This window comes from Paenibacillus dendritiformis (assembly GCF_945605565.1).
Lineage (GTDB): Bacteria > Bacillota > Bacilli > Paenibacillales > Paenibacillaceae > Paenibacillus_B > Paenibacillus_B dendritiformis_A.
Genome location: NZ_OX216966.1, coordinates 2696188 through 2753858 on the forward strand (window position 1 = coordinate 2696188; position 57671 = coordinate 2753858).

The following is a 57671-nucleotide window of genomic DNA, read 5'->3' on the forward strand; positions in this document are numbered from 1 at the left end:
AACTCCCTTGTGCACGGGGCGCTTACCGATTTGAAATCGGATGGATGGATTGGCGCCGTCAGCGGCATATTCAAGACGACAAGTGCGGGCATCTCGGCGGCGATCGTCTTCTCCTTCCTGGCATCGCTCCTCGTGCGCCCCAAAGGCTAAAACGCGATCCGAGCAGACAAGCTCCGCAACCTGAACAGGTTCGGAGCTTGTTTTATGGCATTGCAAAATGATTGAGGTGACGAGTTAACAGAGAATGTGGATACGGGAAAACGGCGTCGCGCAAAACGGTGGAAGTTGGATGAAGGAGTGAAATGGTGCGTGGATGCAGCAATTTCTGCTCATTAAGCCACTATTTGATTAAATTCCTGCAAAAGTACATTATTTTCACCGATTTTTGGCGATTATTGAGTGAACAGTCAGAAATTGATGTTGTTTTGCAGGATTCCCTGTAACGGAGTATGCATCATAAAGAAAGGCTGCAGTTTTGCAGTTTTCAATTGCGATCGCGAGAACCGCCCAATGCACACTCAAGTGCGTGTATAAAATGGCGAGTCGAGCTTTGAGAATCAGGGGGGCTATCTCACTCTAGTGAAATACTACTTGTGGGATACCCCTTGTTTTATGGCATTAATTAGCTTGAAGTCGAAATGAGTTGTTGATGTACCTTCTCCATAGAATGGTGTAAAATGAGGAAATGTAAGGCAACTTCGCTTAGGATCCCCATATTAATGACATAATAAAATTCGGTTATATTTACTTATATTACCATTATGGAGGAGGTTTTTCCTTGCATTCGCAATCATCGCTCCAATCGATTATGAAGCAGATCCAGTCTACGTTGGATCAATGTATATTAGGGAAGTCATTCGAGATTGAATTAATGCTTACCGCCATGGTGGCCGGCGGCCATGTGCTTATCGAGGACGTGCCGGGAACGGGCAAGACGCAGCTGGTCAAATCACTGGCGCGCACGATGGACGGGGTGTTCCGCCGTGTCCAATGCAATCCCGACCTGCTGCCGACCGATATTACCGGCGTGTTTATTTTCCACCCCAAAGACCAGCAGTTCGTGTTCCGTCCCGGACCGGTCATGTGCAACGTGCTTCTCGTGGACGAGATCAACCGAGCGACGACGAAGACGCAATCGGCACTGCTGGAGGCGATGGAGGAGCACCATATTACGGTGGACGGCGAGACCTTTGAGCTGCCCGTCCCGTTCATGCTCTTCGCTACTCAGAACCCCATCGAGTTCGAAGGAACGTTCCAGTTGCCGGAAGCCCAGCTCGATCGATTTATGTTCAAGATTAACCTGGGGTACCCCGATGAAGCGATGGAGCGGGCGATGCTGACTCGTCATGTGCTGGGACAGCCCTCCGAGCGGGTCGAGCCGATTACGGATATTACGGTGATTGAGCAGATGCGGGAATCCGCTCGCGGCATTCATATCGACGATGCCGTCGCTTCCTATATTATTGATGTGGTCCGTGCGACGAGGATTCACTCGCACATCGTGCTGGGCGCAAGCCCGCGCGCTTCCGTGGCGCTAATGCAGGCGGTCAAGGCCCGCGCCTGGATTCAAGGCCGGCGCTATGTTACTCCGGATGATGTCAAGGCGCTGCTTCCGTTCGTCCTGGCTCACCGCCTCGTGCTCGATATGGAAGCGAAGATGGAGGGGCTGACCGCGGAGCAAGTGCTGATGGACGCGGTCCGAGGCGTGCCGGTGCCGGTACGGATGGAGCTGTAGCATGAATTCGCCGCAGCTGCTGCCCCGCCGTCCCCGTTCGCGGAGACGGACATTTCTTATTGCTTTCGTCATTTATGTCAGTTGTGTTTTCTATTTTCTGTTCCAGGGCGGCAAGACATCCTTCATGCTGCTATCAATGGCCACGGTGCTTGCCGTCTATTGGGCATGCGGGTGGTTCGGGGGGCTGAATAAGGTTCAGGGCCAGCGTATGATCCGGACAGGGACAAGCCGGTTCCTGCCGGCCCAATCCCGCATCCAGGTGTCGGTGGAGCTGCGCGTTCCGGGATGGATTCCGCTGCCGTATGTCATCGTGCAGGACGGGCTGTACCGCTTCGATGAACTGTACAGCCAGGCAGAGTCAGCCGTGACTCTGAATGCCGGGCGGCAGGCCGTATGGACGTACCGGACGCCGCCGCTTCCGCGCGGGTCATACCGCTTGGATGCGACCACATGCTTGTCCAAAGATTTATTCGGCATTTTCGAGCAGCGCGGACATTTCCATACGCCGTCTTCCTTCTCCATCTTGCCGGCCACGGTTCCGATCCCGGCCTGGAGCCAGGCCGGCCATCAAGCGGTCCAGCCCGGACAGACGCAAGCGATGGATAAGAGGAGGCGGGAGTCGACGCAATTGAACGGCGTGCGGGACTACGTCCCTGGCGATCGTCTCTCGCGCATTCATTGGAACGCCACGGCCAAGACCGGCAGCTTCAAATCGAAGCAGTTCGATCAGGAAGTTCAAGCTCCAATCCTGATCGTGCTCGATGTAAGGAGAACCTCCTATGAGAGTCCGGCCGGCTTCGAATTGGCGCTCTCGGCAGCGGCATCGATTGCGCAATACGCGAAGGCGAACAGGCATCCCGCCTATTTGGCCGGAATCGGCGGCTCGCTTCATTGGTGGGACGCCGCGGCGCTTGCGCGCGAACCGGTCGCTTACAAGCAATGGTTGTCTACCATTGAGCCGGAGGCGCCCAATCCGCAAGTGAATGACCGGATTGGCATGATGCTGGCGCAGCGCGCTTCACTGCTGCGCGGGGCGGCCGTCGCCTGGATCAGCGGGGCGATGACGTCCGGCGATATGGCGGCGATCGGCGGCCTCCGCTCCCTTGGCGGCAGCGGCACGTTTATTCATGCTGCCGCCGAGACCGGCCCCGATGAAGCCGGCCTGCTTCGCGCTTTGGCGAAGCAGGGCTTTGAATATAAATGGCTGGATGATCTGAACCATCTTCCGAAGCTGCTTGGAGGTGGGATGACATGGAAGTGAACCGGCAGCCGAAGTCCGCTTACTCGGCAAGCTCCGTTCAACCGGCAGCGCCCGGAATGATGAAGCGCTGGCTGCTTGGCGGTTGGAGTGAGCGCTTGTTCTGGACTTGCCTCGCCGTTATGGTATGGCAGTGGATTGTTATGCTGGAGCCGTATTGGTATGACGAGACGATTGCGATGTCCAAGGACGCGCTCCTAATCATATGGGGAGTTACCGTATTATTTCCCCGGCAATTTTTTGGCCGGCTGCTTATTGGGCTGCCGCTCGTAATGCGCGTCATCTATATGGAACTGGTTCGCAATCATCTATGGATTGAGGACGGAGCCCGATGGGAGAGGCTGCAAGCCTTTCACCCTTATATTTGGTTCGTTATCGGCATCTGGCTCTGCTATGAAGCGATCAACCAGATTGTTCGCGGGTCGGGCCGCATCATTATGTGGCTGCTCGTTCAAGTTGCCGTTTTCGGCATCCTGGATTCTTTTACCGAGGATATTTTGTGGGATCAGGTCGCCTGGATTGTTGGCGCGGCGCTCGTATGGCTCATCGGGCTTCATTTTTCTCAGATGAAGTACAGTTATCCCGAGATGAAGCGAACTTCGCTGCGGTATCTTCTCCAGATGGCCGTGAGCGCTATCGTCGTCATTGCGCTTATTATCACGGTCGGGGTTAGCGTGCCCGGACTGGAGCCGATTCTGACGGACCCGTATACAGCCTGGACGAACCGGAACGGAACCGGCGGCAACTTCGTCGACCGCATCGTCTCGAACGTAACCGGAACCGGGACCGGAACGCCGACCCCGACGACTTCCGGCTACAGCAACCATGACAGCCAGCTTGGGGACGGCTTCCAGATGAATTATGAGCCGGTGATGACGGTAACCTCCGAAGCCCGCGGCTATTGGCGGGGGGAAGCCAAGGATATATACACCGGCCAGGGCTGGGTCGATGCGAAGCGGGAAGAGAGCCTGGAACCGATGAGTATCGGCGAGCGGTTCGAAGCCGACGACGCTCCTTCGAAGCGGATTCAGACGAAGGAGATTATCCAGAAGGTGCAGATTCAGAGCGATCAGATATACCCGGTCCTGTTCGGCATGTATTCCGTATCGGCCGTGGAGGAACTGGAAGGCGGCGATACGGAGAGACTCATTTGGAACGGGAGAGAGAGCGAGGTCCGGTACGAGGGGAGAGGTACGCCCCGCTATCCGACAAGCTATACGATCGTCTCCCATGTTCCGATCATCTCGGAACCGGAGCTGCGAGCCGCGCCCCCGGCCGAAGCGCCGGACAGCGTGTACCTGCAGCTGCCGGACCGCTTTCCGGAACGAGTCGCGGACCTGGCCCGGAGCCTGACCGAAGGGGAGACGAACAACTACGATAAGGCTAAAAAAATCGAACAGTATTTACGGACCCAGTTCACTTATACAAACGTCCCGGATCTTTCGAAGCGGACCAGCAGCGATTTCGTCGAGGGGTTTCTGTTCGAGATCAAGGAAGGGTACTGCGACTATTTCTCCACCTCGATGGCGGTCATGCTCCGCAGCGTGGGCGTGCCGACGCGCTGGGTGAAGGGCTATGCCCCTGGAGCCCGCGAAGGATCGGATCGTCCGATGATGACGGGCTCCTTCGATCCCGATGAAGGGGGCCGCTTCCGCGTTACGAATGCGGACGCGCATTCGTGGGTAGAGGTATATATGGGGGAATACGGCTGGATATCCTTCGAGCCGACCCCGGGATTTAGCATGCCGAGCCCGGAGCAGGAGGAGCAAGAGCCCGACACGCCGCCCGAGCAGGAGGAAGAAAAGCAGCCCGAAGTGAAGGAAGAGAAGAAGGCCGGCAAGCCGGAAGAAGATACTTCGCTTCCCGCATGGGTGATTACGGCAGCCCGCTCGATCGTGGGCGCTGCGCTGCTCGGACTCCTGGCATGGCTAGTTCGGCAATGGGGCCAGGCCGGATTCTCGCTGCGCTGGCTGCGCACCTTCCGCCGGAGAATATCGCCGAGCGATCGGGTCGTGCTTGAGACGGAGCTGTGGTTGAGCTACTGCCGGCTTCGCGGGCTGCGCAAGGAACCGCATGAGACGGTGCGCGAAGCCGCCTTGCGCTGGAGCGAGGGCCTGCCGCAGCTGGAAGGTCCCCTGCAGGTTATCGTGCCGATGTTCGAGCAGGCGAAATACAGCGGCGAGCCGCTGGAGCCATCCGATGTGGCCCGGTTCCGGGAGGCGGTAAGACAGTTCCGGCGCGTCCGCAAGCGTTAATCTCCGCTTCCGTGTCACGCTTGAAGCGGGAGACAGGGAGCCGGAATGTGACGAAATGAAGCCGTTCCGTACGGGAACGGCTTTTTTTTGCACGAAAATCAAAGAATATGGTATAGTTTTTCGTATGAAAACGAGGTGACTGTTTTGTTGGAAAGGCTTATACCCCGTCTTCGGGTAAGCTCCGTACACGATATTGATTTGGACAAGTTGGCGGAACAGGGCATTCGAGGCATCATTACCGATCTGGACAACACGCTCGTCGGCGCCAAGGTGCCGGAGGCGACCCCGGAATTGGCGGCCTGGCTGAAGGAAGTCGATCGCCGCGGATTCAAGGTCGTCATCGTATCGAATAATGATCATACGCGCGTATCCCGGTTCGCCGTCCCGCTCGATCTTCCGTTTATTCATGCGGCCCGCAAGCCGGCGCAGCGAGCTTTTCGCCAAGCGCTGTCGCTGATGGGGCTGAAGCCGGATCAGACAGCTGTCATCGGCGATCAGATGCTGACGGATGTTCTGGGAGGCAACCGGCTCGGCTTATTTACGATATTGGTGCAGCCTATCGCCATTCAGGACGAAGGCTGGGGAACCCGCATCAATCGGCGCATCGAGCGTTATGCGACGGCACGGTTGAAGCGAAGAGGATTGTGGCAAGAGGAGGAGAAAAGGTGAAGGACAATCAAGAGAAGCAAGTATGCAGCGGCTGCGGCGTTACGGTGCAGACCGGGCATGCCGATCAGATCGGCTATGTCCCGGCGTCCGCGCTGAATCGCTCGCCGCTGATTTGCCAGCGCTGCTTCCGGATCAAGCATTATAACGAAGCGGCTTCCGTTGCGCTGGATCAGGATGATTTTTTGCGTTTGCTGGGGCGAATCGGCCAGGAGGACGCGTTGGTCATCCATATCGTCGACCTGTTCGATTTTGACGGCAGCGTCATTTCCGGGCTGCAGCGGTTCGTCGGCAATAACCCGGTGCTGCTCGTCGTGAACAAGATCGATCTGCTGCCCCGTTCGACGAACTGGAACCGCTTGACGAACTGGGTACAGCGGCAGGCGAAGGAGCATGGCCTCCGCATATTGGACGTCATTCTCGTCAGCGCCAAGCGCAATGCCGGCTTCGAACGGCTCGTGGAGCAGATGAGCCATTGGCGGCGCGGCCGCGACGTCTATGTCGTCGGGGCGACGAACGTAGGCAAGTCCACGCTGATTAACCGCCTGATTCACGATTACAGCGATATGGATCGCGAGCTGACGACATCCCGTTATCCGGGAACGACCTTGGATGTCGTACATATTCCGCTGGATGACGGCAAGCATATCATTGATACGCCGGGCATCGTCTATACGAGCCGTTTGACGGAATTGGCCAGCCGGCAAGATCTGGGGGCCTTGCTGCCGGACAAGCCGCTCAAGCCGGCCGTCTACCAATTGAACGAAGGGCAGACGATGTTTTTTGGAGCGTTTGCACGCTTTGATTTCGTGGAAGGCGAACGGCAATCCTTTACCTGCTATATTTCAAACGGGCTTCCGATCCACCGGACGAAGCTGGAGCGGGCAGACGCCTTGTACGAAGAGCACCGCGGTGAACTGCTGGCGCCGCCGACGCGGGATCGCCTTGACGATCTTCCGGGCTGGACGAAGCATCAGTACCGGATCGCGACAGGCTCCGAGACCGATATATTCATCTCGGGGCTCGGCTGGATCAAATGCAACGGCAAGGAAGGCGCGCTCGTGGAGATCCATGCGCCCAAAGGGGTCAAGGTGCTGACCCGCCGCGCGATGATCTAGCACAATCTACCGGGGGGAGCGGATACCATGGTACGGAACGATCAGGCCGGGGCGATTCAGCCTCCGGCGGCCATCGACAGCTCGACCGCTGTCTTCGCGGTCATCGGCGATCCGATCAAGCATTCCAAATCGCCGCTGATGCACAATGCCGCCCTGCGGGAGCTGGGGCTGAACGCCGTATATACGGCGTTTCATGTCGCGCCCGAGCAGCTGGAGCAGGCCATCCAGGGCATGCGCGCCCTCGGCATCGGCGGAATGAACGTGACCATTCCGCACAAGGAAGCGGTCATGGCGTATCTGGACGAAGTGGATGAGAGCGCGAGCGTTATCGGCGCCGTCAACACGATCGTCAACCGGAATGGCCGGCTGATCGGCTACAATACGGACGGGCTCGGGTTCGTCCGTTCGCTGCAGGAGGAGATGATCTCTGATCTCCGCGAGTCCCGGATCTTGCTGATCGGGGCCGGCGGGGCGGCGCGCGGCATCGCTTATGCGCTGCTGAAGGCGGGTTGCCGCCGCTTGCATATCGCCAACCGCACGCTGGGACGGGCCGAGGCGCTTGCGCACGATCTGTCCGCCTTCGGGACGGTATCTGCCGTCCAGCTCGGCGAGCGGCCGGCTATCGATGCGCACGAGGTGGATATCGTCATTCATACGACCTCGGTCGGCATGCATCCGGACGTGGATGCGGTGCCGTTCGATCCGGACTGGCTGCTGCCGGATATGATCGTAAGCGACATCGTATACAACCCGCTGGAGACGGCTTTGCTGCGGGAAGCAAGCAAGCGCGGCTGCCGCCCGCACAGCGGGCTCGGCATGTTCGTGTATCAGGGCGCGATCGCGCTGGAGCTGTGGACGGGCGCCGCTGCGCCTGCCGCGTTGATGCGGGAGCAGGTATGGAATACATTGCGTCACGAATAAACCATTCTTGATATTAGACATATAAGGCAGGGACAAACATGCTAACAGGAAAACAAAAGCGCTATTTGCGCTCGCTCGCACATCATGTGCAGCCTATTTTTCAAGTAGGCAAAGGGGGAACGAACGATCAGCTTATCCGCCATATCGAGGAAGCGCTCGAAGTGCGCGAGCTGATCAAAGTATCGATCTTGAACAACTGCATGGACGATCGCTTCGAGGTTGCCGAGGAATTGGCAAGCCGCTCGGGCGCCGAGCTGGTCCAAGTCATCGGGAAGACGATCGTGCTTTACAAGGAATCGGCTGAACATAAACAGATTGAACTGCCATAAATTGGCGGAGGTGCAGACGTGAGACAAATCGGGATTATGGGCGGGACGTTCAATCCGATCCACCTGGGGCATCTGGTGGCCGCCGAATGCGCCCGCGAAGCCGCAAATCTTGATGAGGTGTGGTTCATGCCCGCTCACGTGCCGCCGCACAAGACGAATCATCCTCAGGCGGACGGCAAGCATCGCCTGGAGATGACCCGACTGGCCATCGCGGGCAACCCGTCGTTCCGGGCGAGTGATTGGGAGTTGGCCCGCGGCGGGGTGTCCTATACGTATGAGACCGTCATCTCGCTGCGGGCCGCCTACCCGGATGTAAGCTGGCATTGGATTATCGGCGGAGATATGGTTGATTACTTGCCGAAGTGGCACCGGATCGATGAATTGATGCGTCTGATCCGCTTCGTCGGACTGCACCGGCCGGGCATCCGCTGGAACGAGGAGAAGCTGCCGGCCGCATGGCGCGGCCGCATTCTGGCGGCAGACATGCCCCAGATGGATATCTCCTCGACGGATATACGGGAGAGAAGAGCGGCGGGACGCTCGATCCGGTATCTCGTTCCGGAAGCAGTCGAACATTATATGGCAAGGTGGGGATTGTATGAATCTGATGCGCCAGCAATTGATTGAGTCCGTCCAGGCGCAGATGCCGGCCGCGCGCTGGCAGCATACCCAGGGCGTAATGGATACGGCCGTTATTCTGGCCCGCCGCTTCGGTGCGGATCCGGAGAAGGCGGATCTGGCGGCGATTCTTCATGATGTCGCCAAGTACTGGCCGACCGACCGGATGGAACGCGTCATTCGCGAAGAGAATTTGCCGCCTGTGCTGCTGGAATACGACAAGCAGCTGTGGCATGCGCCCGTCGGCGCGGTCGTCGCCGCCCGGGACTACGGCGTGCAGGACGAGGAGATTCTGGATGCGATCCGGTACCATACATCGGGCCGGGCGCCGATGACTTTGCTCGACAAGGTCGTCTGTCTGGCGGATTATATCGAGCCCGGCCGTGATTTTCCGGGCGTGGAGCGAATCCGGGAACTGGCCGAGCAGGATGTCAATCTCGCGCTCATCGCCGGCTTCGATTCGACGATCGGCTTTCTGCTCTCCCAACGCCGGCGTATTTTTCCGCTTACGGTCATTGCGCGGAACCGGCTGATTGAAGATTTAGAGAAGAATTAGGGAAGCCTAACGGCATAAGGGAAACGGAGCTGCGTGCCATTCCGTTGCCGGGATGCCAGCCCGTATATGAAGAATTAATGGAGGTTACGATATGACCATTCAACCAAGAGAGCTGCTCGACATCGTCGTCGCGGCGGCGGAAGATAAAAAAGCGATGGATCTCGTCGTGCTCGATCTGCAGGGAATTTCTCTCGTCGCAGATTATTTCGTTATTTGCCACGGGAATTCCGATACCCAGGTACAGGCGATTACGAATGAGGTTCGCAAAAAGGTTCACGAGGCGGGCGTAGCGGTCCGGGGGATGGAAGGCTTGGATGCCTCGCGCTGGGTTCTGCTCGATCTGGGCGATGTCGTTATCCACATCTTCCATCGCGAGGAGCGCGAATACTATAATATCGAGAAGCTGTGGTCCGACGCGAAAGTTGTGGAGATGGCATGACGCTGACCGCGGGCACGATAACACGGCTGCAGGTGGCACGGGAGGTGTCGCCTTACGGCTTCTTTCTGACAGACGGGGAACAGGACGTCATTCTTCATTATTCCGAATTGACAGGTCCCGTGAAGCCGGGGGACGAGGTCGACGTCTTTCTATTCTATGATACGGAGGATCGGCTCGCATCGACGCTGAAGCAGCCGTATCTGACTCTCGATCAGATTGCGCCGCTCCAGGTGGCGGACGTTCATCCACGATATGGCTGCTTCCTGGAAATGGGCATCGGGCGCCAGCTGCTGCTCCCGAAGAGCGAACTTCCTGAATACGAGCCGCTTCATCCCCAAGTCGGGGACACGGTCTATGTGAGGATGGTCCACGACCGGGTAGGCCGGCTCGTGGCGCGCGCGGCGCTGGAACAGGACCTCGTTCCGCTGGCCTTCCCTGCGCCGGATGCTTGGCGCAACACATGGCATGAGGCCATCGTCTACCGGCCGTTGAAGATGGGGACCTTTCTTGTGCTCGAGGGCGGCCCGATCGGCTTCGGCGTCATCGGATTCCTGCACGAGTCGATTCGGCCGCGGCCGCTCCGGCTCGGGGAGAAGGTGCGCGTGCGCGTCGCCCATATTCGCGAGGACGGCCGCGTGAACGTGACGATGGCTGAGCGCAAGGAGATTGGCATGGATCTGGATGCGGAGCGGCTGTTCTCGTTTCTGTGGGATCGTCCGAACGGGGCGATGCCGTATTCCGACGAGACGCCGGCCGATATTGTGAAGCAGCGGTTCGGGATGAGCAAGTCGGCGTTCAAGCGCGCGGTCGGGCGCTTGATGAGGGCCGGCCTCGTCAAGCAGCAAGGAAGCTGGACGGAGCTGACGGAGAAGGGCTCGGCGATTGGCGCGGATCAGCTCCAGCAGATCCTGCAAGAAGAGAAGCCGGAGCCGCCGCGGCCGAAGAAGCGTTAGCGCGCGGTTAGGTGAAGAAGCGCTAACAACGCCGCCGCGCGAGGGAAGGACGGAGAGGCTTGATGGAATCTTACGGCCGCTTTGCCGCGGTCTATGACCGCTTGATGGAGGATATGCCTTATGATGCCTGGGTGGAATTCGCGGAGGAGGCGTGGCGGCGCTATATGCCGTCGAAGCCGGAGCGAATCGTCGACCTGGGCTGCGGAACGGGGAACATTGCGCTTCCGCTCGCCGCCAGAGGCTACGCGCTGGCCGGCATCGACCTGTCAGAGACGATGCTGGCCGTCGCCGAGCAGAAGGCTGCCTCCGCACCCGTGAAGTCCGGCAGCATCCGTTGGCTGTGCCAGGATATGCGGGAATGGAATGCGGGCGAGCCGGCAGACGCGGTCGTGTCGTTCTGCGACTGCCTGAATTACATTACGGAAGAGGCGGATGTACGGAAGGTGTTCGCGGCGACGTACCGGCAGCTGCGGCCCGGCGGCGTCTTCTTGTTCGATGTGCATCATCCGCGCCAGTTCGAGTCGTACGCCGACGGGCAGCCATTTGCATATGACGACGATGATCTGGCATACATCTGGTTCTGCGATTATGACGAGGCGAGGCGGGAGATCGAGCATCAGCTGACATTTTTCATTCGACAAGATGCAGGCTCCCTGTTCGAACGGGTCGACGAAGCCCATGTCCAGCGCGCCTATGAGACGGAAGCGATGGCGTCCTGGCTGCGCGAGGCCGGATTTGCCCGGGTGGACATGTACGCCGACTTCGGATGGAACCCGCCGGACGGCCAGTCCGCGCGCATTTTCTATGCCGCGGTGAAGGAATAGCCGGATATCAACCGGCGGATAGGCGACAATCGTTGACAATATCCTTAATTTTCATTATGATATAACTACTTGCGTAAGCTGGGCAAGGTTATGCATACAATTGAAGAAGTGCAATAAGACTGTGATGAGGATTAGTAGCTCGATGCGCGCATCGCACAGAGAGCCGGCGGTTGGTGGAAGCCGGTGATGGGCAGGAGCGAACTCGCCTCGGAGTCTCGCAGCCGAACGGCAGGGAGGCTGTGACGATTCACCGGCGTTAACGGTGCAGAGGGAGTGGAAGGCAAAGCATGCCTTTCGCTAACTAGGGTGGTACCACGGGAATTGAACCTCTCGTCCCTAGCGTTTTCGCTAAGGGCGGGAGGTTTTTTGCTGTATCGGAATAGATAAGCGGCAGGCACGCGTGACGTTCCGGTTGCAGCGCCATGAACCTGGCCCGGTACCCGGCCGTGTCCCGCGGATACGGAACGGAAGCGGGAGGTTACCGCACGAATCGGGCGGATTGGCGCCTGATTCGCCTGAGGGGGCAGGAAGGGCCCGTCTCTTGCGGTTCAAGCATGATGATATTCGCATAAGGTGCGGGGCGGGCTGCGCGCGCAGCCTTCGCCGGGCACGGCAAGGAGGATAACGGATGAGTCAAGAAGTCAATCAGCCGCATGGCTATCAACCGCAAATTTTGGAGAAGAAGTGGCAGCAGTACTGGGAGGAGCACAAGACGTTCGCTACGGAGGAGAGCTCTAGCAAGCCGAAGTTCTACGCGCTCGACATGTTCCCGTATCCTTCGGGCGCAGGGCTGCACGTGGGCCACCCGGAAGGATATACGGCGACCGACATCATTTCCCGATTCAAGCGCATGAAGGGGTATAATGTGCTTCATCCCATGGGCTGGGATGCGTTCGGCCTTCCGGCTGAGCAGCATGCGCTCGACACGGGCGAGCATCCGCGCGACATTACGGTGAAGAACATCAACAATTTCCGCCGCCAGATTAAGTCGCTCGGCTTCTCTTATGACTGGGACCGGGAGATCAGCACGACCGATCCCGACTATTACAAATGGACCCAGTGGATCTTCATCCAGCTCTACAAGCGCGGACTCGCGTATGAAGCGGAGATTCCGGTGAACTGGTGCCCGGCGCTCGGCACGGTGCTGGCGAACGAGGAAGTCATCGACGGCAAGTCGGAACGCGGCGGCCATCCGGTCATTCGCAAGCCGATGCGGCAATGGGTGCTGAAGATTACGGAATATGCGGAGCGGCTGCTCGAAGATCTGGATGAGCTGGATTGGCCGGAGAGCCTGAAGGATATGCAGCGCAATTGGATCGGACGCTCCGAAGGGGCAGAGGTCCGCTTCGCCATCGACGGACATGAGGACCATATCATCGTGTTCACGACCCGGCCGGACACGCTGTTCGGCGCGACATACTGCGTATTGGCGCCGGAGCACGATCTGGTTGGCCGGATCACGACTGCCGGGCAGCAAGCGGCGGTTCAAGCTTACCAGGAGCAGGCTGCCCGCAAGAGCGACCTGGAGCGGACGGATCTCGCGAAGGAGAAGACAGGGGTGTTCACCGGCGCGTATGCGATCAACCCGGTGAACGGAGCGAAGCTCCCGATCTGGATTGCCGATTATGTGCTTGCCGGCTATGGAACCGGGGCCATCATGGCCGTTCCGGGCCATGACCAGCGGGATTGGGAATTCGCGAAGCAATTCGAGCTGCCGATCGTGGAAGTCGTCTCCGGAGGAGATGTGACGAAGGAAGTGTTCAGCGGCGACGGGCCGCACGTGAACTCGGACTTCCTGAACGGGCTCGGGAACGCCCAGGCGATTGCCCGCATGAATGAGTGGCTGACTGCGGAAGGCGTCGGCCAGCCTAAAGTTACGTACCGTCTGCGCGATTGGCTGTTCAGCCGCCAGCGGTATTGGGGGGAGCCGATTCCGATTATTCATCTGGAAGACGGCACCATGAAGCCGATTCCGGAGTCGGAGCTGCCGCTGATGCTGCCGGATGTCGATCACATCCAGCCTTCGGGCACCGGAGAATCGCCGCTCGCGAACGTCACCGAGTGGGTGGATACGGTCGATGCGGAGACCGGGATGCGTGCGCGCCGCGAGACGAACACGATGCCGCAGTGGGCCGGAAGCTGCTGGTACTATCTGCGCTACATCGATCCGAAGAACGAGAAGGAGCTGTGCTCCAAGGAGAAGCAGGCCGAATGGCTGCCGGTCGATCTGTATATCGGCGGGGTCGAGCATGCGGTCCTTCACTTGCTGTATGCGCGCTTCTGGCATAAGGTGCTCTACGATATCGGCGTCGTCGATACGAAGGAGCCATTCCAGAAGCTGGTCAACCAGGGGATGATTCTCGGCACGAACGGCGAGAAAATGTCCAAATCCCGCGGCAATGTCATCAATCCGGATGATATCGTCAATGAATTCGGCGCGGATACGCTGCGGATGTATGAAATGTTCATGGGGCCGCTCGAAATTACGAAGCCGTGGAACGAGAAGGGCGTCGAAGGCATGTTCCGCTTCCTGAACCGGATCTGGCGCCTGTTCATTGCGGAGGACGGCCAATTGAACAGCAAGATTACGGACGGGCCGGGAGAAGACGGCTTCATCCGCACCTGGCACAAGACCGTGAAGAAAGTGACCGAGGATATGGAGGCGATGCGCTTCAATACGGCCATCAGCCAATTGATGATCTTCATTAATGACGCGTACAAGGCCGAGACGCTGCCGCGCCAAGCGATGGAGAACTTCGTGCAGCTGCTGTCTCCGCTCGCTCCTCATATCGCCGAGGAATTGTGGCAGCGCTTGGGGCATGGAGAATCCATCACGTATGTGCCGTGGCCATCGTATGACGAAGCATTGACGGTTGACGCCGAAGTGGAGATCGTCATTCAAGTGAACGGCAAGATAGCGGATCGGATTCGCATCGCCGCCGATGCGGACGAAGCCGCCATGCAGGAAAAAGCGATGTCTCTGCCGAACGTTCAGGAGGCCATTGCTGGCAAGACCGTCCGTAAAGTCATCGCTGTCAAAGGCCGGCTCGTCAATATTGTGGTCGGTTAACCTCCTGTTCGGCGAATTGGGAGTGAACCTTTTCCAGGTCCTCTTCATATTTCGCGTGGGTGACATGAATGAGCTGGTGGAACATATCTGCCAGCTCTTTATTCATCAAGCGGAGCGCCTCGGCGGTGATGCCGCCGGGGACAGCTACCCGCTGCTGCAGCTGTTCCGGAGTGAAGCCTCCTTCCGTCAGGAGCTTCCCGGTGCCGAGCAGCATCTCGCAGGCGAGACGCGACGCTTCGTCCCGGCCGATTCCGGTCGCTTCCGTGGCGGCATCGATCCACCGCTGCAGGAAGAAAGCGATGAACGCGGGACCGCAGCTGGACAAGTCGGAAGAGATGCGGGTGTACTTCTCATCGATGCATAGCGGTTGGCTGATGGACGACATGAGCCGTTCCAGGAGCTCCCGATCATCCGTCTGAATCCGGCTGCCGTACATACAGAGCGAAGCGCCGCTTCGGACGTAACTTGTGATGCTCGGGATGATTTTCGCCACTTTGCAGGGCAGCTGCCGCTCCAGGTGCTCAAGCAGCACCGGGCTCGTAATCGACACCAGGATGAGATCCGGGCGCGCGGCATGCTGTATCTCCTTCAGGACCGGCTTGAATTCCAACGGCTTGACGCACAGGAAGACAATGTCGCTGCTCCGGACCGTCTCCGCATTGCTTGGTGATACTTGAAGCCCGGGATGTTGAGATGCAAGGCGCTGTACTTTGTCCATCGTACGGCTGCTCGCTATGACCTGCTCCGGTGTCACGGCGCCGGATTGAATCAACGCATCGATCAGCGTTGTCCCCATACTTCCCGTACCGATAAATCCGACCTTCACGGATGATCCCTCCTTCTGTTTGCACATTTGCATATCCTGATGCAGAACGCCCACTATATACGAATGGCTATTCTATGTTTTACTACCTATATGTAGGATGGGTTGGCCAATATACGTGTTCTATCGAAAGGAGAATATGCATGAAGAAGAGCCGTCATGCGTTATCCTTGCGTGCCTGGATTGCTCTGACGGGCATGGCGATTGCCGGGCTGGCCGTCTCCATGGGCTTATGGCTGAAGCCGCAATGGGAGGAGGCTGCGGGCGGATGGACACCGCTCAATGAAGCGATTGCCGAGCGTCTCGCCGCTGCGGAGGAGGGCGGGGACATGGCGGAACGGAGCGGAAGCCCGAATCCGGCGTCCGCTTCCTCCTTGCCGGGAACGACTTCCGGGCGAGAGCAAGGCCCCGAATCGTCCTCGAATGCGGGTCAGAGCGCCAATCACGGCGCAGGAGACCCGAATCGGCCTCTATCGATGCAGCCGGATAAGAAGCGGGCAGAACCCGGTCCAGGCGAACAAGGGAGCGGTTCTTCCGCCTCTGCCGAAGCGTCTGCAGCGGCCCCTTCGGAAGACGAGAAGGCGAAGGACGCTGCCAGCGGGCGCATCAATATTAACGAGGCCGATGCGAATGCCTTAATGAAGCTTCCGGGCATCGGGCCGAGCAAATCGCAAGCCATCGTGAAGTATCGGGAGAGTCACGGCCCGTTCCGGCGGCTGGAGGACATGAAGAAGGTCAAAGGGATCGGCCCCGCCATCTTCGCCAAGCTGCGCGATCAAGCCTCGATCGAGTAACGGGACGGCCGTCTGTGAGAGATCCGGTTGCACAGCGAAGGTATCGTGCTTAGAATGAAGGTAAGAACGATGGCAGCGGTCATCAGCCTATTACAGACGGGAGAATGAATCGGATGACAACAAGTGTACGCAAAGATTGGGACACCTACTTCATGGATATCGCCTATATGGTGTCTACACGTTCACGCTGTCCTAGGCGGCATGTCGGCGCTGTGCTGGTACAGGGCAAGAAGCTTCTCGGAACGGCCTATAACGGAGCGCCGATGGGCGTGCCGGATTGCAGCGAAGCCGGATGCATGATTGTCGAGCAGTACGAGAAGATCGTCGTTGACGGCGAGGAACAGATGGTGAAGAAGGAACGGTGCATCCGCACCATTCATGCGGAACAGAACCTGCTTCTGTTCACGGATCGGATCGACAGAGAAGGTTCCACGGTGTACGTGACGGACGAGCCGTGCTGGACCTGCGCCAACATGCTGGCGAACAGCGGCGTGACGGAGATCGTCTACCACCGCCCTTATCCGAAGGACAGCGAGAAGGTTGCGGCGATGATGAAGCAGAAGGGAATTACGTTCCGGACGCTGGCCTCCTATCAGCCGCCGCAGGAGACGATAATGGATACGACAAATTAATGATGTGGGGAAGAACCTCCATGCCGGAATTCCACGCACGCCATGAACATAGGCGGCTGCGGAACGATGGCGTGGAGGTTTTTTTGCGTTCGGCGATCCTTGGCTGAGTGGCCGTCTGGACAAGCCGGGACAAGCCGGGACAAACCGGGACGCGGGACAAGGGATGCCAAGAACCATCTCAAGCCAAATGCAGACCAGGAGGTGAGGTTGAATTGCTGTCGCGCAGACCGATTGTTGCCGTTGCCGTCTGCTTCGTGATCGGGATTCACGCCGCGGCCGCATTATCTGCTGTCCACGCCGTACTGGCCGTAGCGGGACTGCTGCTGCTGCTTCCGCTAGGATGGGCGCGTCGCTGGTGCAGCGGGAGGCAGGCGGCTCTATATGGAGCGGTGCTTCTATGTTCGGCATCGCTATACATTGCAACGGAACACCGCAACACCAGCCGTTGGACGCCGCCTGACGACGCCAGTCAGCCGGCAGCGGAGGGAAGCTGGGACGGATATATCCTGTCTCCGCCGGAGCGTGACGGGGACCGGGTGCAGTTCCAGTTCCGGGCCGTCTCATGGCAGCGGGACGAAGGAGCCGGGCCGGAACCCGTGGACGAGAAGCTGCTTGTCCAGATCCGCCTGTCCGCGCCGTCGGAGCTGGATGCGGTGGAGCGGTGGGAACGAGGCCAGGCCATGCGCCTGCATGGCCTGCTGTCCGCGCCGGGAGACGCGTCGAACTTCGGGGCGTTCAGCTACCGCGCATATCTGCGGCCGCAGCGCATCCATTGGATTCTCCAGGTTGCAGGAGCGGAGCAGGCTGCCATCACGGACGATTTGAGACGGAACGGATACCAGCGGGCGGAACAAGCGGTGAACCAGGCGCTTGCCCGGGTCGACCGGGTTCGCGGCGCGCTGCTGGAGCTTATGGAGCGGCTGTATAAGCAGCCGCATAGCGGATATATGCAGGGACTAGTGCTTGGAAGCCGGACGGAATTGGATCCGGATACATACCGCCAGTTCTCGGAGCTGGGTCTGACACATGTGCTTGCCATCTCGGGACTTCATGTCGGTGTCTTCGCCGGGGCGCTGCTTGGCCTGCTCCGGCTGCTCCGCCTATCGAAGGAGAAGGGGCTGTGGGTCGTCCAATGCTGTCTCCCGGGGTATATGCTGTTGACGGGAGCGGCTCCTTCGGTGATCCGGGCAGGATTGATGTCGATGATTGCCTTGTACTGCTTGCGCAAGGGCTGGCTGAAGGACGGGCTCCACATCTTGGCCCTCGTCCTGGTGGCGATGCTGCTGTGGGATCCGTATTATGCGCTTCAGATCGGCTTTCAGCTGTCGTTCGCGGTGACCGCCGGATTGATAATCGGGGTGCCCCGCGTCGTGCAACTGCTGCCGGCCTGGCCGCTGTGGCTGTCCTCTTCCGCCGCCGTAACCTTGGTCGCCCAGGCCGTATCTTTTCCGTTGACGGTCTATTATTTTCATCAATTCTCGCTCTTGTCGTTCGCCGCCAACTTCCTCCTCGTTCCGTTCATCAGTCTCGGCGTGCTCCCGGCTGGAACGCTCTCGCTCCTCGCGGGCCTTCTCTATGAACCGGCAGCCCGCCCGCTAGCCTGGATTGTGGCGCAGATGAATGAGCTGACGTTCCGGATCGTCGAATGGCTGGCAGCCATCGAAGGCACGAGCTTAATCTGGCCGCAGCTTCCGCTATGGTGGATTGGGGCTTACTACGGCAGTCTATGTCTCGTCTTCGCTGCATGGCGCCGGACGGCTGAAGGCGGAAGAGCATCGCTCCGCAGCCGGATGGGGACGGCGGAGGAGGGCGATACACAGCCGCTCGGCTCATTCGTAGAGGTGCGGTCCTCCCCGCGAGGTATCCGGCACATCGGCTCCGTCTTGGCGGCCGTTCCGCTCGTCGTGCTTCTTGCATGGGGCTACGGGGATGGCCTCGGCAGAGATGCCCTTGTCAGCTTCATTGATGTCGGGCAAGGCGACGGCATTTTGATTCGTACGGCTTCCGGTAAGCATGTACTGGTTGACGGAGGAGGAACGGTGAATTTCCGCAGGCCCGGGGATCGATGGAGGGAACGCCGCGTACCGTTCGAGATCGGCGAGAAGGTGATCGTTCCCCTCTTGAAGCAGCGGGGCGTCCGGCGGCTGGACGCGGTCGTGCTGACGCATGCGGATCAAGATCATGCCGGCGGGCTATTGGCGGTTCTGCGGCATATGCCGGTCAGCCGCTTCATCACGAACGGCACGTGGAAGTCCTCGGCGACGATGACTGCGCTGTACCGGACGGCTCTGGAGAAGCGCATCCCGATTAGCGGCGGGCAGGCCGGCAATTCGTGGATGGTCGACGAATGGACCCGGATTGATGTCCTTTATCCGATGCCGGATAGCGATGCGATTCTTCTGCCGGAGGAGGAGAATCAAAATCGCGCCTCCCTCGTCCTGCTGCTGACGCTGACCCATCCGCGCAGCAAGGCGCAGGCGACGATGCTGCTGACGGGGGATGTGGAAGCCGACGGAGAACGGCGCATGCTGGCCGGCGCTGCGGGCCAAGGCCGGCTGCCGCCCGTCGATGTATACAAGGTGGCGCATCACGGAAGCCGGACATCATCCACCCCGGAATGGGTCGAAGCGATTCGGCCGGCGGCAGGCGTCATCTCGCTCGGACCCAACAACCGCTACGGGCATCCGCATCCGAACGTGCTGGCCACGTTGGCGCGCGCCCAGGTGCCCGTGCTGCGGACCGATTGGGACGGGGAGATCCAGTTCAGGCTGACGGCGCAGGGTTTGAAGGTGCGGACAAAGCGTGATAGGATAGTTCCATAGAGTTAGAGAGCAGCTTCGAAGCACGTCGGCCTGACGTGCTTTTTGCGGCTTGTCACCTTGTTGTATCATGCAATGCAAAACAAGGCATCTTTTGCTATTCTAAGTGATGACTTTATGCAAATGAGAGAATAAACTACAAATTGGAAGTGAACCACTGCAACCATTTGCGGCTTAGGCACGTCAATGGTTATGCAAGAGAGGGGGATAACAGGTAGTGGATTCGGGACTGATACGAGCCGCTCAATCCGGCGATCGCGACGCTTTAATTACTCTTTTGCGGGAAATAGAACAATATGTGTATCGGACAGCTTATTATATTCTCAATAATGAGCAGGATGCACTGGACGCGTCCCAGGAAGCCTTAATCCGGATTTATTCCAAAATTGAATCTTATGAGGAAAAAGCTCAGTTCAAAACATGGGTGCAGCGGATTGTAACGAATATTTGCATTGACAAGTTCCGGCGCAATCGCCCGACTGTCTCGATTGATGAGCATGACCTCGTATTTGTCGGGGAAGAGAGTGTAGAGAAGGAAGTAATGTCCGCATACGTGGCTCAGGACATACGTGAGGCAATAGATCGGCTGCCTGAACATCATCGTGCGGTCGTCGTTCTGCGATATCTGCAAGATTTCTCATACAACGAGATTGCGGAGAGCTTGAATTTGCCGTTGAACACGGTCAAATCCTATCTATTTCGCGCCCGGCAACAACTGCAGACGATGCTGCAAGATTATGAGAAAGGTGGTGTACGAGGATGAACTGTGCAGAGGTGATGGAACTGAAGCAACGCAGCTTGGACGGTGAGTTGAAGCAGTCGGAAGAGAGCCTGCTGACAGAGCATATCCGCCGATGCCCCGCCTGCGCCGAGATGGCAGAACGGTTAGAGAACATCCATCAAGAACTGGTTCAGCTGCCGAAGGTCACTCCGCCTTACAGCTTGGTGGATGCGATATTGCCTTCCTTGCAGCAGATAGATAAGCAGCAGGCGGCAGCCGCGGGCGCATCGCCTTCTCTCGCTTCGGGTTCCCTTGAGCGGAAGCGAAGCGATGTGAAGGAACTCCGGAAGCCGGAGCAGAAGCCGCAGGCCGCAACTTCGATGCAGAAATGGTATAACAAGCGGCAATGGCGTGCAGCAGGCGCAGTGGTGGCGGCAGGTCTCGTCTTCGGATTATTCATGGTGATGTTCAAGCCGCCGACGGGAACGGAAGTGGCAGGCGATTTCGCGGAATTGACGCAATCGGCGCAGGAGTCCGGCGCCGCACCCGATTCGAGTCAGTCTCTTCGGAGCAATCATCCGGACGGGAAGCCGGTGCCGCAGGAAGCCAACGCTGGAGCGGACAACGAAGGCAATGCATCGCACAAGGATCAACAGCAGGATGCCCAACCGCCAGGCGACGTTGAACAGAAGAAGGAGGATGCGCCGGACACGGAGCCGCCGAAGCCAGCGGAAGACGGCCGCGCAGCAGACCGTCATCAGAGCAAGGGGGCGAAGCAGGATAAGGATCGGAAGCCGGTGGCATCGCCTGCTGAGAAGCAAAAGAAGATCGGCAATCAAGACAAGAAGTCCGAGGATCCTGTGGCCAGCAAGCAGAACACCGATCCAGAGCAAGTCGAGCCGCAGGGCAGCAAGGTGCCGCCATCCATTGCCGCCGTTCCGGGCAATGAAGAGCCGGAGAACGGTTCAAGCGCCGATGCCGGCAGCATGGAGATATCGGATAAGGATCTGGAGCGTCATTCTCTGTTCGCGGCGTCGAAGGAAGCGACATCGCCGGACGGCAAATGGATGGTCGTATGGGAGAACGGCCAGCTCATGTTATACGGTGTCAACGACGCGGAGCAGACCAAGCTGCAGACGCTGGCATTCGCCGACAGACCGGAGGAGCTGATCTGGTCTTCGGACAGCAGCCGGCTGGAGGTGAAAGTGCGGACGGCGGACGGAGAGCGGCAGATCCATTATGAGGTGTCTTCGAACGGACTGACGGAAACGGCTGCCGACGAGGCCGATAAGAAGGAGCCTATCGTGGTTCCTGGCACGAGCAAGCCGGCCACTTAGGCTGCCGAAGGAGCGGAATTTACCAAAAATAGGCTGCGTCAACCCCCGGGAAGCGGCACACATTCGGTGCGGCGCGCGTATGATGAGGTATCAATGAAAGTGATGCAAGTGACGTTCCCGTACGTCGTATGACCGTTTGCACGGAGTTTCTAGAGCTTCGCTGCAGGCGTTTATCATAGATGGTATGGGACAAAGGGACTTGCGCCGCCCGTCAGGGCTGCGCCGGTCCCTTTGTTTTTTGCGGCGGACCGCAATTTTTGCTATCATGAAGTGCATAGACAGGGGGAGGCATAAGGCATTGGACATGAAAGCGGCGATGAAAGAGATCCAGCGCGGGGAGCCGCGCCCGATATATGTACTATATGGTACGGAAAAATACAGAATGCAGGAATTTGTTCACTATTTGCTGGAGCATGCCTTCGAGCCGGAGAACCGGGAATTGGCCGTGATGAAGATGGATACGGCCGAATCTCCGATCGAGGCCGTCATAGAGGAAGCGGAGACGCTGCCGTTTCTCGTGCCCCGCAAGTGCATCCTGGTCAAGGATCAATCGATTTTTGCCTCCGGCAAGGATAAGATGGAGCATCGCACCGAGCGGCTGCTTGAATATATGGAACAGCCGATGGAGACAAGCATCATTGTCTTTCTGGTGCAGGCGGACAAGCTGGATGAGCGCAAGAAGACGGTCAAGACGGCCAAGGGGAAGGCTGCGGTGCTCGCCTTTCAGCCGTTGGGGGCCGAAGAATTGGCGCAGTGGGTGAAGCGAGAGACTAGCAAGCATCGCTGCTCCATCGGGGAGGAAGCGGTAACGGCTCTGTTGAATGCGGTAGGGACGAATCTGCAGGCGCTGGCGGGCGAGATTGAGAAATGCTGCTTGTTCGCCGGGGAAGGCGGCGTCATTGATACGGCTACGATCGAAGGGCTCATTGCCAAAAACACGGAGCAAAACGTATTTCAATTGGTCGAGGATGTCGTTCGCCATCGCGCGGGCAAGGCATTGGCGACCCTGCACGAGCTGCTGAAGCAGAAGGAGGAGCCGATTAAGATTATGGCGCTCATCGTCAGGCAGCTTCGGATTATGCTTCAGGTCAAGGAGCTGACGAATCAGAGCTTCACGCAGCAGCAGGCCGCCTCTCAGCTCGGAATCCATCCTTATGCGGCGAAGATGGCGGCCGAACAGGCGCGCGGCTATGGAACCGAGGTATTGGCCGGTTGGTTGGCCGAGGCGGCGGAGCTCGATTACGAGATGAAGTCGGGTCGGGTCGACAAGACACTCGGCCTGGAAATGTTCATCATGCGGATGGCGGCGGGCAGCACGCGGAGCGGAACGGCCGCTTCCCGCTAGCCGGCCATCAAAAAAAGCCCGAAGACAGACGCGCAAGCGTTCATCTTCGGGCTTTTTTGCTGCATTTAAGTATGAAAGGCTGCCGCTTACGCTTGCGCAAGCAGAGCGTTCAATTTTTGTGCCAAGCGGGACTTCTTGCGGGCAGCCGCATTTTTGTGGATCAAGCCTTTTGTCACGGCTTTGTCCAATTTCTTCGAAGCCAGAGCGACAGCTCCTTTGGCGTTGTCCACTTCATTGTTAGCCAATGCAGCGTCAGCTGCTTTGACAGCCGTACGAAGTGCGGACTTCTGAGAAGCGTTCAACAGACGGCGCTTGTCGTTCGTTTTTACGCGTTTCACAGCGGATTTAATGTTAGGCATTGCATTCACCTCCGTTGCATCGTAGTGCGACAATAGAATCTATACCATTTCCATATCAGCATGAGATAGATTCACAACTTAAAATATTCTAGCATGACATACCTTAAAAAGCAATATGTTTGCCGCGGTCTCCCGACAGGCTCGGACAGCATCGGCAGCCGATATTTCCAATGCTGCCGCATAAAGTTGGCCTCCATCACACACAATATCTGCAAAATGGAACTTTTGGGAGGTAGAACTCATGACGGCCGATTTGCGCAATTATTCGGTTCGTACCGATTTGGCGTTGGAATCCAGGGAAATGGCATCCCCTGATCTCGCCGCGTCCATACCCGGGGTGCAGGAGCATGTCGAGGAGGATCGTGGCGTCAAAATAACACGGATTCACGTGCAGACAGAGGAAGGATCACGTGCCATCGGCCGCATGCCGGGGCGCTACATCACGATCGAAGTGCCGGGCTTGCGTCGCAAAGATTCCGACCTTCAGGACCGCGTCGCCACATCGTTCGCGCAGTTGTTCGCTTCTTTTCTCGAAGAAATCGGGATCAAGTCTTCCGCCAAAGTGCTTATCGTCGGTCTGGGGAACTGGAATGTGACTCCGGATTCGCTCGGGCCGCTCGTCGTCGAGAATGTGCTGGTCACCCGCCATTACTTCGAGATTATGCCGGATCAGGTCAGCCCCGGCTATCGGGAAGTGAGCGCCGTTGCCCCCGGCGTGCTCGGCGTGACGGGGATCGAGTCAAGCGATATCGTGCAAGGCATCGTCGATCGAATCCGCCCCGATCTCATCATCGCGATCGACGCGCTTGCCTCCAAGGCGCTGGAGCGTGTCAATACGACGGTCCAGATTGCCGATATCGGGATTCACCCCGGCTCCGGCATCGGCAACAAGCGGCGCGGGCTGACCCGGGAGATTCTCGGGGTGCCGTGCATCGCCATCGGCGTGCCGACCGTATGCTACGCTTCGACTATCGTCAACAACGCGTTCGAAATGATGCGGGAGCACTTCAAGCAGGAGACGAATCAGACCCGGCAGATTCTCGGCATTCTCGAAGACATCAATGAGCAGGACCGGCTGCTGCTGGTGAAGGAAGTGCTGGAGCCGCTTGGCCATGATCTGATCGTGACGCCGAAGGAAGTCGACGAATTCATGGAGGATATGGCCAACATTATTGCCAGCGGCCTGAACGCGGCGCTGCACGAAGCAGTCGACAGCAGCAACGTGTCCGCCTACACGCACTGACCATGGACGAAGGCCAGGAGCCTATCCGTATGCCTGGCTTCCCAAGGTGATAGAAATGGGGGAGCTGTAAGCTCCCCTCGGATTGACCTGCGCGGAGTTGAGCGAGTTGATTGAAGTTGAATTTCCTGCGTTTGAGTTGATTGAGTCGCTTGAGGTTGACTTAGAATGAATTGACTTGATTAAGTCGTCTGAGTTGATTGACTTGACTGAGTTGAGCAAGTGAATGGAATGAACTGGAAAATTGAGTGTACTGAGTAAATAAGCGCGAAAAGAAAATTAAGCGTACTAAGTACTTTGAGCGTCCTAAGTAAATAGAGTGTGCTGAGTAAAATTAAGCGTATTAAGTAAACTGGGTGGACTAAGGTAAATAGAACGTGCTAAGTAAATTGGGTGGAGTAAGGTAAATAGAGCGTACCAAGTAATCTGGGTGGACAAAGTAAATGGAAGCGTACTAAGGTAAACTGGGTGGACAAAGTAATAGAGCGTACTAAGATAAACTGAGTGCACTAAGTAAATTGAACGTACTAAGTAACTAGAGTGTACTAAATAGCGTGTGTTAAGTGAATCGAGTGAACTAAGTTGGCTACTGTTGCTGAATTGGCTATATTTGCCCAAGCTGTCCCCCAAAGCTGCAAAATTACAGCATTTTTATGAACATATCGATGCCGCAATGGGGTTCCTGCAAAAGTGCAGGAATTTCAGCCATATCGCGTAAATAGTTGATATAACTTGTGAAAATGATGTATTCTTGCAGCAATTTCATCCTAGAACGGCGCAACCGCCGCAAATTACTGTAGCCACGCAGCAATTTTCACTCCGGAACCGGACAAGCCGATCCAACCGTTCCAACTGAACCAATCGAACCAATCGAACCAACCGGTCGAAGCCATTTCACCGCAACCCTGGGCATGCCGAAGGAAATTACCCCTAAGGCATCCCCATTAAAAAACACCCTTAGCGGGTGTTTTTTTGATGGCGGCATAGCCCTTGCTGGCTTATCGCGACTTTACGCATAATGCTCTGAACGAGCCGCGTGCTGCTGGAGCTTGCGTGCTGCTGGAGCTTCGCTTACTGCGAACTTCACCTCCGCATGATGCTCCGAATGGAGCAGCTTGCTGGTGAAGTGCCGCTTATCGCGTGACGTAATCTACCCTTGCTGAATGAACTGCACGCTGCTGAAGCCTCGCTTATCGCGAACATAACCTGCGCATGATGCTCCGAATGAACTGCACGCTGCTCGTTACTGCTTATCCTGACCCCGTACAAGATCTCCCCGTACCGGATCGGGATCGCTTCCATCCTCGAACCGGATCCGAATCGACGACCCTTCCTCCAGGGAAGGGCTGTCTGACACCTGAAAGTGGATATGGGCATCCGAAGAATTGCCGGAATTGCCGCACAGGCCCAGCCGATCGCCCTGCTTCACCGTATCCCCTTCCTTCACCAGAATGGAGTCCTTTTTGAAATGGGCCAGCACGCTGTATTCGCCGTTGCCATGATCGATGACGACGTGATTGCCCGCTGCTTCCTCCGTAAGTGGCTTTTCGAACGGCACATTATCCGGATGCCCGTCCACGACCTTGACGACCTTGCCGCCGAGCGGAGCCACGACCGGCTCTCCGAACGCGAAGTAGCTGGCATTCTCCTTCGGATCTCCTTCCAGGCGGGCCCCGTCGCGCACGATGAACAAATCATAGGCATACCGCTGCGTTGGATATTCATAATGATAGTTCAGCATCGTGTTGGTTCCTCCCCAGGCGACCGTCCATTCCCCTTCGAACGGCATCCGGTAGGCATGACGCGTATACTTCTCATCCGTGGCCCGGGGGTCGGACGGACGCAGGAGCAGGCCGTGAATCCGGCCTTCGTGCAGCACGGCGGATATGTACATCTTGCCGTCCTCGCTGCTCCATACGTATGTCTCCGTGCCGTCCGCCGCCAGCCGCGAGATTTGAACCGGAGCTTCTCCCTTTTTCCATGCTTGGCGAAGCAGCTTATCGATATCCTCGGCGGTTACCTGCTCCTGGAACTCCGGCGAGAAATGCTCATATAGCTTGGCCGCCTCATGACCGGCGATCCAGCCGCTGACGTCGTCACCTGTCAACGTCTCTTGGCCCTTCGTCACTTTCTCCTGAGATTTTTGCGTCTGCTGTTCGTCTGCTTTCCCGCTCTGTCCGGAAGCCGGCTCCTTTTCCTTAACCGTTCCAGCCTCCTCCTTCGGACTCTCCTTTGGGCTGCCTGCATTTCCCGAACATCCGCTAATGGCGATTACAGAGGAGAGGGCTAATATGCATACGGCGAGGGAGCGTTTCTTCATGGGTCATCTTCCTTTCTTGGTCTGTCCTCTGCATTCATCATAAGCCTCGGGATTGAACTCCAGCGTAACGCCAGTTCATTTTTAGCTTAACAATGACGTCATTGCTGCCCGGAAGCTGGGGGCCGTTAAGATTGCGTTAAGGTTGCGTTCCAACCGAAGACAGGCGCGCATGATACAATGAAATAAAAGCAAATCAGGGAGCCGCGGACGAATAGCAGCTAAGGAGGAATACGGCAAGATGAATATATATGAAGGCCGAATCTTAATCGTGGAAGACGACTCCGCCATTGGCAAAATGGTGAGAACGGTGCTCGGGAAGGAAGGGTTTACGGATGTGGTCTGCGTAACTACGGGAGAGGAGGCTGTCCGGTACTGCGGCAGCCATCCCGTCCATTTGATCGTGCTGGATGTGATGCTTCCCGGAAAAAGCGGCTTCGAGCTGGCTCCGTTCCTGCGCGAGGCGACCGATGCCCCGATTATTTTCGTGACGGCCCGGACGACCGATCTGGATAAGCTGACCGGCTTCGCGCTAGGCGGGGACGATTATGTGACGAAGCCGTTCAATCCGTTGGAATTGGCGGCGCGGGTCAAGGCGCAGCTCAAGCGTTATCTGGCATCCGCAGGGAAGCCGGATCCGGAGCCGAAGGCTGCCCCGGCCGCCCGCTATATCTATGGAAGAATCTCGGTCGATGAGGCGGCTGGCGAACTCCGGGTCGACGGAGTCCCGGTGGAATGTCCGGCGATGGTGTTCCAACTGCTGCTGTTCTTCTGCCGGCATCCGAACCGGATGTTCACGAAGCAAGAGCTGTATGAACGGGTATGGGGCTGTGACGCGATGAGCGATGACAATACCGTCATGGTTCATATCCACCGCATCCGCGAGCGGATCGAAGAAGTGCCTGGCAGGCCCCGCCTCCTCGTCACGGTGCGCGGGATGGGCTATAAGCTGGTCCCGCCGGAGCAGGACGGGGACCGACGGCCAAGCGGGAGGTCCGGCTTATGAAATCAGGCAGACGGCTAGCCTGGCATTACGCATGGCAATGGCTCCTAATCGGCGCAATGCTGCTCGGCTGCATGTTTGCGGCTTTCCTGTGGGTTGCCGAGCGGATGAGCGCGCTGGACATGAGCCGTAATCTACCAACCAGCCAACTGAGCCGGATTGTCGAGTCGGTGCAGGTGGATCGGCAGGGGCGGGTCGTCTGGCCGGACGAGGTGTTCCAGCGGCTGACATCGAGCGGGGGCTGGCTGCAGGTGCTGAATGAAGACGGCAAGGTGGTCGATTCCTTCAATGCGCCCGGTGACATGCCAACCCAATATGCGCCGGGAGAAGCCGTCGCCTACGTCCAGGGGGAGCTGCCCAGCAAGTACGGTATCTTTATTTATATTCGCTCCGTCGGCGGCCGCAACATTACGCTGCTATACGGGACTTACCCGCCGCAATTGCAGTTGCTGGATAAATGGCTGGCCTCACGGGAGAAAGGGATTCCGGCTGCGGAATCCGTCCGCAGGCTCCTGGTGCCGCATGACGCCTGGGTGGCCCGCCTGGATGCCGCCGGCCGCACCCTGGAGTCCTGGAACAAGCCCGCAGGCGTTGCCGAGCGTCTGACGCTGCAGGAGATCGCGCTGCGGTCGCTGCAGCCGGAGCATTATGCCCATTTGCTCGCGTATCGGTACAATCCGGCAACAGGCGACACATGGGTGCTTCAAATGCCCCATCAGACAGAGGGAGCGGGAGTAACTGCCGCCGGATTACGCATCGCTTCCTATCAGGATATTTTTTTCCTTGCCGTCGGGGGCGTCATCGCGACCATGATCATTGTGTTTCTGTTCATGGCTTGGTGGCAGAGCACACGGCTTGCCCGGCCCCAGCTTCATGTCATGCGCTGGACGGAGAGAATCGCGGACGGCATCTATGAAGAGCCGGCCGACCATCGCGGGCTGCCGCGTTCGGAACGGCGCAGCGGCAAGCTGAGGCGGAACTACCGCATTTATGAAGACGTCATGCAGGCGCTCCGCCAGCTTGCTTCCCGGCTCCGCTCCGCCGAGGAGGAACGCCGGCAGCATGAGCGGCAGCGCGAGGAGTGGCTTGCGGGTCTCTCCCATGATCTGAAGACGCCGCTGGCCTCTATCGTAGGCTATGCGCGCATGCTGGAGGCGAAGCAGTACGATTGGTCGCGGGAAGAGGTGGCCGAATTCGCCGGCGTCATGACCGAGAAGGCGGAATGGATGGATCAGCTGCTGCAGGACTTGAATCTGACCTACCGGCTGCAGAGCGGAACTCTGCCGCTGCAGCGGGAGCGGCTATGTCTCGATGCGTGGCTGGAGGAGACGCTGGACGACATTCTCGATCTGCCGCAGCACCCGAAGGCGCTCATTCACTATCAGCGGCCGGATATTCCGGTATGGTTCTCGTTCGATCCGAGATATTTTCGCAGAATCATAGAAAATATTTGCATGAATGCCTTTCTCCACAATCCGCCAGGCACAGCGCTGACGATCTCTTTTCTTGCTCGGGATGGCGAGGATGCGTTGGAATTTCGGGACGACGGCGCAGGCATGGATGGGGAGACGCTCAGTCATTTGTTCACGCGCTACTACCGCGGACTGTCTACCGATCGGGCGGCCGAAGGCAGCGGCCTGGGAATGGCGATCTCGCGACAGCTGGCCGAAGCGCACGGCTGTACGCTGGAGGCAAGCAGCGAGCCGGGCGGAGGCACGGTCATTCTATTATCTCTTCCTGGCGCCGAGCATCGAAAAATATAGTTCTATCTCATAGAATGCCCTCATAGATTCTACTAAATGCACTCTCGCAAGGGATAAGAGAGTGAGACAGCAGGATAAAGGAGGGCATTTCTATGTTCCGCACGGTCAATGTTGCCAAATGGAAGCAGAAATGGATGCAGACGCTGCTCATGGGACGCACATTTCTGCTATTATCGATTGCTTCTGCCATGTTTTTTATCGTGCTTGGCCTGGGAGGGTTGCTAGAACAGAAATTGGAGTCATCGCCGCTTGCTTCGATGAAAGGAGTCGCTGCTCAGCTGTCCAGCCGCATTTTTGTCGATATGCTTGCGATGGAAATGCCGAATCTGCCCTCCGGAGAGGGAGAATCTTCCCTTACCCGGACACAGATTGCCCAATTCCTCGTACAGATGGCAACCAATGTGAATCCGCTTGATCCGAAATCACTGCTCGCCGGAGAGGTTCCGGGACTGAACAGCGAACAAGCGATTCCGCTCCGGCTAGGCATCGGGAATCAATCCGCCAAGGGGCCGGTTGATTATCCTTCGCTTCCGGCGGAATCAACCTTGCCGGAGCACGGGGGAGAGCCTGCTGACGATTCCGGCGGAGCGGCTCCGCCGCAGACGGAGACCGTGCAGCCGCAGACTCCGCCGGATTCGGAACGAAGCGGGCCAAGCTCCAATCTGAAAGATTATGTCTTTATCTATCATTCCCATAACCGGGAGTCGTGGAACCCGGAATTGAAGAAGGAGAGCACCAACCCGAACGACCCTAAAATCAACGTGACGCTGGTCGGGAAGCATTTGCAGAAGGAACTGCAGAAGAGAGGGATCGGAGCCGTTCATTCCAACCAGGACTATTCGTCAACGATCAAAGGGTATAGCTGGAACTATTCCTACAAATACTCGAAGCAAACGGTAAAGCAGGCGATGGCAGCGCATCAGGATCTCCAGTTTTTCTTCGACATTCACCGGGACGCGCTGCGCCGCAAAGATTCGACGGTCGAGATTGACGGAACTTCTTATGCCCAAGTTTATTTTGTCATCGGCCGCGCCAATCCCGAATGGAGAGAGAACGAGAAGTTCGCCAAGGAGATTCATGACCGGCTGGAGAAGAAGTACCCCGGCATTTCAAGAGGAATCTGGGGCAAGTCGACGGCGCAGGGGAACGGAGAATACAACCAATCGTTGTCGCCGAACAGTGTAATTATGGAGATCGGGGGGATCGACAATACGCTGGAGGAAAATTACCGGACCGCAGAGGTGCTGGCGGAGCTGATTGCCGAGATCGTGCGCGAGAAGACGAACGCGAAGCAGGTGATGAAGCCCGAGCAGAAGGAACGGAAGCGTCAGGCGTCGGGCCAAGCGCCCGAACGGAATACGGCCAGCCGAAAGAACGCTCAGCCGGCGGCCAATGGGTAAGGAGCTGGAACGGCTTGGACGGATGGGCCGGCCGATGGAAGAATGAGAGAAGGAGGCTACCGCTATGTCCCGCTTCGCGAAGCAGGTTGTAGGCATGATGGTTCTGTTGGTTGTCGGCGTCTTCATTGGAATGGAGGTGACCTCCGTCAGCATCGAGCGGATATACGGTCCGGTCGATGCGAACCGAAGCTCCGTCCCCGCCGATTCGGCCTGGCCTGAACGGCCCGATCAGGAGCCGCTTGCGAGCCGGCCGGCCGAACCGGCGCCCGAGCAGGGCGGGGAAGCAGCGGCTCCGGACCATCCCGCGCGGGAATGGCCGCCGGAAGCCGCACTGCCGCCGGCGTCGGGGCTTCCGCCTGTCGAGGATGCGGCGGTCAACAAGCTGGCCGATCAGACGGCTGGCTTGCTGCAGACTTTATCGCAAGCGGGCATCCGCGCCGTCGTCGGCTTGTTCGACGGATTATTTTGACGAACGAGGGCCTGGAATCGGTCTTTTTTCGACGCCGCGGGCCCATAATCGCCTTTTTATTGCTGTTCCCCCCTCAATCCGTTATAATGAATGAATTGAAACTTGGCTTAGTGGTGGGGGTATGGAATACGAATGACGGAATTGCTGTCACGACAAAAGAAGATTCGGAATTTTTGTATTATTGCGCATATTGACCACGGCAAGTCAACGCTTGCTGACCGGATTCTTGAATATACGGGAGCGCTGGCCGCCCGGGAAATGCAGTCACAGGTCCTTGACAAAATGGATCTGGAGCGGGAGCGGGGAATTACGATCAAGCTCCAGGCGGTCCGCCTGAACTACAAGGCGGATGACGGAGAAGAGTACATTCTGAACTTGATCGATACTCCGGGCCACGTGGACTTCACGTATGAAGTGTCGCGGAGCTTGGCGGCCTGCGAAGGCGCGCTGCTTGTCGTTGATGCGGCGCAGGGCATTGAAGCGCAGACACTGGCGAATGTCTATCTCGCGCTGGACAACAACCTGGAGATTCTCCCGGTCATCAACAAGATTGACCTGCCAAGCGCTGAACCGGACCGCGTCAAGCAAGAGATCGAGGACGTAATCGGTCTCGATTGCTCGAATGCGGTGCTGGCTTCCGCCAAAGCAGGGATCGGCATCCGCGAGATTCTCGAGCAGATTGTGAAGGAAGTGCCGGCGCCGACCGGGGATCCGGAGGAACCGCTGAAGGCGCTCATCTTCGATTCCCATTATGATCCGTACAAAGGCGTCATCGTCTATGTCCGTGTCGTCAACGGTTCCATCCGCGCGGGCAGCAAGATTAAGATGATGGCTACGAACAAGACGTTCGAAGTTATTGAGGTGGGTGCGTTCAAGCCCCGCATGACGATCATCGACGAGCTGAACGTAGGCGATGTCGGCTTCGTCGTCGCCGGCATCAAAAATGTAGGCGACACTCGCGTCGGGGATACGATCACCGATGCGAAGCGTCCGACCGCGGAACCGCTCCCGGGGTACCGCCGCATCAACCCGATGGTATTCTGCGGACTGTATCCGATTGATACGTCGGACTACAATGATTTGCGTGAAGCGCTGGAGAAGCTGCAGCTGAATGACGCTTCGCTCTCCTTCGAGCCGGAGACCTCGTCGGCGCTCGGCTTCGGCTTCCGCTGTGGCTTCCTCGGCTTGCTCCACATGGAGATTATTCAGGAGCGCATCGAGCGCGAATTCAATATTCCGCTCATTACGACGGCGCCAAGCGTTATTTATCATGTGACGCTGACGAGCGGAGAGACGCTGACGATCGACAACCCGTCGAACTACCCGGATCAGAGCAAGCTCGACTACGTCGAGGAGCCATACGTCAAGGCGTCCATCATCGTTCCGAACGATTTCGTCGGCGCGATTATGGAGCTGTGCCAGGGTAAGCGCGGCGAATTCGTAGATATGCAATATCTCGACACGACCCGGGTTACGATTACGTACCAGATTCCGCTGTCCGAGATCGTATACGATTTCTTCGATCAGCTGAAGTCAAGCACGCGCGGTTATGCCTCGTTCGATTACGAGCTGTCGGGATACCGCAAATCGAACCTCGTCAAGATGGACATTTTGCTCAACAACGAGCAGGTCGATGCCTTGTCGATCATCGTGCATAAGGATCGGGCGTACCATCGGGGCAAGCTGCTGTGCGAGAAGCTGCGCGAGCTGATACCGCGCCAGATGTTCGAAGTGCCGGTCCAGGCGGCCATCGGAACAAAGATCGTCGCTCGCGAGACGGTCAAGGCGATGCGCAAGAACGTATTGGCCAAATGTTACGGGGGGGACATCTCCCGGAAGCGGAAGCTGCTGGAGAAGCAGAAGGAAGGCAAAAAGCGAATGAAGCAGGTCGGCAGCGTGGAAGTGCCTCAGGAAGCGTTCATGGCCGTGCTCAAAATTGATGATAGTAAGTAGCGGGGAGGGGGCGGATGCTCCCTCTTTTTTAGAAGTTGTTCAAAACACTTAAGATAGAAGCAGGAAATGGGAGGGAATATGCATGACACGGAACGAACGAAGCGAAGGAGCACATCCTTCATCTGAAGGCCGCGCTCCGCGCGCGGTCTATATCCACATCCCGTTCTGCACGAATAAATGCCACTATTGCGATTTTAATTCCTATGTGCTTAAGGGGCAGCCGGTGATGGACTACCTGAGAGCGCTGGAGCAAGAAATGGAGCATACCGTTCAGCAGCATCCCCCCGGGGTGATTGATTCGATATTCGTCGGCGGAGGAACGCCGACCGTATTGACGCCGGAGCAGATGGAGTATTTTCTGGCCTCGGTGCGGCGCGCCTTTCCGCAGTGGAGTCCGGATATCGAGTTCACGATGGAAGCCAATCCCGGCACGACCGATGCGGACAAGCTGCAGGTCATGCAGGAGGGCGGCGTGAACCGGATCAGCTTCGGGGTCCAGTCCTTCAACAATGATCTGTTGACCGGCATCGGCCGCATCCATAATACGGACGATGTCTACCGGAGCATCGACAACGCGAAGCGGGCCGGATTCGCCAATATGTCCATCGACCTGATGTTCGGCCTCCCCAACCAGTCAGTCGAGATGGTAGGGCATAGCGTCGAGAAAGCGCTGGAGCTGGATCTCCCTCATCTGTCCATTTACAGCCTGAAGGTGGAAGAGAACACGCTGTTCCATGCGATGTACCACCGCAATGAGCTGCCGCTTCCGAGCGAAGAGGAAGAGCTCGACATGTATATGCTCATCATGGATCGGATGAAGGCGGCCGGCTATGAGCAGTACGAGATCAGCAACTTCGCGCGTCCGGGTTACGCGAGCCGGCATAATACGACCTATTGGCGCAATGAGGATTATTACGGCCTCGGCGCCGGCGCGCATGGATATGTCGGCCGGCAGCGTCATCTGAACATCAAGGGCGTCACTCCGTATAATGACGCCTGCAAGCAAGGCTTGCCGCGCCTGGATTCATTCCGGATCGAGGAAGCGGAAGCGATGGAAGATTTCATGATGGTCGGCCTGCGGATGCTGGAAGGGATAAGCATTGAGCGCTTCTCGGAGCAATTCAACGGCGCGCTGCTCGACAAAGTGTTCGCTCAGCCGATCAAGCGGCTGCTGAAGAAGGGGCTGCTGGAACCGACGGAAGCGGGGTATCGGCTGACAGAGCAGGGGCTGTTATTCGGCAATGATGTGTTCGCCGCATTTGTCGGCGCGCTGGAACAAGGAATAAAGCAATAAGGTAACGAAGCAAGAACCATACAAGAACCATAGGCATGTGCCGCAGGCGGCCGCCGCAACTTGATCTTGATCAGGTTGCGGCGGTTTTGTTATATGTTACGGCTCGAAGCCGGGCTAGCGTTTTAGCAACAAACGTATGAAGAGGGAGACGGCGAAGCCCATGAACAGCGAGCCGATCAGCAGACCTGCGAATGTGAATACGATATCGCCCATCGAAGGCTCGATCATTTGCGGAATAACGAACATGGAGCTGATGACCGCGAAAAATACAGTAAGCAATAACACTCTTTTTGTCATATAGTCCTTACTCACCTGCCTTCTTATGAGACGATGCGTCATTGCTAGTATGTCCCGGGCAAGCGGAGTCATGTACCGCATGAGCAGGTTTTCGCGAAGGCGGCCGTCTGGAGGCGGGCAATATGGAATGATGAGGATGCAGGGACAGGGGATGTCGGGCATGAACGGAAGGGAAAATTCTCCTTGAAAAACTATGCATCATGTTGTATATTCATACGTAAAACACAATGTGAGGCAGGTCACACTCGGAGGGACTCAACATGATACCCATCGTAAGAAAAGCTGTACCGGAAGACATTGACGCTTTAACGGAACTTATTCGTTTTTATGCAGAGCAAGGGATCATGCTTCCTCGTTCGCGCAAGGTGCTGGAGGCGCAAATGGAGCACTTCGTGGTGGCTGAGCTCGATGAGCAGCTGGTTGGCTGCGGCTCCCTGTGCCAGCTCGGGAGCGATCTGGTCGAGATCCGCTCGCTAGGCATCGTTCCCGAATGCAAGGGCCGGGGCATTGGCTCGCTCCTGGTTGACAAGCTCCTGGAAGAGGCGGAGGCCCGCTCGATACCGAAGGTGATGGCCTTGACGTATGAAGCGCGGTTTTTTCAGAAGAACGGCTTCGAGATCGTAGAGAAGGAGATTTTCCCGGAAAAGGTATGGACCGACTGCGTCCATTGCAAAAAGCGGCACTGCTGCGATGAAATAGCTGTCCTGAAAGTACTGAACTGACTTGACAATCGTCTTGTCCGTTTGGTATTTTTGTAGTGACGGTTAGCACTCGACGATGATGAGTGCTAACGGATATCCTACTACATCTAAGGAGGGATGCGCATGTTGACGGAACGCCAGCGTATGATTTTGAATGCCATCATTGATGATTATATCCGTTCTGCGGAGCCTGTCGGATCTCGCAGCATTTCGAAGCGGGGCGACGTGAATTTCAGCCCGGCTACGATTCGCAACGAGATGGCCGATCTGGAAGAGCTCGGATATCTGGAGCAGCCGCACACGTCAGCAGGGCGCATTCCATCTCATAAAGGGTACCGTTATTATGTCGATCATCTCGTTCGTCTTGATCGCCTGTCCAGCGAAGACGTCATGCGGTTGAAATCCGTCTTCGCGGAGAAGATAACAGCGATGGAAGAGATTGTGCAGCATACGGCATCGATTTTGTCTCAATTGACCAATTATACGTCAATCGCGCTGGGGCCGGAAGTTTTCGACGCCTCGCTTCGTCATTTTCAGCTGCTGCCGCTGAACGAGAATACGGCGGTCGCGATAGTCGTGACGAGCACGGGCCATGTCGAGAACAAGACCGTCACGCTGCCGGAGGGCGTCTCCGCCTCCGAGCTGGAGACCGTGGTCAACCTGCTGAACGCGAAGCTTGTCGGCGTTCCTCTATATAAACTGCGCGCGCAGCTGTATAACGAGATTGGACAGGAAATGAGCCAATATGTGTCGCATGTTCAGGAGCTGATGGCGCTCGTGGAAGGCGTCTTGGCCGACAATAACGACCATCGGCAAGTCTATTTGAGCGGGGCCACGAACATGCTGATCCAGCCTGAATTCCAGGATGTCGACAAGATTAAGACGATCTGGGAGCTGCTCGAAGAGACGCCGGCCTTGATCAAGGTCGTGGGCTCTGCCCCTTCCGGCATCCAGGTCCGCATCGGCCAAGAGAATGCGCATGCCGCGATTACGAACTGCAGCATGATTACCGCAACCTATTCGGTCGACGGACAGACGCTGGGTACGGTCGGCATCCTGGGGCCGACCCGGATGGAGTATGCGAAGGTCATCACATTGATGAACCATCTGTCCGGTCAAATGGCGTTATTCATGCATCAATGGTATAAATAAGCGGGAGGGGGCGGCTTGTGACTCAAGGACAAGGACAAGTACAGGAGACCGATGAGCGCTATGCGACGCTCCTGAATAATGCCAATGCCGTCCGGGCGCTCAGCTCGGCTGTCGAGGGCACGCTTGGCCCGAAGGGGCTGGACGTCATGCTGGTCGGCGCCAATGGCGACGTCGTCATTACCAATGACGGCGTCACCATTTTGGAGAAAATGGATGTGAGCCATCCAGCAGCCCGGCTGCTCATCCAGGTGGCGCGCGCCCAGCAGAGCGAAGTCGGCGACGGCACGACGACGGCGACGGTACTGGCCGGTGCGCTTGTGCAAGAAGGCGTCGCCCAGGTGACGAGAGGCGTGCCCGCGGCGAAGGTCGTGACCGGGATGCTCGAGGGCATCCGTGTCGCGTCAGACCGGCTGGCGGAACGCGCGCTTCGGCTCGATGGCTGGAGCGACCCGAAGCTGCACCGCGCGGTACATATCGCAGGCCGGGAGCAGGCAGACATCGTCCGCCTTGTGCTGGAGGCGGGACAGGCGGTAGGCTGGGAGCAGCTGCAGGATCCGGCCTACCGGCTCGCCGAACAGATTGTCGCGCACGAGAAGGCGAGCAATGAATGGTTCCACGGCGTGCTCCTGAAGCAAAAGCCGCTGCAGCGGGACTGGCTGCCGGAACGGACCGGCTGCCGCGTTCTCATCCTGCAGGATGCGCTCGAACCGGACACGCTCGACGAGCAGCTGCTGACGACCGAAGCCGGCTTCCAGCAGTATATGGCTCACCGTTCTGCCTTCATGGACCGGCTGCAGCGTCTTCACGAGCTGGGGGTCGGCTTCCTGGTGCTGGAGCGGGGCCTTCATCCGGAAGCGGAGCAATTTTGTCTCGACCATGATATGATGGTCGTGCAGCGGGTCAGCCGCGAAGACATTATGCGCGTCTGCCGCCTTACGGGCGGCAAGCCGTTGAAGCGCGCCGCCCTGTCCAAGGATGCGGCGGTGCTGGAGCCGCTGCTCGGCCGCACCGCCTGCGTGCGCTACGATGAGCGCCTGGAGCGCGTGCGGCTGTACGCCCCGCAGATGGCGCTCAGCTCTGCCGGCTCGGGCGGCACGCCGGAGCCGGCGGGCATGCGCCGCGGTCAGGTGACGCTCATCGTGGGCGCGAGCACGCGCGAGGTCGTGGGCGAGCGGGCGCGCATCGCCCAAGATGCCGCCGCGGCGCTGCAAGCCGCGATCCAGAGCGGCGTTCTGCCGGGCGGCGGCACGACGGAGCTGGCGCTCTCCTACATGCTGGAGCGCTACAGGGAGACCGTCCGCGGCATGGAAGCCTTCGGCGTAGCCGCGGTAGCGCAGGCGCTGCGCAAGCCGATGGCCCAGATTGTGCTGAACGCCGGCTTCAACCCGCTGGAGAAGCTGGAGGAAGCGCGGGCGGCGCAGACCGCGTCGGCATCCGATGCCATCGGCATTGACTGTGACAGCGGAGCGCTGCTTGACTATGTCGACGCAGGCATCGTCGACCCGGCCGCCGTGAAGCTCCACGCGCTGCGGGCGGCCGGCGAAGTGGCCGCCGCCGTGCTGCGGATTCACACGGTCATTAAGATGAAGCCGGAAGCGTAAGGCTCCGGCTTCCCGGAGCAGGAAGATAGAAGCTTGACTACATAAGGGAGGTGCAAGGATTGAACCCGGAACAAGAAGAGAAGATCGAGAGGAACGATCAGGTGGACTCGGAGGCTGTGGAGACAGCCGACGTTGAACATAATCAGGAGGCCGAGGAGACATCCGAGGCAGAAGGAAAGGCAGCAGAGGAAGCACAGGGGGCAGGGCTGAAGGAGGCCCGCGCGCAAGCGGAGGAGCTTCAGCAGCGCCTGCTGCGTGCCCAGGCGGACTTCGATAATTTCCGCCGCCGTACGGTGAAGGAGAAGGAAGAACTGGCGCAGTACGCATCGTCCAAGCTGGTGACCGAGCTGCTTCCGGTGCTCGATAACTTCGAGCGCGCCTTGGCCGCAGCGCAGACGGGCAGCGAGGAGCAATCGTTCGTCAAAGGCGTGGACATGATCTTCCGCCAATTCATGCAGGTGCTGGAGCAGGAAGGCGTGAAGGCGATGAACGCCGTGGGCGAGCCTTTCAACCCGGAATTCCATCAGGCGATTATGCAGGTGGAGTCGGAGGAGCATGAGGAAGGCATCGTCGTGGAAGAAGTCCAAAAAGGCTATATGCTCAAGGATCGGGTGCTTCGCCCGGCCATGGTCAAGGTAAGCGGCTAAGAGATGGCGTTCACATGCTATCCGCTTGGTTAATATGAAATAGATTGAGAGCCAGTTGAGGAGGTTACTTTTGCAATGAGTAAAGTTATCGGTATTGACTTGGGAACAACCAACTCTTGTGTTGCGGTAATGGAGGGCGGCGAAGCCGTCGTCATTCCGAATCCGGAAGGCGCCCGCACAACCCCTTCGGTTGTCGGCTTCAAAAAAGACGGGGAGCGCATCGTCGGCGAGACGGCGAAGCGCCAGGCGATTACGAACCCGGATCGCACGATCAGCTCGATTAAGCGTCATATGGGCACGACTTTCCCGACGACGATTGACGAAAAAACCTATACGCCGCAAGAAATTTCTGCCATGATTCTGCAGAAGCTGAAATCCGACGCAGAGGCTTATCTGGGCCAGACGGTAACGCAGGCGGTTATTACCGTGCCGGCGTATTTCAACGATTCCCAGCGCCAGGCAACGAAGGATGCCGGCAAAATCGCGGGTCTGGAAGTGCTGCGCATCGTGAACGAGCCGACAGCGGCTGCGCTTGCCTACGGCGCAGACAAAGAAGGCGATCATACGATTCTCGTCTATGACTTGGGCGGCGGGACATTTGATGTGTCCATCCTCGAATTGGGCGACGGCTTCTTCGAAGTCAAAGCGACGAGCGGCGATAACCAGTTGGGCGGAGATGACTTCGACCAAGTGATTATCGACTACTTGGTAGCGGAGTTCAAGAAAGACCAAGGCATTGACCTGAGCAAGGATAAGGCGGCTGTGCAGCGTCTGAAGGATGCGGCCGAAAAAGCGAAAAAAGAGCTGTCCGGCGTATTGACGACCACGATCAGCCTTCCGTTCATCACGGTAGTTGACGGCGTACCTCAGCACTTGGAGCTGAACCTGACGCGCGCCAAGTTCGAAGAACTGTCCGCGCATCTCGTGGAGCGCACGCTCGGACCGACGCGCCAAGCGATGCAGGATGCGGGCATGACCCCATCCGATATCGACAAAATCGTCCTTGTCGGCGGATCGACCCGGATTCCAGCCGTCCAGGAAGCTATCAAAAAATTGACCGGCAAAGATCCGCATAAAGGCGTGAATCCGGATGAAGTCGTCGCCTTGGGCGCAGCCGTGCAAGCGGGCGTGCTGACAGGCGATGTGAAGGACGTCGTCCTGCTCGACGTCACTCCGCTCTCCCTCGGTATCGAGACAGCGGGCGGCGTATTTACGAAGATGATCGAGCGCAATACGACGATCCCGACGAGCAAGTCACAGATCTTCTCGACGTATGCGGACAATCAGACGAGTGTCGAGATCCATGTCCTGCAAGGGGAGCGCTCCATGGCGGCGGACAACAAGACGCTGGGACGCTTCATGCTGGGAGACATCCCGCCGGCGCCGCGCGGCGTGCCGCAGATCGAAGTTACGTTCGATATCGATGCGAACGGCATCGTCAAGGTATCCGCTCAGGATAAAGGAACCGGCAAGATGCAGAACATTACGATTACCTCCTCCAGCGGCTTGAATGACGAGGAGATCGACCGCATGATGAAGGAAGCGGAATTGCATGCGGAAGAAGACAAGAAGCGCAAAGAAATGGTCGAAGTGAAGAACAACGCCGACCAATTGGTATATACGACAGAGAAAACGTTGAAGGACTTGGGCGACAAGGTCGACCAAGCCGAGATCGACAAGGCGAACGAAGCCAAGGAAAATGTGAAAAAGGCGCTCGAAAGCGACAATATCGACGACATCAAAGCGGCAACCGAGAAGCTGTCTGAAGTCGTGCAGCAATTGTCCGTCAAGCTGTATGAGCAGGCGGCGCAAGCGCAGCAAGCCGGTCAAGAGCAAGCGAATGACGGTGCGGCCAAAAAAGATAATGTAGTCGATGCGGATTACGAAGTCGTGGACGAAGACAAGAAATAAGCGCGGATGGACAGGGTCAAAGCCGGGTTTCACCCGGCTTTGGCTTTGCCTGTTTACAATGAAGAATGCGGGACAGCACGGCGTTCGCGCCGTGATGCATCAACCCGGCAACCGATCCGTTCTGACGGCACACGGTGGAGCGGATGCATGGAACCGGGCTTTCAAGTTGCAATGGGGGTGGAAGAGTGGCGCAAAAGCGAGATTATTATGAAGTGCTCGGCGTAAGCAAAGGAGCAGGCGAGGATGAAATCAAAAAAGCCTACCGCAAGCTTGCGCGTCAATATCACCCTGACGTGAACAAGGCAGCGGACGCGGAAGAGAAGTTCAAGGAAGTCAAGGAAGCGTACGATGTGCTTGGGGACGATCAGAAGCGGGCGATGTATGACCAGTACGGGCATGTAGATCCGAATCAAGGCATGGGCGGAGGCGGGTTCTCCGGCGATTTCGGCGGATTCGGCGATATATTCGATATGTTCTTCGGCGGAGGAGGACGCACCCGCGATCCGAATGCGCCGCAGCGAGGCAGCGATCTGCAGTACACGATGCAGATTGAATTCAAGGAAGCCGTCTTCGGCAAAGAGACGGATATTACGATTCCGCGGACAGAGCAGTGCGACACTTGCTTCGGAACCGGAGCCAAGCCTGGCACGAAGCCGGATACCTGCTCGGCCTGCCACGGATCGGGACAACAGGAAGTCGTGCAAAATACGGCGTTCGGCCGCATGGTCAACCGGCGTACTTGTACGGTATGTCAAGGCAAGGGCAAAATTATCCGCGAGAAATGCGGCACCTGCCATGGCAGTGGAACCGTGAAGAAGCAGCGCGTCATTCATGTGCGCATTCCGGCAGGGGTAGACGATGGAGCCCAACTTCGCATGAGCGGAGAAGGCGAGAGCGGATTGCGCGGCGGTCCGAACGGCGATTTGTACATTGTCATCCGCGTGAAGCCGCATGAATTTTTCGAACGCGACGGCGACGATATCTACTGCGAGGTGCCGCTCACATTCGCTCAGGCGGCGCTCGGCGACGAGATTGAGATCCCGACGCTGACGGAGAAGGTCAAGCTCAAAATTCCGGCCGGCACGCAGACAGGAACCTTCTTCCGACTGCGCGGCAAAGGCGTTCCGCGTCTGCGGGGCCACGGACAAGGCGATCAGCATGTCAAGGTTGTCATCGTGACGCCGACGAAGCTGAATGACGAACAGAAAGAGCTGCTCCGACAGTTCGCGGCGAGCGGCGGCGAGCACACGAACGGCGGGCACGAGGAATCGTTCTTCGATCGGATGAAGCGGGCGTTCCGGGGAGACTAGACCTCGGGCCCGCTTGAACACATGGTCCATATCATTTATCATACTCGTAAAAGTTCATCACATGGGTCGGAGATACGGATCAGGACCACAACTGCGCATAGAGGACACTCTGTGCGATCGTTGTGGTCCTTTTTTATTTTCGTCGAAGGAAAGACATGATTTCTAAGCAATCTGCTGTTTACATTCCGTTTATATTTGTCGTATATGATGGACTTCATAGCATAGTTGGCGTGTGTAAAGAGGAGTGGATGTTATGGAGAATCAAATCAATCAGACGAAAGGCTCGATAGGCAATTGGCGGCAATTTCTGAATCTCATTAATGAGACCAAGCCGTCCAAGCTCATGTTATTCGTCGCTTTGCTGATGAGCATCGGCGGGGCGGCCGTATCGCTCGTCATTCCGATGTTCACCAAGGGGATGGTGGACAACTTCGCCATGTCGCAGTTGGATACGATGCAGATTGCAGCGTTGGCGATCGCGTTTATTGTCCAGACGGTGGCCGCCGGCTTGTCCATCTATATGCTCAATCTTATCGGACAACGCGTCGTTGCGGGGTTGCGAGACCGGCTATGGAAGAAGATGCTGGTGCTCCCGGTGTCCTACTATGACCAGAACAAGACGGGCGAGACGGTCAGCCGCATTACGAATGATACGGGGATTGTAAAAGGGTTCATAACGGAGCATCTGTCCAGCTTCTTCACCGGCATCATCTCCGTCATTGGCTCGCTCATTGTACTGTTGTATCTCGATTGGCAAATGACGGTCATTATGCTCCTCGTTATACCGCTCGCCGCATTGGTGCTGTTCCCGCTTGGCAAGCAAATGTTCAACATATCCAAAGGATTGCAGGATGAGACGGCTTCTTTCACGGCCGTATTAAGTCAGGTGCTGTCGGAAATACGACTGGTGAAAGCATCCAATGCCGAAGCGAGGGAATACGAGAACGGGCGCAAGGCCATTACCCGTCTGCTTCGCTTCGGCATTAAGGAAGGCGTCGTGCAGGCGTTGATTTCGCCCATTATGTCGTTCGTGCTTATGGTGCTGCTTGTCGTCATTATTGGCTACGGCGGCATGCGCGTATCGTCCGGGGTGCTGACCGCAGGCGAACTGGTCGCCTTCATTTTGTACCTGATTCAGATTGTGATGCCGATGAGCCAGTTGTCCATGTTTTTCACGCAGCTTCAAAAGGCGATTGGTGCAACCGATCATATGATTGCGATTTTACAGGCGCCGGAAGAAGATCCTATGCATGGGAAAGAGGCCGGACAGGCGAATTTGCCGATTCATGCGGAGCATGTGCACTTTGCATATGCCGAAGGAGAGCCTATACTTGAAGACGTAAGCTTTACGATCAGTCCGGGCAAGGTAACGGCTATTGTCGGGCCTAGCGGGAGCGGCAAGACAACGCTGTTTTCCCTCATCGAGCGATTCTACTTGCCAACTTCCGGTGTCATCAAGCTGGGGAACGACGACATTAATGACTTCTCGCTGCATTCCTGGCGCGCTCTGATTGGCTATGTGTCGCAAGAGAGCCCGCTGATTGACGGGACGATTCGAGATAATATTTGTTACGGAATGAATCGGGATGTAACGGAAGAGGAGCTGAAGCGGGCCGCCGCAATGGCTTATGCGGACAGCTTCATTGAAGAACTGACCGACGGATACGATACGGAAGTGGGCGAGCGCGGCATGAAGCTGTCAGGCGGACAGCGCCAACGGATTGCCATCGCGCGGGCGCTGCTTCGCAATCCGCGCATCCTGATGCTGGATGAGGCGACGTCGAGCTTGGACAGCAAGTCCGAGATTGTCGTTCAGAAGGCGTTGAACAATCTGATGAAGGGACGGACGACGCTGGTCATTGCCCACCGGCTGTCCACTGTCGTTGACGCGGATCAGATTTTGTTCATCGACAAAGGCAAGCTGACAGGCTGCGGCACGCATGAACAACTGTTGGAGAGCCATTCCATGTACCGGGAGTTCGCAACGCAGCAGCTCAAAATTCAGGAGCAGCATGGGGCTTAAATTTCGATAACGACCTATCAACGAGAAAGGCGGTATTGTTCGAGATGGCAACCATTCTTGTCGTAGATGACGATCCTCATATTCGCGAATTTGTCACCGTATTATTGCAGAAGGAGGGCTTCCGGACGACGGAAGCCTCTGACGGCGTGGAGGCGCTCCGTCTTATGGAGTCGGACAGAGCCGATCTTGTCGTACTCGATATCATGATGCCGAATATGGATGGATGGGAACTATGCCGCGAGCTGAAGGCGCTGCATGATATTCCGCTGTTGATGCTGACTGCCAAGGGAGACACATCGCAGAAGGTGAAAGGCTTCAATCTGGGAACCGACGATTATTTGGTGAAGCCGTTCGAGCCGATGGAATTGGTCGTGCGGGTCAGGGCGCTGCTGAGAAGGTACCAGATTGCGGCATCGCAGATTGTTCATATCGGCCGGGTGGTGGTGAACCGCCAGACATTCGAGATCACCTCGGGAAGCGAGAAATTCACCTTACCGTTGAAGGAATTCGAGCTGCTCTTCAAGCTGGGCGGTGTTCCCGGCAGGACATGCTCCAGAGAGCAGCTAATTGAAGAAATATGGGGCTATGATTATGAGGGGAACGAGCGGACGCTGGACGTACACATTAACCGCCTGCGCGAGCGATTCTCCGCTAGCGAGCACGGCTTCCGGATCAAGACCATTCGCGGGCTTGGTTATCGGCTAGAGGTGCTCGAATGAGGCTGCCCGAACGATTGAAAAGGTTCAAGACAACGAAGACGTGGAGAAAGATTAAGTTCATAGGCAGCATTGTCGTCATCCTGTTGTTCATGTACGCGTCATGGTCGATTGCCTATCTCATCAATCCGATACTGCTAAGGTGGTTCGGATGGGAATTGACGGAATACGGGGCCTTTCTCATGACAGGGACGGTAGGTTTCCTGATTCTGTGGGCTATAATCGGGATCTTTATGCCTTTTGCGCGCAATAAGTATCTCCTCTTCTATCATTCCATCATCGACGCCGTCAACCGGATTTCCAAGGGAGATTTCGATGTGACGATCAAGATGAATGAAGATTTTGAACATGAATACGGCATGCTGATCGACAGCATCAACAAGATGGCTGGCGAGCTGGGGGTAATGGAGAAGATGCGCCAGGAATTTATTTCGAATGTGTCCCATGAGATTCAATCGCCGCTTACGTCGATTCGCGGATTTGCCCATGCCTTGCAAAATGACGAATTGAGCGAGAAGGAGCGTCAGCATTACTTGCAGATTATCGAGATGGAAACGACAAGACTGTCCAAGTTAAGCGACAATTTGCTGAGGCTGACGTCCTTGGAATCAGAGCATCATCCGATCAAGCCTCAATCGTATCGCCTGGATCAGCAATTGCGCAATCTCGTATTGGCGAGTGAACCGCAGTGGGCTGCCAAAGCATTGGATGTCGAGTTGAACCTGGATAACGTTCATATTACGGCAGATGAGGATATGCTGAGCCAGGTGTGGGTCAATCTGATTCATAATGCCATCAAGTTCACGCCGGAGAGGGGCTTCATTCACATCGGACTGACGGTGCGCGAGCCCTATGTTGAAGTGAGGATTGAAGATAGCGGCATTGGAATCGATAAGGAGCATATCCCGCATCTGTTCGAGCGATTCTTCAAGGCCGATGTGTCCCGCAACCGGATGCAAGGAGGCAGCGGCTTGGGGCTATCCATCGTGCAAAAGATTGTTCAGCTCCATCAAGGAACGATTGCCGTGAGCAGCGAGAGAGGAAGCGGGTCTGTCTTTTGCGTGAAGCTGCCGCTGCATATGTCGGACCGCTATCAACAGGTTGAAAAAGAAGCGTACGCTAACCGTTGGGGGAACGGCGAATAACCGAACTGATGATGAGCCGGTATAAAATATCGGCATGACCATGCCCGATCCGGTAGCCCAGATCGGGCATGGTCACGAGGAATCAGGTGCCAGCCATTTATCCCAGTTGATCCGGCACGTTGGAGAAGATGCCGTCGATGCCGGCTTGCCGCAGCATGGCGGCCCACTCCGGCCGATCGACGGTGTAGGCGTACACCTTGCAGCCTGCCCCATGGCATTCCGCGATGAAGTCCGCGCCTGCGAACGAAAAATGGGGATGGACGCTGTAGACCGGGAAGGGCAGCGACTGGATATATTGCCCCGGACGGTAGAGGCGATCGGCCATTAGCATGCCGAGCTTCACGCCGGGCTCCAGGCGGGCTATCTTATCCAGCGCCTGATGGTCGAAGGAAGAGACGATAATCCGATCCAGCAGGCCGCGCTTCTTCACGGCATCGAGAAGCTTTTGTTCAATTCCGTCATAGAAGAACGGGATGTTCTTAATCTCGATGTTGGTGATCAGATCCTGGTCCTGCACCAGATCGAGGTATTCCTCAAGCAGCGGAATCCGTTCCTCCGTGAAGTCCCTGTGGAACCAGCTTCCCGCGTCAAGCGCGCGCAGTTCCTCCCAAGTCAGGTCCGCGATATAGCCCTGGCCCGACGTCGTGCGGGCGACATTTTCATCATGGATAATGACGAGCCGGCCGTCCTTCGTCTGTTGAATATCGAGCTCGATGCCGGCACAGCCGCGATCGATTGCCGCCCGAAAAGCGGCCATCGTATTTTCCGGCGCATATCCCGATGCGCCCCGGTGGGCAAATATGAACATGTTCGCCAACCCCCTGTTCATGATGGAGGCGGACAGGGAAGCGGAGGTCATTCTCCGCATCCTTGCCCGCCGGTTTATGGTTTATTTCGGCGCGTTCACCTTGTTGTCCTCTTCGATGAGCTTGTCGATTTTCGCGGTCAAGTCATCAACGGCCTTCTGCGGAGCGTCTCCCTGGTAGAGCTTCTCGATCGCTGTCGCGACTTCGTTGCGCGTCTCCGGGAAGACGGAGATCAGCGCTCCGCGGGTAGCGGAACCAATCTTCGTATTCTGGAGCTGCTTCACGGTCGTAAGGAACTGCGGCGCCTGCTCGTATTTCTCCTTCAAGACCGGTTCTTCATGCGCCGCTTTCGTGATCGGGAAATATCCGGTGCCCGCCGCCCATTCGGCCTGAACGGCAGGGGTCGTTACATATTTCATGAAGTCCCAGGCCGCTTCCTTCTCTTCTTCGGCGACGCTGTTCATCAGCCAGAGCGAAGCGCCGCCTACGATGACGCCGTTCGCCTCCTTGCCGTCCGGCGTCGGCAGGAACCCCGTGCCGACCTCGAAGGGCGAAGCCTGCATCACGCCCGCAATGCCCGCGGTCGAGTCCATATACATGGCGACCTTGCCGGCGCTGAAGGCCGCACGGATGTCATCCCATTGCCGCCCATAGTTGCCGAGCGTGCCGTCCTTGTTCATATCGTCAAGCCATTGGAAGATGCCGAGGCTTGCCGGGGAATTGAGCAGCGACTTGGTTGCGAGACTGTCGCGCCCATTGCCGTTATCCACGAAGTCGGCTCCTTGGTTGGCCAGCAATTGCTCGATGAACCAGCCGTAGATAAGCAGCGCGAACCCTTTTTCATTTTTCGCATTGTCGGTCAGCTTCTTGGCCATTTCCCGGACTTCCCCGAAGGTCTTCGGCGGCGCCTCCGGATCGAGTCCGGCCGCTTTGAATTTGTCCTTGTTGTAGATTAAGATGGCGTTCGATGTGTTGAACGGCAGCGAGTAGAGCTTGCCGTCGATTTGATAATAGCTGAGGATATTCTCCTCCCATTGGGACAGGTCGAATTTGTCTTGGTCAATCAGGTCCTGAACCGGCTGGATATAACCGCTGTTGACCATATACTTCGTTCCGATCTCCTGCACCTGCATCAGCGTCGGCGCTTCGGACGTGCCGCCCACCGCCTTGAGCTTCGTCAACGATTCCTCGTACGAGCCTTGGAAAATCGCATCGACGAAGTATTTGTCCTGCGATGCATTGTAGTCGTCCGCCATCTTGGCGATCAGTTCCCCGGCATTGCCGCTCATGGCATGCCAGAAGGTCACCTTGATACGTCCGTCATCCGATGTTCTCGCCTCCGAGCCGGACGAATTCGTGCAGCCGATAGCGGACAGCGACAGCACCGCCAGCAGCAGCATAACCACGCCTGCTTTCTTCACTTGCATATCCCCCTCGCGAAATTTTATCGATTGCGACAAGCCATGCTGATGAATCTATCCTTTTAATGCCCCGGACATCAAGCCGCGCTTGAGCTGCTTGAGGCTGAGGAACAAGAAAAGCAAGGTTGGCACGAGCACGATGACGACGCCGGCCATGACGACAGGCCAATTCGTGTTCGTCTCCTGGGCCTGCATCATCTTCAAGCCGATCTGCACGGTGCGGACGGAATTGTTGGTCGTCGTCAGCAGCGGCCATAGATACATGTTCCAGGTCGTCAAAAACCCGTAGACGCCGAGCGCGCTCAGCATCGGCAGGGACAGCGGAACGACGAATGACACCAGATAGCGCAGCCGGCCGCAGCCTTCCAATTGAGCGGATTCATGCAGCTCCTGCGGCAGCGTCAGAAAATGCTGGCGGAGCAGAAACACGCCGAAAGCCAGCGCGAAGAACGGCATCGACAAGCCTTGATATGTATTGACCCAGTTCAGGCCGACGATGGTCAAATAGTTCGGAATCATCGTCGCTTCCCACGGAATCATCATCGTTGAAATCAACAGGAAGAACACGAAGTTGCGGCCTTTGAACGGAATAAACACGATGGCGTAGGCCGCCAGGCTGCATACGATGATCTGGCCGATCATGACGGTGAGCGAGACGATCAGGCTGTTCACCATGAACTTGAGCAGCGGCACGCTCTTGAGCGCCATCGTGAAATTGTCGAATACGAAGCTGGCAGGGAACAGCTTGCCGGTCATAATCTCCTCGGTCGTCATCAGGCTGGCGAGGAGAGCATAGACGATCGGGAAGAACATGAGGCCAGCCGCCGCCAGCAGCAATATGTAGAACACCCATTTCTGGTAGAGCGCCATTTTCATTGATAATGCACCTTCTTTTCGCCGACTTTGAACTGAATCAGCGTCGCCAGCAGGACGATCAGGAACAGAATAATCGCTTGCGCGCTCGCGATGCCGAATTTGTAGTGAATAAAGGCGTTCTGATAAATGGAATACACAATGAGATTGGTGGATTCTGCAGGTCCGCCCTTGGTCAGGATGTCGATCTGGCCGAACGATTGAAAGGAATGGATGACAGTCACGATGATGACAAAAAACAGGGTCGGCGAGACCATCGGCAGCGTAATGCGGAACAAGCGGGACCAATAGCCGGCCCCGTCAATGCGGGCGCTCTCGTAAATGTCCTCGGGTATGCTCTGCAGCCCGCCGAGCAGGATGATGTAATTGAAGCCGACACCCATCCAGATGCTCGTCGCCGCGATAGAGATCAGCGCCCACTTCGGATCGGTGAGCCAATGAATCGGAGGCAGTCCTATCCAATCCAGCACATGGTTCAGGAACCCGATGCTGGGATGGAACAGGAACAGAAAGATCATCGAGCCTGCGGCCACCGATACGCCGACCGTGGAAGAGAAAATAACGCGGAAAAACTCGATTCCCCGCAGCTTCTCACTTGAGATGACGGCCAGAAAGAAGGCGAAGGCAACGCCAAGCGGCACCGTATAAAGCACGAACAAGAACGTGCCGGTCATGCTTGTCAGGAAGCTGTCGGACTGGAACAGGCCGGCGTAATTATCGAAGCCGACGAACATCACCGGAACGCCGCGCGCGTTCGTGGAGAAGAAGCTGTAATAAAGCGTTTTCAACATAGGGTAAAACGTAAAGGCCGATAAAATGATGAGCATCGGACTTAAATAGAGCAGGCCCGCTGCCAGGAGGCGCAGCGGCGAATCTTTCTTGCGGAGGGTTGTGGCAGATGGATCCATTTGACGATTCCCCTTTCTTAAGCAGCACAACGGTCAGAAAAAAAGAAGACCACAGAACGACCAAATGGCAGCTGCCAATTGGAACAAGCGTGGTCTTCTCCGTTTCCCGAAACCGGAATATTAACTTGCATCCCAGTATAAGTCACACAATATTAAAAATCAATACAAATTATGGTTGTTTGATGTGATATTTGCGCTTGACGCGATGGCGGGGATGTTGACGGGACGGCGGGAGGGCATTACGATAGCGGTAGCAGCAAGATTACCGCATAAGTGAAGAAGTAGAGCCATAGACCGAAGGGGGAGCGAGCTATGCATTTCGCCAACCAGTCCATCCTGCCGGCCGTAAGGCAGATGAAGGATATGGAAAAGCTGCTGGTCAGTCCGTTCGAATACATTGTGCTGCTGGATGTCCATATCGCGCAGCTGAAGCCTATTTTTCAGATGGTTCGTCCGCATAACAAGAAGCTGCTGCTGCATGTGGATCTGATTCAGGGGCTGCAGAACGATAGCTACGCGGCGGAATATCTGTGTCAGGAATTTACTCCGTACGGGCTTTTGTCGACGAAGGCGAGCGTCATCATCCGCGCGAAGCAGAAGGGCGTCGTCGCCATTCAGCGCATTTTCCTGATCGACAACAGCTCCTTCGAGAAGAGCGGCGCTTTGCTGGAAAAGACGAATCCCGACTATATCGAGGTGCTGCCGAGCCCGATGCTGCCTTATCTGAAGGAGTGGAAGACCGGACGCGACATTCCGCTTCTCGCCGGCGGCTTCATCCGGACCGAGGATGATGTGAACAGGGCGCTCCAAGCCGGAGCCGTGGCGGTCACCACCTCCAGCCAGACGCTCTGGAAGCAGTACGCCGCCGCGGGAGCGCGTCGGTAGTCATTGGCAAGGGCGGGCCGAGGCCATCGTATAAAGTCCCCGCTTCCTACTCATGTTATAGATGACCGTCTATGAAATGATGAGATAAAGGAGGAAGGGCAATGACCAATTACCGGGACAGCCGCCGGAAGAACCATCTCAACGCCTTCGAGGAGCAACCGGATATCGTCATCGGCAAGACCAATGCGTCTGCCGGCAAGAACGAAGACGTGGAATTCTCGATCGAGCAGGCGGACGCCGACGATCTGGAGGCGCTGGAGCGCGCCAGACGAGCGGATGAACGGGCGGAACGCCCATGAGTTACATTGAAGTGAAATTCCAGGACGAAGCGAAGGCCGAATCATGCGGGCGCAAGCTGAACGCGCTGCGGGCGCATGCCATTCAAGTCGTTCCCCGGGAAGATGGTTATATCGTATCGGCCGATGTGAACCATGCCGTGCTGGATCAGGCATATGCCGTCATGCGCGATTACGAGGGCACGCTATTGTAACGGAACAGAACTCCTGCGGCGAGCGGGCAAGACCGCTCGTTGTCTGGAGTTTTATTTTTGTGTACAATAAATAGAATGTGCGGACGGTTATAAATCGTACGGGGGAACACCGTTAAACTTGTCGGCACCGATATTATTCATAGGGGGAGTACCATCGTGCGCTGGCATGAATTAACGATACATACAAGAGAAGAAGCGGTTGAGATGATCTCGAACTTCCTGCATGAGGCGGGCGCGGGAGGCGTCTCGATCGAGGAATCCGGGACGCTGAACAAGGAGCGGGATACGACCTATGGCGAGCTGTATATCGCCCCGCTGAACGATATTCCCGAAGGCGAAGCGAAGATTCAAGGCTACTTCGCGGAAGGGACGGATCTGGCGGCGATCGAGGACGAGGTGGCCGGCCGCATTCAGGAGCTGCGGACGTACGGAATCGATCCGGGCGAGGCTTCCCTGTCCTGGCGCTCCGTTCATGAAGATGATTGGGCGGATGCCTGGAAGCAATATTTCAAGCCGGCGCGCATTACGAGCAAGCTGACGATCAAGCCGTCATGGGAGCCTTATACGCCGACGGCGGAGGAGCAGGTGATCGAGCTCGATCCCGGCATGGCCTTCGGCACCGGAACCCATCCGACGACGTCGCTCTGTCTCCAGGCGCTGGAGAGCGTCATTCAGGGCGGGGAAGACATCATCGATGTCGGAACCGGCTCCGGCATCCTGGCGATCGGGGCGTGCAAGCTCGGCGCCCGGCATGTGCTCGCCATCGACCTGGATCCGGTGGCGGTGAAGAGCGCCCGGGAGAATGTGGCGATGAACGGGCTCCATGACGACATTACGGTGCGGGAAGGGGATCTCCTCTACATGCTGAAGGCGAGCGGGACGGACGAAGCGCCGGCGCTTGGCGTAACGCTTCCTGTCCAGATCGTGGTCGCCAACATTTTGGCCGAGGTGATCCTGCTGTTCGTGGAGGATGTGTTCGCGGCATTGCAGCCGGGCGGAATATACATTGCCTCTGGCATTTACAAGAACAAGGAAGAAGCGGTAGAGCGGGAGCTGATTCGCCACGGCTTCCTCATCGATGCGAAGCATCGCGAGGAGGACTGGGTTGCTTTCGTCGCCACAAAACCAATGTAAAAAAGAATAGGAAAACCAGACTTTTTGAACATGTATGAGAAGAAAGCGAGGGAAGATATGGATTTTTTCAATAACTTTTTCGCCGTCAAGCTGGAGATGCTGCCGTTTCTCGTGTCGGTGCTGCTAATCGCCTTTACGGTCCATGAATTCGCGCATGCCTATTTTGCCTGGAAATTCGGGGATCCGACAGCGAAGCTGCTTGGCCGAGTCAGCCTGAATCCGGCGAAGCATGTCGACTTCCTCGGCATGCTGTTCTTCGTCATCGCCGGCTTTGGCTGGGCGAGGCCGGTGCCGGTGAACCGGGATAACTTCAAGCATCCGCGGCTGATGGGAATCGTCGTGTCCGCCGCCGGACCAATCAGCAATCTGCTGCTGGCTTTTATCGGGACCATCGTGATTCATCTTGGCCTCAAGTTCGGCTTCGTGCAGTTGGGATCTCCGGATCGCGTCCATTTGGCCATCTATTACTTTTTGAATTATTTCATCACTTATAACGTGCTGCTGTTCCTGTTCAACCTTATCCCGCTGCCGCCGCTGGACGGGTACCGCATTGTCGAGGATCTGGCGCCGCGCAGCCTGCGCCTGCGATTGCAGCAGTTCGAGCAATGGTCGATTCTCATTTTCTTCATGCTTGTATTGATTCCGCCGCTGCGGAACATGACGCTTACGCCGCTCTTCAATTTGATCGAGCCGATCGTCTTTAACTTTTCGCGGACCGCCGCTTATCTGGTCGGCATGTAGAATACCGTCCGGCGGGCGGAGGGATGGCGTGGACTTTCTGGAAATATCGCTGCAAATCTAGCGCATTGCGCTCAAAACGTGTATGATGAGGAATGTTGATTACGATGCAAAAATACTTTGTCAGCCCCGAAGCGTTCGGGGATCAGCACATACGGATTACCGGCGCGGATGCCCATCATATTGTCAATGTGATGCGGGCCAAGCAGGGCTTCACTTTTCTGGTGAGCGACGGCGCCGGCCGCGAGGCCGTGGCCGTGTTCGAGAGCGGCGACGGCGAGACGGCGATCGCCCGGCTGGAGGAGCTGGTCGCTGCCGATCGCGAAGCCGCAGTCGAGGTGACCATCGCCCAGAGCCTGCCGAAGGGCGACAAGATGGAACTGATTATACAGAAATGCACGGAGCTGGGGGCGGCGGGATTCCTTCCGTTCCTGTCGGAACGCACAGTGGTGCAGTATGACGCGAAGAAGGAAGCGAAGCGGCTGGAGCGCTGGGCCAAGATTGCGAAGGAAGCGGCCGAGCAGTCGCACCGCAACCGCGTCCCTGATATTGCGGCGCCTGTCGCCTGGGCGAAGCTGACCGGCCAGTTCGCGGCCTATGATCTCGTGCTGATCTGCTATGAGGACGAGCAGGGTACGCGGCTCCGCGACGTGCTGGAGCCTTTCTGCGAAGCGCAGCGCAGCCGGGAGGCAGCCCGCATTCTGGTCGTGATCGGACCGGAAGGCGGGTTTTCGCTGCGTGAGGTGGAAGCGGCCACGGCGGCCGGGGCGGCCTGTGTCAGTCTCGGGCGCCGCATTTTGCGGACAGAGACGGCGGGTATGGCGGCCTGCGCCTGTATCATGTATCAATTCGGAGAAATGGGAGGAAGTTGAACAATGCCATCGGTAGCGTTTTATACGTTGGGCTGCAAGGTGAACTTCTACGATACGGAAGCCATTTGGCAGCTGTTCAAGCAAGAAGGTTATGAGCAAGTCGACTTTGAAGCGACGGCTGACGTCTATTTGATCAATACATGCACCGTTACAAATACCGGCGACAAGAAGAGCCGCCAGATTATCCGGCGGGCTGTCCGCCGCAATCCGGACGCCATCATTGCGGTGACCGGCTGCTACGCGCAGACCTCCCCGGCCGAGATTCTCGATATTCCGGGCGTCGATCTCGTCATCGGCACGCAGGATCGGGACAAGCTGATGGATTATATCGCCCAGCTTCAAGCCGAGCGCCAGCCGATCAACGCCGTGCGCAATATTATGAAGACGCGCGCGTTCGAGGAGCTGGACGTACCGGATTTCGCGGAGCGGACACGCGCATTTTTGAAGATTCAGGAAGGCTGCAACAATTTCTGCACCTTCTGCATCATTCCGTGGTCCCGTGGGCTGTCCCGCAGCCGCGACCCGCAAAGCGTCCTGAACCAGGCCCGTCAGCTTGTGGCGGCAGGCTATAAGGAGATTGTGTTGACCGGAATCCATACCGGAGGCTACGGCGACGATCTCGAGAACTATGATCTGACCGATCTGCTCTGGGATCTGGACCGCATCGACGGATTGGAACGGGTGCGCATCAGCTCGATCGAAGCGAGCCAGATCGATGATCGGATGATCGACGTGCTGAACCGTTCGTCGAAGATGTGCCGCCATCTCCATATTCCGCTGCAGGCCGGCAACAATGAAGTGCTGAAGCGCATGCGGCGCAAATATACGGTAGAGGAGTTCGGCGACAAGATCGCCCGCATCCGCGAGGCGATGCCGAATGTGGCGATTACGACGGATGTAATCGTCGGCTTCCCGGGCGAGACGGATGAACAATTCCGGGAAGGCTACGAATTCATGAAGCGGGTCGGATTCTCCGAGATGCACGTCTTCCCGTACTCCAAGCGTACCGGAACGCCAGCGGCGCGCATGGAGGATCAGGTGGACGAGGAAGTGAAGCATGCACGCGTTCACGATCTGATCGATCTGTCGGAGCAGATGCAGCTCGCCTACGCCGAGACGTTCGTCGGGCAAGTGCTTGACGTCATTCCGGAACGCGATTATAAAGGGGCTCCGGGAAGCGGCCAAGTGATGGGCTATTCCGACAACTACCTGCAGATCGTGTTCGACGGCGACGAGTCGCTGATCGGCCAGCTGTGCCGCGTCAAGGTGACAAAGGCCGGCGTGAACGAATGCTTCGGCGTGCTGACCCGGGTGCTCGGGGAAGAAACGGGCGCGCAGGCAGCCAATATGTAATGAGGTAGAACAAAGAGGATTCCACTGTCGCTTCGTATGCAAGGAGCAGGTGAAATCCTCTTTCCTTTCGGTTACGATATACATATTCATCAGTTTCAATTAGGCGGGCTGAAAGAGGCAGGAGCACGCCGCATACTTTGTACGTTGGAGGATATCGCGAAATGAAAGAAATATCAGCGGGAGGCGTCGTCTATCGACGTCGCGGAGAGCAAATCGAGTTCCAGTTGATTCAGGATCGTTACGGCAAGACTTCCCTCGCCAAAGGAAAGATGGAGCCCGGGGAGACCATCGAGCAGACCGCTCTGCGGGAAATCCGGGAGGAGACCGGGATTGAAGGCACCATTGTCGGCAAGCTGGACACCATCCGTTATCAATATACGTCGCCGGAAGCCGGCACGGTGGACAAAGAGGTTCATTATTTTCTGGTCGAGGCGACAGCAGGGCAGCTCACGCCCCAGGTGGAGGAGATCTGGAGCGTCGAATGGTACGAGCCGCAAGCGGCATGGGCGAAGCAGACCGAATCCGGGTATGATAACAATGACGGCATTCTGAGCAAGGCCTTTGCGCAATTGGGGATTGCCTTGTAAGCGGCCGCGTTAGCCTTCCGGACCCGGGCCGGGAGCGCAATAACCTTGCTGCAGACGCCGCAACAGGTACACACAGGGGATACGTGCAGTAATCGTACGCTTCAACTCTAATCTGACTGCGAAGGGTGATTACAGATGAACGAACAAATCCGATTGGCCAGCCTGATTGACCACACCTTGCTCAAGCCGGAAGCGGTGCGGAGCGATATTGAGAAATTGTGCGACGAGGCGCGGCAGCACGGCTTTTACAGCGTGTGTGTAAATGGGACCTGGGTTCCGCTCTGCCGCGAGCGGCTTGCCGGATCCGAAGTGCGCATCGCGGCCGTATGCGGGTTCCCGCTCGGAGCCGGCGCATCCTCCGCCAAGGCGTTCGAAGCGGCAAGAGCCGTGGAGGACGGGGCGTCGGAGATCGATATGGTGCTCCAGATCGGCCGCCTCCTAGACGGCGACGTGAAGGCGGTGGAAGCCGATATCGCCCAGGTGGTCCGCATGGTGGAAGGGAAGGCTATCGTCAAAGTCATCTTAGAGACGGGGATGCTGACGACCGGGCAAAAGATCGAGGCGTGCAAAGCCTCGGAAGCCGCAGGGGCGCATTTCGTCAAAACGTCGACCGGGTTCGGCCGCGGCGGTGCTACTATCGAGGATGTCCGGCTTATGCGCGCCAACGTAGCGCCGCATATCGGCGTGAAGGCTTCGGGCGGCGTAAGGGACACGGCGACCGCGCTCGCCATGATCGAGGCCGGCGCGACCCGAATCGGAACGAGCTCGGGAATCGCGATCGTTACCGGAGCCGGTCCCACAGCTTCAGATAGCACAGCGGGAGCGCCAGGACAGAGCTCGCAATATTGAATACCGTCTGGGCGCGGGCGATCTGGGCGGCCGGATCGTCGGTGAACCAGGCGGACAGCGCATGGAGCTGACCGATTAGCGGATAGAACAGGATCGCCCCGCCCACATTGAGCACGATATGGCTCCAAGCCACGAATTGGCCGTGGCGGCTTCCGCCGAGCGATGCGATGAGCGCGGTGAAGCAGGTGCCGACATTGGAGCCGATGACGATGGCGATGCCGATCTCGACCGGCAGGGCGCC

Annotated in this window: 55 protein-coding genes and 1 other annotated feature (2 of these 56 only partly in view); of the genes, 46 read left to right on the forward strand and 9 right to left on the reverse strand. The window is 57.3% G+C overall.

The annotated features are described in order from the left end of the window. The 15 genes from spoVAE to leuS form a co-directional block, all read left to right on the forward strand. Positions 1-150: the 3' portion of a stage V sporulation protein AE gene (gene spoVAE / locus NNL35_RS11800; RefSeq protein WP_006676295.1), read on the forward strand. 201 nt of this gene lie to the left of the window's left edge; only the last 150 of its 351 coding nucleotides appear in the window; its start codon lies off the left edge, out of view; it ends in the stop codon at positions 148-150. A 628-nt stretch (positions 151-778) separates the two neighbouring features. Then, positions 779-1735, forward strand: a complete 957-nt coding sequence (locus NNL35_RS11805) for an AAA family ATPase (RefSeq protein ID WP_006676294.1) — start codon at positions 779-781, stop codon at positions 1733-1735. Position 1736: 1 nt separating this feature from the next. Continuing rightward, positions 1737-2996 (forward strand): DUF58 domain-containing protein, encoded by a 1260-nt coding sequence (locus NNL35_RS11810; protein WP_006676293.1) that lies wholly within the window; start codon positions 1737-1739, stop codon positions 2994-2996. Further along, positions 2987-5248, forward strand: coding sequence for a transglutaminase TgpA family protein (locus NNL35_RS11815; RefSeq protein ID WP_006676292.1), 2262 nt, complete (start codon positions 2987-2989; stop codon positions 5246-5248). The genes NNL35_RS11810 and NNL35_RS11815 overlap by 10 nt, the downstream gene beginning before the upstream one ends. A 144-nt stretch (positions 5249-5392) precedes the next feature. After that, positions 5393-5917 carry a YqeG family HAD IIIA-type phosphatase gene (locus NNL35_RS11820; RefSeq protein WP_040730791.1) on the forward strand — a complete coding sequence of 175 codons (525 nt, stop codon included), beginning with the start codon at positions 5393-5395 and terminating at the stop codon, positions 5915-5917. Then, the gene (gene yqeH / locus NNL35_RS11825; protein WP_006676290.1) at positions 5914-7032 is read left to right on the forward strand and encodes a ribosome biogenesis GTPase YqeH; all 1119 of its coding nucleotides are present in this window, start codon (positions 5914-5916) and stop codon (positions 7030-7032) included. The genes NNL35_RS11820 and yqeH overlap by 4 nt, the downstream gene beginning before the upstream one ends. A gap of 27 nt (positions 7033-7059) precedes the next feature. After that, positions 7060-7953 (forward strand): shikimate dehydrogenase, encoded by an 894-nt coding sequence (aroE, locus tag NNL35_RS11830; protein WP_006676289.1) that lies wholly within the window; start codon positions 7060-7062, stop codon positions 7951-7953. Between the two features lie 38 nt (positions 7954-7991). Next, entirely contained in the window at positions 7992-8282 is a 291-nt protein-coding gene (yhbY, locus tag NNL35_RS11835) for a ribosome assembly RNA-binding protein YhbY (protein WP_006676288.1), read from the forward strand. 18 nt (positions 8283-8300) lie between these two features. Beyond that, positions 8301-8909, forward strand: a complete 609-nt coding sequence (locus tag NNL35_RS11840) for a nicotinate-nucleotide adenylyltransferase (RefSeq protein ID WP_006676287.1) — start codon at positions 8301-8303, stop codon at positions 8907-8909. Next, positions 8881-9456: a bis(5'-nucleosyl)-tetraphosphatase (symmetrical) YqeK gene (gene yqeK, locus NNL35_RS11845; RefSeq protein ID WP_006676286.1), complete on the forward strand. Its 576-nt coding sequence runs from the start codon at positions 8881-8883 to the stop codon at positions 9454-9456. Before NNL35_RS11840 ends, yqeK begins: the two co-directional genes overlap by 29 nt. Before the next feature lie 91 nt (positions 9457-9547). Continuing rightward, the gene (gene rsfS, locus NNL35_RS11850; RefSeq protein WP_006676285.1) at positions 9548-9895 is read left to right on the forward strand and encodes a ribosome silencing factor; all 348 of its coding nucleotides are present in this window, start codon (positions 9548-9550) and stop codon (positions 9893-9895) included. Continuing rightward, on the forward strand, positions 9892-10848 hold the full coding sequence (locus NNL35_RS11855; RefSeq protein WP_006676284.1) for a CvfB family protein: 957 nt from the start codon (positions 9892-9894) through the stop codon (positions 10846-10848). Before rsfS ends, NNL35_RS11855 begins: the two co-directional genes overlap by 4 nt. A 62-nt stretch (positions 10849-10910) precedes the next feature. Beyond that, a complete protein-coding gene (locus tag NNL35_RS11860; RefSeq protein ID WP_006676283.1) occupies positions 10911-11672 on the forward strand; it encodes a class I SAM-dependent DNA methyltransferase in 762 nt (253 codons plus the stop codon). A gap of 112 nt (positions 11673-11784) precedes the next feature. Next, positions 11785-12013: a binding site (T-box leader), on the forward strand. An 81-nt stretch (positions 12014-12094) separates the two neighbouring features. Continuing rightward, entirely contained in the window at positions 12095-12244 is a 150-nt protein-coding gene (locus NNL35_RS11865; protein WP_181454476.1) for a hypothetical protein, read from the forward strand. Positions 12245-12300: 56 nt separating this feature from the next. Next, a complete protein-coding gene (leuS, locus tag NNL35_RS11870; RefSeq protein ID WP_006676282.1) occupies positions 12301-14742 on the forward strand; it encodes a leucine--tRNA ligase in 2442 nt (813 codons plus the stop codon). Here leuS and comER read toward each other — a convergent pair. Next, a complete protein-coding gene (gene comER, locus NNL35_RS11875) occupies positions 14723-15568 on the reverse strand; it encodes a late competence protein ComER (protein ID WP_006676281.1) in 846 nt (281 codons plus the stop codon). The genes leuS and comER overlap by 20 nt on opposite strands. 140 nt (positions 15569-15708) lie before the next feature. Between comER and NNL35_RS11880 the strand changes: the two genes are divergently transcribed. The 6 genes from NNL35_RS11880 (at position 15709) to holA (ending at position 23213) form a co-directional block, all read left to right on the forward strand. After that, positions 15709-16359, forward strand: a complete 651-nt coding sequence (locus tag NNL35_RS11880; protein WP_006676280.1) for a ComEA family DNA-binding protein — start codon at positions 15709-15711, stop codon at positions 16357-16359. Positions 16360-16472: 113 nt separating this feature from the next. Continuing rightward, positions 16473-16991: a deoxycytidylate deaminase gene (locus NNL35_RS11885; RefSeq protein WP_040730788.1), complete on the forward strand. Its 519-nt coding sequence runs from the start codon at positions 16473-16475 to the stop codon at positions 16989-16991. Positions 16992-17203: 212 nt separating this feature from the next. Further along, the gene (locus NNL35_RS11890; protein WP_006676278.1) at positions 17204-19813 is read left to right on the forward strand and encodes a ComEC/Rec2 family competence protein; all 2610 of its coding nucleotides are present in this window, start codon (positions 17204-17206) and stop codon (positions 19811-19813) included. Positions 19814-20027: 214 nt separating this feature from the next. After that, positions 20028-20573: an RNA polymerase sigma factor gene (locus tag NNL35_RS11895; RefSeq protein ID WP_006676277.1), complete on the forward strand. Its 546-nt coding sequence runs from the start codon at positions 20028-20030 to the stop codon at positions 20571-20573. After that, on the forward strand, positions 20570-21868 hold the full coding sequence (locus tag NNL35_RS11900) for an anti-sigma factor family protein (protein ID WP_006676276.1): 1299 nt from the start codon (positions 20570-20572) through the stop codon (positions 21866-21868). The genes NNL35_RS11895 and NNL35_RS11900 overlap by 4 nt, the downstream gene beginning before the upstream one ends. A gap of 298 nt (positions 21869-22166) precedes the next feature. Beyond that, the gene (gene holA, locus NNL35_RS11905) at positions 22167-23213 is read left to right on the forward strand and encodes a DNA polymerase III subunit delta (RefSeq protein WP_006676275.1); all 1047 of its coding nucleotides are present in this window, start codon (positions 22167-22169) and stop codon (positions 23211-23213) included. 86 nt (positions 23214-23299) lie between these two features. On the opposite strand, the gene rpsT is transcribed toward holA, so the two are convergent. Next, positions 23300-23572, reverse strand: coding sequence for a 30S ribosomal protein S20 (rpsT, locus tag NNL35_RS11910; RefSeq protein ID WP_006676274.1), 273 nt, complete (start codon positions 23570-23572; stop codon positions 23300-23302). Between the two features lie 241 nt (positions 23573-23813). Between rpsT and gpr the strand changes: the two genes are divergently transcribed. Beyond that, positions 23814-24815, forward strand: coding sequence for a GPR endopeptidase (gpr, locus tag NNL35_RS11915; protein ID WP_006676273.1), 1002 nt, complete (start codon positions 23814-23816; stop codon positions 24813-24815). Positions 24816-26055: 1240 nt separating this feature from the next. Here gpr and NNL35_RS11920 read toward each other — a convergent pair. After that, positions 26056-27132, reverse strand: a complete 1077-nt coding sequence (locus tag NNL35_RS11920) for a M23 family metallopeptidase (RefSeq protein WP_006676272.1) — start codon at positions 27130-27132, stop codon at positions 26056-26058. Between the two features lie 238 nt (positions 27133-27370). Between NNL35_RS11920 and NNL35_RS11925 the strand changes: the two genes are divergently transcribed. The 6 genes from NNL35_RS11925 (at position 27371) to hemW (ending at position 35011) form a co-directional block, all read left to right on the forward strand. Then, positions 27371-28135: a response regulator transcription factor gene (locus tag NNL35_RS11925; RefSeq protein ID WP_006676271.1), complete on the forward strand. Its 765-nt coding sequence runs from the start codon at positions 27371-27373 to the stop codon at positions 28133-28135. Further along, positions 28132-29895, forward strand: coding sequence for a sensor histidine kinase (locus NNL35_RS11930; protein WP_006676270.1), 1764 nt, complete (start codon positions 28132-28134; stop codon positions 29893-29895). The genes NNL35_RS11925 and NNL35_RS11930 overlap by 4 nt, the downstream gene beginning before the upstream one ends. Positions 29896-29987: 92 nt before the next feature. Then, a complete protein-coding gene (locus tag NNL35_RS11935) occupies positions 29988-31295 on the forward strand; it encodes a stage II sporulation protein P (RefSeq protein ID WP_006676269.1) in 1308 nt (435 codons plus the stop codon). A 64-nt stretch (positions 31296-31359) separates the two neighbouring features. Beyond that, a complete protein-coding gene (locus NNL35_RS11940; protein WP_006676268.1) occupies positions 31360-31764 on the forward strand; it encodes a hypothetical protein in 405 nt (134 codons plus the stop codon). Between the two features lie 132 nt (positions 31765-31896). After that, positions 31897-33717 (forward strand): translation elongation factor 4, encoded by a 1821-nt coding sequence (gene lepA / locus NNL35_RS11945; protein ID WP_006676267.1) that lies wholly within the window; start codon positions 31897-31899, stop codon positions 33715-33717. A gap of 82 nt (positions 33718-33799) precedes the next feature. Continuing rightward, a complete protein-coding gene (gene hemW / locus NNL35_RS11950; RefSeq protein ID WP_006676266.1) occupies positions 33800-35011 on the forward strand; it encodes a radical SAM family heme chaperone HemW in 1212 nt (403 codons plus the stop codon). A gap of 114 nt (positions 35012-35125) precedes the next feature. On the opposite strand, the gene NNL35_RS11955 is transcribed toward hemW, so the two are convergent. After that, positions 35126-35308 (reverse strand): hypothetical protein, encoded by a 183-nt coding sequence (locus NNL35_RS11955; RefSeq protein WP_006676265.1) that lies wholly within the window; start codon positions 35306-35308, stop codon positions 35126-35128. A gap of 260 nt (positions 35309-35568) precedes the next feature. Here NNL35_RS11955 and NNL35_RS11960 point away from each other — a divergent pair, with 260 nt between their 5' ends. From NNL35_RS11960 to NNL35_RS12000, 9 genes are all read left to right on the forward strand, one after another. After that, the gene (locus NNL35_RS11960; RefSeq protein ID WP_006676264.1) at positions 35569-36030 is read left to right on the forward strand and encodes an N-acetyltransferase; all 462 of its coding nucleotides are present in this window, start codon (positions 35569-35571) and stop codon (positions 36028-36030) included. Between the two features lie 102 nt (positions 36031-36132). Next, the gene (hrcA, locus tag NNL35_RS11965; RefSeq protein WP_006676263.1) at positions 36133-37161 is read left to right on the forward strand and encodes a heat-inducible transcriptional repressor HrcA; all 1029 of its coding nucleotides are present in this window, start codon (positions 36133-36135) and stop codon (positions 37159-37161) included. Positions 37162-37178: 17 nt separating this feature from the next. Further along, the gene (locus tag NNL35_RS11970; protein WP_006676262.1) at positions 37179-38762 is read left to right on the forward strand and encodes a TCP-1/cpn60 chaperonin family protein; all 1584 of its coding nucleotides are present in this window, start codon (positions 37179-37181) and stop codon (positions 38760-38762) included. Positions 38763-38821: 59 nt separating this feature from the next. Next, on the forward strand, positions 38822-39409 hold the full coding sequence (gene grpE / locus NNL35_RS11975; protein WP_006676261.1) for a nucleotide exchange factor GrpE: 588 nt from the start codon (positions 38822-38824) through the stop codon (positions 39407-39409). Between the two features lie 75 nt (positions 39410-39484). Further along, complete coding sequence (dnaK, locus tag NNL35_RS11980) at positions 39485-41320, forward strand: molecular chaperone DnaK (protein ID WP_006676260.1); 1836 nt, start codon at positions 39485-39487, stop codon at positions 41318-41320. Positions 41321-41505: 185 nt separating this feature from the next. Then, on the forward strand, positions 41506-42630 hold the full coding sequence (gene dnaJ, locus NNL35_RS11985) for a molecular chaperone DnaJ (protein WP_006676259.1): 1125 nt from the start codon (positions 41506-41508) through the stop codon (positions 42628-42630). 253 nt (positions 42631-42883) lie between these two features. Further along, a complete protein-coding gene (locus tag NNL35_RS11990; protein ID WP_006676258.1) occupies positions 42884-44653 on the forward strand; it encodes an ABC transporter ATP-binding protein in 1770 nt (589 codons plus the stop codon). Positions 44654-44697: 44 nt separating this feature from the next. Continuing rightward, positions 44698-45372 (forward strand): response regulator transcription factor, encoded by a 675-nt coding sequence (locus NNL35_RS11995; protein ID WP_006676257.1) that lies wholly within the window; start codon positions 44698-44700, stop codon positions 45370-45372. A gap of 14 nt (positions 45373-45386) precedes the next feature. Next, a complete protein-coding gene (locus NNL35_RS12000; RefSeq protein WP_006676256.1) occupies positions 45387-46514 on the forward strand; it encodes a sensor histidine kinase in 1128 nt (375 codons plus the stop codon). A gap of 97 nt (positions 46515-46611) precedes the next feature. Here the strand turns inward: NNL35_RS12000 and NNL35_RS12005 are convergent, their stop codons facing one another. From NNL35_RS12005 to NNL35_RS12020, 4 genes are all read right to left on the reverse strand, one after another. Then, on the reverse strand, positions 46612-47322 hold the full coding sequence (locus NNL35_RS12005) for a glycerophosphodiester phosphodiesterase (RefSeq protein ID WP_100226298.1): 711 nt from the start codon (positions 47320-47322) through the stop codon (positions 46612-46614). An 81-nt stretch (positions 47323-47403) separates the two neighbouring features. Further along, a complete protein-coding gene (locus NNL35_RS12010) occupies positions 47404-48741 on the reverse strand; it encodes an ABC transporter substrate-binding protein (protein WP_006676254.1) in 1338 nt (445 codons plus the stop codon). Positions 48742-48795: 54 nt separating this feature from the next. After that, entirely contained in the window at positions 48796-49617 is an 822-nt protein-coding gene (locus NNL35_RS12015; protein ID WP_006676253.1) for a carbohydrate ABC transporter permease, read from the reverse strand. Continuing rightward, positions 49614-50522, reverse strand: a complete 909-nt coding sequence (locus NNL35_RS12020) for a carbohydrate ABC transporter permease (RefSeq protein ID WP_006676252.1) — start codon at positions 50520-50522, stop codon at positions 49614-49616. The genes NNL35_RS12015 and NNL35_RS12020 overlap by 4 nt, the downstream gene beginning before the upstream one ends. A 312-nt stretch (positions 50523-50834) precedes the next feature. Between NNL35_RS12020 and NNL35_RS12025 the strand changes: the two genes are divergently transcribed. The 9 genes from NNL35_RS12025 (at position 50835) to deoC (ending at position 57430) form a co-directional block, all read left to right on the forward strand. Then, positions 50835-51407, forward strand: coding sequence for a glycerol-3-phosphate responsive antiterminator (locus NNL35_RS12025; protein ID WP_006676251.1), 573 nt, complete (start codon positions 50835-50837; stop codon positions 51405-51407). A 101-nt stretch (positions 51408-51508) separates the two neighbouring features. Then, positions 51509-51706, forward strand: a complete 198-nt coding sequence (locus NNL35_RS12030) for a YfhD family protein (RefSeq protein WP_006676250.1) — start codon at positions 51509-51511, stop codon at positions 51704-51706. Then, complete coding sequence (locus tag NNL35_RS12035; RefSeq protein ID WP_006676249.1) at positions 51703-51897, forward strand: hypothetical protein; 195 nt, start codon at positions 51703-51705, stop codon at positions 51895-51897. Before NNL35_RS12030 ends, NNL35_RS12035 begins: the two co-directional genes overlap by 4 nt. Positions 51898-52053: 156 nt before the next feature. Then, complete coding sequence (prmA, locus tag NNL35_RS12040) at positions 52054-53031, forward strand: 50S ribosomal protein L11 methyltransferase (protein WP_006676248.1); 978 nt, start codon at positions 52054-52056, stop codon at positions 53029-53031. A 57-nt stretch (positions 53032-53088) separates the two neighbouring features. Continuing rightward, complete coding sequence (locus NNL35_RS12045; RefSeq protein WP_040730802.1) at positions 53089-53772, forward strand: site-2 protease family protein; 684 nt, start codon at positions 53089-53091, stop codon at positions 53770-53772. Between the two features lie 104 nt (positions 53773-53876). Further along, positions 53877-54641: a 16S rRNA (uracil(1498)-N(3))-methyltransferase gene (locus NNL35_RS12050; protein ID WP_040730800.1), complete on the forward strand. Its 765-nt coding sequence runs from the start codon at positions 53877-53879 to the stop codon at positions 54639-54641. 3 nt (positions 54642-54644) lie between these two features. Beyond that, a complete protein-coding gene (mtaB, locus tag NNL35_RS12055) occupies positions 54645-55994 on the forward strand; it encodes a tRNA (N(6)-L-threonylcarbamoyladenosine(37)-C(2))-methylthiotransferase MtaB (protein WP_006676245.1) in 1350 nt (449 codons plus the stop codon). A 161-nt stretch (positions 55995-56155) separates the two neighbouring features. After that, on the forward strand, positions 56156-56581 hold the full coding sequence (locus tag NNL35_RS12060) for an NUDIX hydrolase (protein ID WP_006676244.1): 426 nt from the start codon (positions 56156-56158) through the stop codon (positions 56579-56581). Between the two features lie 135 nt (positions 56582-56716). Then, the gene (deoC, locus tag NNL35_RS12065; protein WP_006676243.1) at positions 56717-57430 is read left to right on the forward strand and encodes a deoxyribose-phosphate aldolase; all 714 of its coding nucleotides are present in this window, start codon (positions 56717-56719) and stop codon (positions 57428-57430) included. Here the strand turns inward: deoC and NNL35_RS12070 are convergent. Next, positions 57363-57671, reverse strand: partial view of a Na/Pi cotransporter family protein gene (locus NNL35_RS12070; protein WP_006676242.1) — the 3' end only. The gene runs 657 nt beyond the window's last position; 309 of the gene's 966 nt are visible here — the last part of the coding sequence; the start codon falls outside the window, past its right edge — the gene reads right to left on this strand; its stop codon occupies positions 57363-57365. The two genes, deoC and NNL35_RS12070, sit on opposite strands and share 68 nt — an antisense overlap.

Coding starts and splice junctions, on each gene's coding strand:
- NNL35_RS11810 (WP_006676293.1), top strand. CDS start 1,737: ATGAATTCGCCGCAGCTGCTGCCCCGCCGTCCCCGTTCGCGGAGACGG.
- NNL35_RS11815 (WP_006676292.1), top strand. CDS start 2,987: ATGGAAGTGAACCGGCAGCCGAAGTCCGCTTACTCGGCAAGCTCCGTT.
- aroE (WP_006676289.1), top strand. CDS start 7,060: ATGGTACGGAACGATCAGGCCGGGGCGATTCAGCCTCCGGCGGCCATC.
- yhbY (WP_006676288.1), top strand. CDS start 7,992: ATGCTAACAGGAAAACAAAAGCGCTATTTGCGCTCGCTCGCACATCAT.
- yqeK (WP_006676286.1), top strand. CDS start 8,881: ATGAATCTGATGCGCCAGCAATTGATTGAGTCCGTCCAGGCGCAGATG.
- rsfS (WP_006676285.1), top strand. CDS start 9,548: ATGACCATTCAACCAAGAGAGCTGCTCGACATCGTCGTCGCGGCGGCG.
- NNL35_RS11855 (WP_006676284.1), top strand. CDS start 9,892: ATGACGCTGACCGCGGGCACGATAACACGGCTGCAGGTGGCACGGGAG.
- NNL35_RS11860 (WP_006676283.1), top strand. CDS start 10,911: ATGGAATCTTACGGCCGCTTTGCCGCGGTCTATGACCGCTTGATGGAG.
- NNL35_RS11865 (WP_181454476.1), top strand. CDS start 12,095: ATGAACCTGGCCCGGTACCCGGCCGTGTCCCGCGGATACGGAACGGAA.
- leuS (WP_006676282.1), top strand. CDS start 12,301: ATGAGTCAAGAAGTCAATCAGCCGCATGGCTATCAACCGCAAATTTTG.
- NNL35_RS11880 (WP_006676280.1), top strand. CDS start 15,709: ATGAAGAAGAGCCGTCATGCGTTATCCTTGCGTGCCTGGATTGCTCTG.
- NNL35_RS11885 (WP_040730788.1), top strand. CDS start 16,473: ATGACAACAAGTGTACGCAAAGATTGGGACACCTACTTCATGGATATC.
- NNL35_RS11900 (WP_006676276.1), top strand. CDS start 20,570: ATGAACTGTGCAGAGGTGATGGAACTGAAGCAACGCAGCTTGGACGGT.
- rpsT (WP_006676274.1), bottom strand. CDS start 23,572: ATGCCTAACATTAAATCCGCTGTGAAACGCGTAAAAACGAACGACAAG.
- gpr (WP_006676273.1), top strand. CDS start 23,814: ATGACGGCCGATTTGCGCAATTATTCGGTTCGTACCGATTTGGCGTTG.
- NNL35_RS11920 (WP_006676272.1), bottom strand. CDS start 27,132: ATGAAGAAACGCTCCCTCGCCGTATGCATATTAGCCCTCTCCTCTGTA.
- NNL35_RS11925 (WP_006676271.1), top strand. CDS start 27,371: ATGAATATATATGAAGGCCGAATCTTAATCGTGGAAGACGACTCCGCC.
- NNL35_RS11930 (WP_006676270.1), top strand. CDS start 28,132: ATGAAATCAGGCAGACGGCTAGCCTGGCATTACGCATGGCAATGGCTC.
- NNL35_RS11935 (WP_006676269.1), top strand. CDS start 29,988: ATGTTCCGCACGGTCAATGTTGCCAAATGGAAGCAGAAATGGATGCAG.
- NNL35_RS11940 (WP_006676268.1), top strand. CDS start 31,360: ATGTCCCGCTTCGCGAAGCAGGTTGTAGGCATGATGGTTCTGTTGGTT.
- lepA (WP_006676267.1), top strand. CDS start 31,897: ATGACGGAATTGCTGTCACGACAAAAGAAGATTCGGAATTTTTGTATT.
- hemW (WP_006676266.1), top strand. CDS start 33,800: ATGACACGGAACGAACGAAGCGAAGGAGCACATCCTTCATCTGAAGGC.
- NNL35_RS11955 (WP_006676265.1), bottom strand. CDS start 35,308: ATGACAAAAAGAGTGTTATTGCTTACTGTATTTTTCGCGGTCATCAGC.
- NNL35_RS11960 (WP_006676264.1), top strand. CDS start 35,569: ATGATACCCATCGTAAGAAAAGCTGTACCGGAAGACATTGACGCTTTA.
- hrcA (WP_006676263.1), top strand. CDS start 36,133: ATGTTGACGGAACGCCAGCGTATGATTTTGAATGCCATCATTGATGAT.
- dnaK (WP_006676260.1), top strand. CDS start 39,485: ATGAGTAAAGTTATCGGTATTGACTTGGGAACAACCAACTCTTGTGTT.
- NNL35_RS11990 (WP_006676258.1), top strand. CDS start 42,884: ATGGAGAATCAAATCAATCAGACGAAAGGCTCGATAGGCAATTGGCGG.
- NNL35_RS11995 (WP_006676257.1), top strand. CDS start 44,698: ATGGCAACCATTCTTGTCGTAGATGACGATCCTCATATTCGCGAATTT.
- NNL35_RS12005 (WP_100226298.1), bottom strand. CDS start 47,322: ATGTTCATATTTGCCCACCGGGGCGCATCGGGATATGCGCCGGAAAAT.
- NNL35_RS12015 (WP_006676253.1), bottom strand. CDS start 49,617: ATGAAAATGGCGCTCTACCAGAAATGGGTGTTCTACATATTGCTGCTG.
- NNL35_RS12020 (WP_006676252.1), bottom strand. CDS start 50,522: ATGGATCCATCTGCCACAACCCTCCGCAAGAAAGATTCGCCGCTGCGC.
- NNL35_RS12025 (WP_006676251.1), top strand. CDS start 50,835: ATGCATTTCGCCAACCAGTCCATCCTGCCGGCCGTAAGGCAGATGAAG.
- NNL35_RS12030 (WP_006676250.1), top strand. CDS start 51,509: ATGACCAATTACCGGGACAGCCGCCGGAAGAACCATCTCAACGCCTTC.
- NNL35_RS12035 (WP_006676249.1), top strand. CDS start 51,703: ATGAGTTACATTGAAGTGAAATTCCAGGACGAAGCGAAGGCCGAATCA.
- NNL35_RS12045 (WP_040730802.1), top strand. CDS start 53,089: ATGGATTTTTTCAATAACTTTTTCGCCGTCAAGCTGGAGATGCTGCCG.
- NNL35_RS12050 (WP_040730800.1), top strand. CDS start 53,877: ATGCAAAAATACTTTGTCAGCCCCGAAGCGTTCGGGGATCAGCACATA.
- mtaB (WP_006676245.1), top strand. CDS start 54,645: ATGCCATCGGTAGCGTTTTATACGTTGGGCTGCAAGGTGAACTTCTAC.
- NNL35_RS12060 (WP_006676244.1), top strand. CDS start 56,156: ATGAAAGAAATATCAGCGGGAGGCGTCGTCTATCGACGTCGCGGAGAG.
- deoC (WP_006676243.1), top strand. CDS start 56,717: ATGAACGAACAAATCCGATTGGCCAGCCTGATTGACCACACCTTGCTC.